The organism is Microbacterium sp. NPDC056044 (genome assembly GCF_042267145.1).
Lineage (GTDB): Bacteria > Actinomycetota > Actinomycetes > Actinomycetales > Microbacteriaceae > Microbacterium.
The window spans coordinates 292,330-350,000 of sequence record NZ_JBHJWZ010000004.1; the positions used below are offsets into that span (position 1 = coordinate 292,330).

Annotated in this window: 46 protein-coding genes (2 of these 46 only partly in view); 23 read left to right on the plus strand and 23 right to left on the minus strand. The window is 71.7% G+C overall.

All coding sequences use genetic code 11. The features are described 5' to 3' along the window. The 3 genes in view from ACFC1I_RS13215 to ACFC1I_RS13225 are tightly spaced (at most 21 nt apart) and all read left to right on the plus strand, a layout consistent with a single transcriptional unit that may run on beyond the window. Window positions 1-674: the 3' portion of a glycosyltransferase family 2 protein gene (locus tag ACFC1I_RS13215; protein ID WP_376010021.1), read on the plus strand. Its footprint begins 190 nt before the window's first position; 674 of the gene's 864 nt are visible here — the last part of the coding sequence; its start codon lies off the left edge, out of view; the stop codon is at window positions 672-674. Next, window positions 664-1,698 carry a hypothetical protein gene (locus ACFC1I_RS13220; RefSeq protein WP_376010024.1) on the plus strand — a complete coding sequence of 345 codons (1,035 nt, stop codon included), beginning with the start codon at window positions 664-666 and terminating at the stop codon, window positions 1,696-1,698. The genes ACFC1I_RS13215 and ACFC1I_RS13220 overlap by 11 nt, the downstream gene beginning before the upstream one ends. Before the next feature lie 21 nt (window positions 1,699-1,719). Continuing rightward, window positions 1,720-3,588 carry a DUF4012 domain-containing protein gene (locus tag ACFC1I_RS13225; protein WP_376010026.1) on the plus strand — a complete coding sequence of 623 codons (1,869 nt, stop codon included), beginning with the start codon at window positions 1,720-1,722 and terminating at the stop codon, window positions 3,586-3,588. 42 nt (window positions 3,589-3,630) lie between these two features. Here ACFC1I_RS13225 and ACFC1I_RS13230 read toward each other — a convergent pair whose 3' ends face one another. From ACFC1I_RS13230 to ACFC1I_RS13245, 4 genes are all read right to left on the minus strand, one after another. Further along, window positions 3,631-6,111 (minus strand): discoidin domain-containing protein, encoded by a 2,481-nt coding sequence (locus ACFC1I_RS13230; protein WP_376010029.1) that lies wholly within the window; start codon window positions 6,109-6,111, stop codon window positions 3,631-3,633. Window positions 6,112-6,244: 133 nt separating this feature from the next. Beyond that, window positions 6,245-7,225 carry a glycosyltransferase gene (locus tag ACFC1I_RS13235; protein ID WP_376010031.1) on the minus strand — a complete coding sequence of 327 codons (981 nt, stop codon included), beginning with the start codon at window positions 7,223-7,225 and terminating at the stop codon, window positions 6,245-6,247. 56 nt (window positions 7,226-7,281) lie between these two features. After that, on the minus strand, window positions 7,282-8,637 hold the full coding sequence (locus ACFC1I_RS13240) for an O-antigen ligase family protein (protein WP_376010034.1): 1,356 nt from the start codon (window positions 8,635-8,637) through the stop codon (window positions 7,282-7,284). Then, window positions 8,634-10,100, minus strand: coding sequence for an O-antigen ligase family protein (locus tag ACFC1I_RS13245; RefSeq protein WP_376010037.1), 1,467 nt, complete (start codon window positions 10,098-10,100; stop codon window positions 8,634-8,636). The genes ACFC1I_RS13240 and ACFC1I_RS13245 overlap by 4 nt, the downstream gene beginning before the upstream one ends. 71 nt (window positions 10,101-10,171) lie before the next feature. On the opposite strand from ACFC1I_RS13245, the gene manA reads away from it, so the two are divergent. The 4 genes from manA to ACFC1I_RS13265 all read left to right on the plus strand — a co-directional run bounded on the left by manA (window position 10,172) and on the right by ACFC1I_RS13265 (window position 16,211). Then, window positions 10,172-11,320, plus strand: a complete 1,149-nt coding sequence (manA, locus tag ACFC1I_RS13250) for a mannose-6-phosphate isomerase, class I (protein WP_376010040.1) — start codon at window positions 10,172-10,174, stop codon at window positions 11,318-11,320. 197 nt (window positions 11,321-11,517) lie between these two features. Continuing rightward, window positions 11,518-11,844 (plus strand): WhiB family transcriptional regulator, encoded by a 327-nt coding sequence (locus ACFC1I_RS13255; protein WP_376010043.1) that lies wholly within the window; start codon window positions 11,518-11,520, stop codon window positions 11,842-11,844. A gap of 87 nt (window positions 11,845-11,931) precedes the next feature. Further along, entirely contained in the window at window positions 11,932-14,808 is a 2,877-nt protein-coding gene (locus ACFC1I_RS13260) for a glycosyltransferase (RefSeq protein WP_376010045.1), read from the plus strand. Continuing rightward, the gene (locus ACFC1I_RS13265; RefSeq protein ID WP_376010047.1) at window positions 14,805-16,211 is read left to right on the plus strand and encodes a DUF5719 family protein; all 1,407 of its coding nucleotides are present in this window, start codon (window positions 14,805-14,807) and stop codon (window positions 16,209-16,211) included. Before ACFC1I_RS13260 ends, ACFC1I_RS13265 begins: the two co-directional genes overlap by 4 nt. Before the next feature lie 19 nt (window positions 16,212-16,230). On the opposite strand, the gene ACFC1I_RS13270 is transcribed toward ACFC1I_RS13265, so the two are convergent. Continuing rightward, window positions 16,231-16,671 (minus strand): metallopeptidase family protein, encoded by a 441-nt coding sequence (locus ACFC1I_RS13270; protein WP_376010049.1) that lies wholly within the window; start codon window positions 16,669-16,671, stop codon window positions 16,231-16,233. Window positions 16,672-16,776: 105 nt separating this feature from the next. On the opposite strand from ACFC1I_RS13270, the gene ACFC1I_RS13275 reads away from it, so the two are divergent. Both ACFC1I_RS13275 and ahcY read left to right on the plus strand, forming a co-directional pair. Next, entirely contained in the window at window positions 16,777-16,983 is a 207-nt protein-coding gene (locus tag ACFC1I_RS13275; protein ID WP_376010052.1) for a DUF3499 family protein, read from the plus strand. 22 nt (window positions 16,984-17,005) lie between these two features. Beyond that, on the plus strand, window positions 17,006-18,505 hold the full coding sequence (gene ahcY / locus ACFC1I_RS13280) for an adenosylhomocysteinase (RefSeq protein ID WP_376010054.1): 1,500 nt from the start codon (window positions 17,006-17,008) through the stop codon (window positions 18,503-18,505). Window positions 18,506-18,520: 15 nt separating this feature from the next. On the opposite strand, the gene ACFC1I_RS13285 is transcribed toward ahcY, so the two are convergent. Next, window positions 18,521-19,366, minus strand: a complete 846-nt coding sequence (locus tag ACFC1I_RS13285) for an RDD family protein (protein ID WP_376010056.1) — start codon at window positions 19,364-19,366, stop codon at window positions 18,521-18,523. A 16-nt stretch (window positions 19,367-19,382) separates the two neighbouring features. On the opposite strand from ACFC1I_RS13285, the gene ACFC1I_RS13290 reads away from it, so the two are divergent. The 3 genes from ACFC1I_RS13290 (at window position 19,383) to katG (ending at window position 23,284) form a co-directional block, all read left to right on the plus strand. Further along, window positions 19,383-20,378: a stage II sporulation protein M gene (locus tag ACFC1I_RS13290; RefSeq protein WP_376010058.1), complete on the plus strand. Its 996-nt coding sequence runs from the start codon at window positions 19,383-19,385 to the stop codon at window positions 20,376-20,378. A gap of 65 nt (window positions 20,379-20,443) precedes the next feature. Then, complete coding sequence (locus ACFC1I_RS13295; protein WP_376010061.1) at window positions 20,444-20,929, plus strand: Fur family transcriptional regulator; 486 nt, start codon at window positions 20,444-20,446, stop codon at window positions 20,927-20,929. Between the two features lie 42 nt (window positions 20,930-20,971). Further along, window positions 20,972-23,284: a catalase/peroxidase HPI gene (gene katG / locus ACFC1I_RS13300; RefSeq protein ID WP_376010064.1), complete on the plus strand. Its 2,313-nt coding sequence runs from the start codon at window positions 20,972-20,974 to the stop codon at window positions 23,282-23,284. Window positions 23,285-23,359: 75 nt separating this feature from the next. Here katG and aqpZ read toward each other — a convergent pair whose 3' ends face one another. The 6 genes from aqpZ to ACFC1I_RS13330 form a co-directional block, all read right to left on the minus strand. Beyond that, a complete protein-coding gene (gene aqpZ / locus ACFC1I_RS13305; RefSeq protein ID WP_376010067.1) occupies window positions 23,360-24,157 on the minus strand; it encodes an aquaporin Z in 798 nt (265 codons plus the stop codon). Between the two features lie 288 nt (window positions 24,158-24,445). After that, window positions 24,446-25,747: a DUF58 domain-containing protein gene (locus tag ACFC1I_RS13310; protein ID WP_376010069.1), complete on the minus strand. Its 1,302-nt coding sequence runs from the start codon at window positions 25,745-25,747 to the stop codon at window positions 24,446-24,448. A 12-nt stretch (window positions 25,748-25,759) separates the two neighbouring features. Continuing rightward, the gene (locus tag ACFC1I_RS13315) at window positions 25,760-26,773 is read right to left on the minus strand and encodes an AAA family ATPase (protein ID WP_376010072.1); all 1,014 of its coding nucleotides are present in this window, start codon (window positions 26,771-26,773) and stop codon (window positions 25,760-25,762) included. Further along, window positions 26,770-27,963 (minus strand): DUF4350 domain-containing protein, encoded by a 1,194-nt coding sequence (locus ACFC1I_RS13320; protein ID WP_376010076.1) that lies wholly within the window; start codon window positions 27,961-27,963, stop codon window positions 26,770-26,772. The genes ACFC1I_RS13315 and ACFC1I_RS13320 overlap by 4 nt, the downstream gene beginning before the upstream one ends. After that, complete coding sequence (locus tag ACFC1I_RS13325; RefSeq protein ID WP_376010078.1) at window positions 27,960-28,646, minus strand: DUF4129 domain-containing protein; 687 nt, start codon at window positions 28,644-28,646, stop codon at window positions 27,960-27,962. Before ACFC1I_RS13325 ends, ACFC1I_RS13320 begins: the two co-directional genes overlap by 4 nt. Continuing rightward, entirely contained in the window at window positions 28,637-30,145 is a 1,509-nt protein-coding gene (locus tag ACFC1I_RS13330; RefSeq protein ID WP_376010081.1) for a glycerophosphoryl diester phosphodiesterase membrane domain-containing protein, read from the minus strand. Before ACFC1I_RS13330 ends, ACFC1I_RS13325 begins: the two co-directional genes overlap by 10 nt. A 245-nt stretch (window positions 30,146-30,390) precedes the next feature. Between ACFC1I_RS13330 and mtrA the strand changes: the two genes are divergently transcribed. The 6 genes from mtrA (at window position 30,391) to ACFC1I_RS13360 (ending at window position 37,401) form a co-directional block, all read left to right on the plus strand. After that, window positions 30,391-31,071 (plus strand): MtrAB system response regulator MtrA, encoded by a 681-nt coding sequence (gene mtrA, locus ACFC1I_RS13335; protein ID WP_045297395.1) that lies wholly within the window; start codon window positions 30,391-30,393, stop codon window positions 31,069-31,071. Between the two features lie 6 nt (window positions 31,072-31,077). Then, on the plus strand, window positions 31,078-32,787 hold the full coding sequence (mtrB, locus tag ACFC1I_RS13340) for an MtrAB system histidine kinase MtrB (protein ID WP_376010083.1): 1,710 nt from the start codon (window positions 31,078-31,080) through the stop codon (window positions 32,785-32,787). Then, window positions 32,784-34,493 carry an LpqB family beta-propeller domain-containing protein gene (locus ACFC1I_RS13345; protein WP_376010085.1) on the plus strand — a complete coding sequence of 570 codons (1,710 nt, stop codon included), beginning with the start codon at window positions 32,784-32,786 and terminating at the stop codon, window positions 34,491-34,493. The genes mtrB and ACFC1I_RS13345 overlap by 4 nt, the downstream gene beginning before the upstream one ends. A 95-nt stretch (window positions 34,494-34,588) precedes the next feature. Continuing rightward, on the plus strand, window positions 34,589-35,248 hold the full coding sequence (locus tag ACFC1I_RS13350; protein WP_376010088.1) for a phosphoribosyltransferase family protein: 660 nt from the start codon (window positions 34,589-34,591) through the stop codon (window positions 35,246-35,248). 122 nt (window positions 35,249-35,370) lie between these two features. Beyond that, window positions 35,371-36,030, plus strand: coding sequence for a ribosome hibernation-promoting factor, HPF/YfiA family (gene hpf, locus ACFC1I_RS13355; protein WP_376010091.1), 660 nt, complete (start codon window positions 35,371-35,373; stop codon window positions 36,028-36,030). Between the two features lie 159 nt (window positions 36,031-36,189). Beyond that, window positions 36,190-37,401: an amidohydrolase family protein gene (locus tag ACFC1I_RS13360; RefSeq protein WP_376010094.1), complete on the plus strand. Its 1,212-nt coding sequence runs from the start codon at window positions 36,190-36,192 to the stop codon at window positions 37,399-37,401. Window positions 37,402-37,620: 219 nt separating this feature from the next. Here the strand turns inward: ACFC1I_RS13360 and ACFC1I_RS13365 are convergent, their stop codons facing one another. From ACFC1I_RS13365 to ACFC1I_RS13405, 9 genes are all read right to left on the minus strand, one after another. Continuing rightward, window positions 37,621-38,979 (minus strand): hypothetical protein, encoded by a 1,359-nt coding sequence (locus ACFC1I_RS13365; protein ID WP_376010097.1) that lies wholly within the window; start codon window positions 38,977-38,979, stop codon window positions 37,621-37,623. Window positions 38,980-39,176: 197 nt separating this feature from the next. After that, complete coding sequence (locus ACFC1I_RS13370) at window positions 39,177-40,988, minus strand: DEAD/DEAH box helicase (RefSeq protein WP_376010869.1); 1,812 nt, start codon at window positions 40,986-40,988, stop codon at window positions 39,177-39,179. Window positions 40,989-41,108: 120 nt separating this feature from the next. Next, entirely contained in the window at window positions 41,109-43,934 is a 2,826-nt protein-coding gene (locus ACFC1I_RS13375) for an FtsX-like permease family protein (RefSeq protein WP_376010100.1), read from the minus strand. Then, on the minus strand, window positions 43,931-44,650 hold the full coding sequence (locus tag ACFC1I_RS13380) for an ABC transporter ATP-binding protein (RefSeq protein ID WP_376010103.1): 720 nt from the start codon (window positions 44,648-44,650) through the stop codon (window positions 43,931-43,933). Before ACFC1I_RS13380 ends, ACFC1I_RS13375 begins: the two co-directional genes overlap by 4 nt. Next, complete coding sequence (locus ACFC1I_RS13385; protein WP_376010106.1) at window positions 44,647-45,264, minus strand: PadR family transcriptional regulator; 618 nt, start codon at window positions 45,262-45,264, stop codon at window positions 44,647-44,649. The genes ACFC1I_RS13380 and ACFC1I_RS13385 overlap by 4 nt, the downstream gene beginning before the upstream one ends. Window positions 45,265-45,309: 45 nt before the next feature. Further along, on the minus strand, window positions 45,310-46,518 hold the full coding sequence (locus ACFC1I_RS13390) for an ABC transporter permease (protein WP_376010109.1): 1,209 nt from the start codon (window positions 46,516-46,518) through the stop codon (window positions 45,310-45,312). After that, the gene (locus ACFC1I_RS13395; protein ID WP_376010112.1) at window positions 46,515-47,366 is read right to left on the minus strand and encodes an ABC transporter ATP-binding protein; all 852 of its coding nucleotides are present in this window, start codon (window positions 47,364-47,366) and stop codon (window positions 46,515-46,517) included. Before ACFC1I_RS13395 ends, ACFC1I_RS13390 begins: the two co-directional genes overlap by 4 nt. Further along, window positions 47,363-48,292 (minus strand): efflux RND transporter periplasmic adaptor subunit, encoded by a 930-nt coding sequence (locus ACFC1I_RS13400; protein ID WP_376010115.1) that lies wholly within the window; start codon window positions 48,290-48,292, stop codon window positions 47,363-47,365. The genes ACFC1I_RS13395 and ACFC1I_RS13400 overlap by 4 nt, the downstream gene beginning before the upstream one ends. A 125-nt stretch (window positions 48,293-48,417) precedes the next feature. After that, the gene (locus ACFC1I_RS13405; RefSeq protein WP_376010118.1) at window positions 48,418-50,796 is read right to left on the minus strand and encodes a glycoside hydrolase family 5 protein; all 2,379 of its coding nucleotides are present in this window, start codon (window positions 50,794-50,796) and stop codon (window positions 48,418-48,420) included. Between the two features lie 212 nt (window positions 50,797-51,008). On the opposite strand from ACFC1I_RS13405, the gene secA reads away from it, so the two are divergent. The 3 genes from secA (at window position 51,009) to ACFC1I_RS13420 (ending at window position 55,718) form a co-directional block, all read left to right on the plus strand. Beyond that, complete coding sequence (gene secA, locus ACFC1I_RS13410; RefSeq protein ID WP_376010120.1) at window positions 51,009-53,843, plus strand: preprotein translocase subunit SecA; 2,835 nt, start codon at window positions 51,009-51,011, stop codon at window positions 53,841-53,843. A 218-nt stretch (window positions 53,844-54,061) separates the two neighbouring features. Continuing rightward, window positions 54,062-55,288 carry a pyridoxal phosphate-dependent aminotransferase gene (locus tag ACFC1I_RS13415; RefSeq protein ID WP_376010123.1) on the plus strand — a complete coding sequence of 409 codons (1,227 nt, stop codon included), beginning with the start codon at window positions 54,062-54,064 and terminating at the stop codon, window positions 55,286-55,288. Between the two features lie 73 nt (window positions 55,289-55,361). Next, window positions 55,362-55,718: a hypothetical protein gene (locus ACFC1I_RS13420; RefSeq protein WP_376010126.1), complete on the plus strand. Its 357-nt coding sequence runs from the start codon at window positions 55,362-55,364 to the stop codon at window positions 55,716-55,718. A 52-nt stretch (window positions 55,719-55,770) separates the two neighbouring features. On the opposite strand, the gene ACFC1I_RS13425 is transcribed toward ACFC1I_RS13420, so the two are convergent. Next, window positions 55,771-56,211, minus strand: a complete 441-nt coding sequence (locus tag ACFC1I_RS13425; protein ID WP_376010129.1) for an Rv3235 family protein — start codon at window positions 56,209-56,211, stop codon at window positions 55,771-55,773. A 128-nt stretch (window positions 56,212-56,339) separates the two neighbouring features. Between ACFC1I_RS13425 and ACFC1I_RS13430 the strand changes: the two genes are divergently transcribed. Further along, complete coding sequence (locus ACFC1I_RS13430; RefSeq protein ID WP_376010132.1) at window positions 56,340-56,948, plus strand: hypothetical protein; 609 nt, start codon at window positions 56,340-56,342, stop codon at window positions 56,946-56,948. Window positions 56,949-56,993: 45 nt separating this feature from the next. Here the strand turns inward: ACFC1I_RS13430 and ACFC1I_RS13435 are convergent, their stop codons facing one another. Further along, a complete protein-coding gene (locus tag ACFC1I_RS13435) occupies window positions 56,994-57,275 on the minus strand; it encodes a helix-turn-helix domain-containing protein (protein ID WP_376010134.1) in 282 nt (93 codons plus the stop codon). A 98-nt stretch (window positions 57,276-57,373) separates the two neighbouring features. Between ACFC1I_RS13435 and ACFC1I_RS13440 the strand changes: the two genes are divergently transcribed. Then, a protein-coding gene (locus ACFC1I_RS13440; RefSeq protein ID WP_376010137.1) for a hypothetical protein crosses the window boundary here: on the plus strand, window positions 57,374-57,671 show its 5' portion. 335 nt of this gene lie beyond the right edge of the window; only the first 298 of its 633 coding nucleotides appear in the window; its start codon is at window positions 57,374-57,376; the stop codon falls past the right edge of the window.

Genomic DNA, 57,671 nt, shown 5'->3' on the forward strand with positions numbered 1-57,671 from the left:
TGCCGGCAGAGCCCGGGCCGACCGCCGGCGCATCCGCGTCGCGCAATGCAGGGGTTGCTGTGGCCGCCTACGGGCTGATCGCATTCCTGGACGACGACGACTGGTGGGATGACCGCTACCTCGAGCAGGCGGTCGCGACCCGCGCACTCTCCCACGCCGACGTCGTCGTCACGCCCAGCTGGATGGTCGTGGAAGGGGCACGCGAGGAGTGGGCGCAGCCGTCTCCGCGAGCGTTCGCGAGTTTCCGGCCCGGGGTGACCGGATCCAACGTCCTCATCACGCGCGACGCCTTCGACAGCGTCTCGGGATTCGACACGGGCATGTGGGTCATGAACGATGTCGACTTCTTCGTGCGACTCCGTGAATCGGGTGTGTCGGCCGTCGCCGCGCCCGACCGGCTCGTGTACAACGAAGGGCGCGGCGACGGTCATCTGACCTCGGCGAGCGAGCGTCGTGCGCAGGGCCTGGAGCACTTCCTGGCTGTGCACGGGGGCCGTATGGACAGGAGCGCGGTCCGGCTACTGAAGCGACGCATCCACGCCGCCCGCATCTCGCACGAGTCACCACGGCTCCAGAGGATCCGTCATCAGCTCGGCGTGGTGTGGTTCTCGACGCCTGCGGATGTGAGCGGGACTCTGCGGAGACGACTGCGAGGGCGCGGACGTGCGCACTGATCCGGAGATGGCCGTCGACGTCGTCGTCCTGTGGGTGGACGTGGCCGACAAGGAGTGGCAGCGGCGTCGCGCCGCGGCGTCAGGCCAGGAATCGTCGGGCTATGTGGGGGCGACGAACGAGTGGGACACGCTGCGCTATCTCCTTCGTGGCATCGACCGCCATTGCCCGTGGGTTCGCCGCGTGCATCTGGTGACTCCCGGTCACACGCCGGCATGGCTGGACCCGGAAGCCGGCGTCGCGGTGGTCGACCAGGACTCGATCCTTCCCGCCGGCCATCCGCCGAGCTTCAACTCCATGGCGATCGAGGCGAACCTCGATCGCATTCCCGGCCTTGCCGACCACTTCCTGTACTTCAACGACGACATGCTCGTCGTGAAGCCGACACGGCGCGCGGACGTCTTCCCGCGCGGGCGCCCCGCCGGATTCGCGATCCAGAACGCCGGCACCGGGTCGGGCGCCTGGTCCCACTGGGTCCTGAACGCGGTGGGGATCATCGACCGGGCGTTCGACAAGCGCACCGTCATGCGTCGCCGCCCCTGGCAGTGGTTCTCACCGAGATACGGGCGCTATCTTCTGCGCAACATCGCGCTGCTGCCCTGGAAGTCGTTCACCGGCTTCTTCGAGCCGCACCTGCCGATGGCGCTGGAGCGCCGGACGTTCGCGGAGGTCCGCACGGCTGCGCCGCGAGAGATGGAGCGCACCACCGATGCCACCTTCCGGTCGCTCGACTGCGTCATCCCCTTCGTCTACCGCTACTGGCAGCTGTGCACGGGACGGTTCACCCCTGTCTCACCCGACCGGTACGGACGCTTCTTCGAGATCCGTGCGGACGCCATCGACGCGATCGAGCGTGAGCTTGCGCGTCCCCGGGGACACTTCCTGTGTCTCAATGACAACGGCGACGCCGACGACGCTGAGCTCCGCGCCCGAGTAGGGCACGCGCTCGAGGCCGCCCTTCCCGGTGCGTCGAGGTTCGAGCGCAAGGACGCGGGAGACAGGCCGCGGATCAGCGCTTTCCCATGAGCAACGTGATTGAATCGTGCGGTGTCCGTCCCCTCGTCCCCCTCGCCGACCCGTCGTGAGCGATCGGGCGATGCACGCACCCGTCGCCGCACGTCCCGTCGTCGCTGGATGTGGGTGGGTGGCACCGCGCTCGTCCTGCTCGTCGCCGCCGTCGCCTGGATCGGCATCCGGGGTCTCATGGCGAAGAGCGACCTGGAAGGCGCCCAGAACCAGATCGGCGCGCTGAAGAAGCAGGCGCTCGCCTTCGATGTCGAGGGCGCCGGGGCGACGCTCGATGCGATCGCCGCACACACCAGTCGTGCCGCCGTTCTCACGGGCGACCCGGTGTGGCGGGTCGCCGAGTACATCCCACTCGTCGGACCGAATCTGACGGCAGTGCGCGAGCTCGCCGCGGTGACCGACGAGACGATCGCCGGAGTCGTGCGCCCCCTCCTGTCCGCAGTGTCGGTGATGGACCCCGGCTCGCTCCAGCCCAAGGACGGAGCCATCGATCTGGCTCCGTTCGTCGCGGCCGCCGAACCGGTGTCGAAGGCCAATGCGAGCCTGCAGCGGGTTCTGACGCGTGCTGAGGCGATCCCGGACGGCAACACGCTCGGACCGGTTCGTGACGCCCGGACGAAGGTCGTCGGCATGCTGACCGAGATCTCGCCGATGCTGTCCGCGCTGCACACCGTGATTCCTCTCCTGCCCACGGCGATGGGTGCCGAAGGACCGCGCTACTACGCGCTGATGTTCCAGAACCCCGCTGAGCCGCGCGCGCTGGGCGGTGCCGCACTCAGCTTCACGCTGCTCGAAGTCGACAACGGCAAACTCAGCCTGGTCGAGACCGTGGCTGCGTCGACCGGTGCGTTCTCGAAGTACCCGGAGTCGGTGATCCCCATCCCGGACGGCGCCGAGAAGGTGTATCCCTCGGGGGAGTTCGGCACGTTCATCGCCGAGGCATCCGCCCGACCGAGCTTCACGACGGCCGGCGAGATGGTGACCGAGACGTGGAAGCGGCAGTTCGGGCAGGACCTGGACGGCGTCGTGTCCATCGACCCGATCGCCCTGGGCTACGTCCTCCGGGCCACCGGTCCCATCAAGATCGCCAAGGGCGATGTGCTGGACGAGAACAGCCTCGTGCCGCTTCTCTTGAACGGGGTCTACCTGCGTTATGGCGACTTCTCGCCGAAGGCTGCCAACAGGAGGCACGACGCGCTCTACGCCAAGGTCGTATCCGCGGTCTTCGGCGCGCTGACCGGCGGTGATCTCGACGCGAAGAAGCTGATGTCGGGACTCGCCCAGGGCTGGGACGAGCGGCGCATCCTCTTCTGGAGCGCGCACCCGGAGGAGGAGTCGCAGATCGCCAAGCTCGGCCTCAACGGCGAGCTGCCGATCACGGACGACTCCACCGTTCGCGCCGGGCTCTACCTGCAGGACAGCATCGGGTCGAAGCTGAGCTTCTACCTCCGGCAGTCCGTCTCTCTGAGCCACGGGGGATGCTTCGACGACGGGCGCACTTACTACCGCGTCGCCGTCGACCTGACCAACACCCTCGATGCCGCTGTCGCCCCCGGGCTCCCGTTTCACATCACGGGCGAGTGGGCACGCGTGGGCGCAGGAGTCGGAGTCAATCGCATGACCATACGGCTCTACGCTCCTCCCGGCTCAGAGATCGTCGGGGCCACCGTCGACGGCGCCCCGATCGCGCTCGAAGACATGCATGACACCGACTACCCGGTCGGCAAGACCGTCGTAGAGGTCCAGCCCGGCGGTCGTCTGTCACTCGTCTACTACTTCGCGCTCGAGGGCGACGCGAGCCGGAACTTCGAAGCACAGATCACGCCGCTGGTCACTCCGACGAAAGTGAAGACGCCGGCTCTGGACTGCGCGTCCGTCCCGCGCGGCTGAGGCGCCGCACCCCGGCACTCCGGACTCGGAGACGCCGGAACCTCACTCGGCGGGCACCTGCGAGACGCTCACGTCGTCCACGGATGCCTCGGCCGCGCCCTTCGCGTTCGTGAGGGTGATCGTGACGCTCGTCTCCGTGGCATCCGTCGTGAAGGTCAGCCAGCAGTGCTGCCAGTTCGAGGTCGACGTGGTCTTCTCGGTGCTTCCCGACGCCGGGCGCGTAGCCGTGAGCGTCACCGGTTCGTCCGCCGAGGCCGCCTTGACGTAGGCGCCGACCGTGTAGGTCGTCGACGGTCGCAGGCCCCGGATCTCCGTGGCGACGGACGCGCCGCCGTCCAGCCGGGCGGCGTTCTGACCACGATGAGCAGCCTCCTCGCCGACGACGACGTCACCCTTGGAGGTCCATCCGGTCAGATCTCCGGTCTCGAATCCGCCGTTGGGCACGCCGGTGCGGTAGACCTCCATCTCCGCGAGCTGGAACGCGTAGGAGCTCTCCTGGCCCGTCACCGCGCCGAGCGTGGTCGCGGTGACCTTCACGAAGCGCACCTCGATCGGTTCGAACGAGAAGGTCTGTTCGCCGGAGACCTGGGGGGCGGCTGGATCGCCCTTCACCGTGGCCAGCGGCTTCCATTCCGTGCCGTCTACGGAGCCGCTGATCTCCGCGTCGATCGGGTAGCCGGAGCTCGCCTGCGACCGCGTCGTATAAGGCCAGAGAGACACGCTGTCGATCGGGCTCAGCTCTCCGAGATCGACCGTGAGGGATTCCGCTGCCTCGGCCGTCGGGTGCCGATCGGAGCTCCAGCCGCGGACGACGCTCTCCTTGACGTCCACGGAGTAGCGGCGACCGTCGTTCGCCGCTGCGACCGACCACCCCTTCGCCGGATCCTCGATCGAGCTCGACGCGGAGGCGACGGCTCCCGATACCGCGGATGCCAGCGTGATCGCCGCGGGCTCGACGCTCCCCGTCGGAGTGCCGGCGTCGAGAGCGGTCTCTTCGAGTTTCAGCTCGACCACGCCGGCAGCCGGGACGGTGACGTCCCCGGAGTATTCGCTCGTCGGCGCGATCACCTCGTCAGCACTCACGGGTGCGTTCTCGTTCGGGCTCGGGTAGCTGGGCATGACGGTGGTCGAGGAATCCGAGTATCCATTGCCCTGCGTGCCGCTGATCACGCGCTGCGTCACGCGCACGTTCTTCTTCTCGTACGGCAGGTCCTCGAGAGACAGCGTCGCGGTCGCATCGGAGTCTGTGGTGTTCCAGAGCAGAACCGTCGTGGCAAGCGACGCGCTGTCTTTCGTGGCGAAGCCGCCGATGGCGCGCGTATCGGTCCCCGCGCCCGAGGCTGACAGAGGGATGCGCGTGTCGCCGAGGTGCGAGTACATCTCGAAGACGTTCCCGGCGGACTTGCGGTGGCCGTCCACCGTGATGAGCCCCAGATCACCGTTGTACGGGAGTGCGTACGTCAGGCCCTCGACCGGCGAGAAGTAGAACATACGCTCGGCAGAGGACTCGGTCGCCAGGGCGAGCCGCCGCGCCACGTAAGCCGCACCCGTCGGACTCGAGTTGCTGTCGGATCCGAACCCCGGCCCGGAGTTCATGGTGGGGTTCAGCGCCCACTCGGTGATGAGGACGGGAATGTCGAGACCGGCATCGACGAGAGCCGACTCGGCGGCGTCGACGACATCCCAGTTGTCGCTCGAGTAGCTGTGGACGGAGAAGAAGTCGACGGGGATGTCGGGACGGGTCGACGCGAACGTGATGAACTTCCCGGAGATGTCGCCCTCGGAGGTGAAGTAGGCCGCGGTCGCGCCGCCGACGCGCGCGGTCGGATCGGCGGCCTTGACGGCGGGCGCGCTCGCCTCGTACAGCGCGTTGTACTGGCTTGCGGTCCATCCGTCGTGATCGGGCTCGTTCCACACCTCCCAGTCCCAGCCGGTGTAGCCGAGGCTCACGTAGTGCGAGACCACTGCGGTCACCGCATCGGTCCATCCGGCGAGCTCCGGCACATCGTGCGTCTTGCCGAATGCCGAGGGCGTGTAAGAGAGGGCGAGAAGCGGCTGCATGCCCTGGTCGATGATGTCGAGCACGACGGCGTCGAGACGGGTGAAGTCGTAGGTGATGGAGCCGTCGGGCGCGGTGCTGACGACCTGATAGTAGGTGTCGTTGAGGACGTGATCGATGCGCACCTCTCGGATGCCCATCTCGGAGAGCTGGGGGAGGCGGTCTACGAACCAGTGCGGGTTCGTCATCGGGGCGTAGCCGCCCTGCGAGGCGTTCAAGATCTGGTCGGAGTCGTAGTCGACGCCGGAGTCCGCATAGTCCGCCGAGAACGTCACCGGCGTGGCGGTGCCCGTGGGGACGAAGGCGGCCGGCGAGAGGACGGTCGCGAAGTCCGGCTGCGCGGCGTACTGCGGGGGCGGCGAGGCGGTGCACGCGGCCAGAACCAGGGCAAGCGCCCCGAGCGTGACGACGGCGGCGCGTCGGCGGTGACCAGGCTTTCCGGTGCGAGGTGCGGAGGTCGTCACTGGCGGCCCTTCCTGATGGTCGTCGAAACGAAGATGATCGAAGACCGGTGCGGCGCCTTCGTCGGTCGATTCTAGGCGGCTGTGCGGACCGGTGATGTGCGCTGCGGTGCCGCGCTGGATCGGGCCGCGTGGATCAGCTCGCCGCAGGCACCAGCGACGGCATCGGCTGCCACGAGGTGTCCTTGGCGATCTTGCGCCCGTCTCGCAGGCCGCGGAACAGGTTCGACGTGCCACGGAAAGTGCGCTCGACGAACACCAGCCGGATGAGCTCCTTGCCGAACGTCAGGCTCGTGCCCAGGCCGAACAGCAGCGGGTTGTAGACGTCGAGCGAGCGGTAGTACTTCTTGATGTACGCGCGGTTGCGCATGATGTAGTACCGGTACGCGTTGCTCGACGCGTTCATGTGGCGGATGCCCATGTCCCACTGCTTGATCTCGCGGGTGCGACGCAGCACGAACTCGTCGACGATCACCGACTCGGTCTTGCGCGAGGCGAGCCAGCCGTACATCTGGTCGTCCCAGTAGATGAAGAAGCGCGGATCGGGCAGGCCGATCTGCTGCACGATGTCGCGGTGGATGAACATGCCCTCGAAGCAGCCGGAGTTCATCGGCTTGTAGCCGGACTCGTCGAACTCGGCGGGAGCGAAGGGGATCGGGATGCCGAGAGGCTCGGCGACGCGGTACTGCCAGTAGAACGCGCTGCCGTCGTAGTCGTAGCGGCGGCCCTGGATGCTCTTGAAGCGCGGCGCCCACTTGCCCATCTTCGCGAGGCCGTCGGGGAGCACCTCGACGTCGTCGTCCATGAGCCAGATCCACTCGGAGCCGAGCTCATAGGCGACGCGCATGCCCTCGCTGAACCCGCCGGAGCCGCCGGTGTTCGTGTCCAGTCGGCGGTACACCAGCTCCGAGGGCTCGAGGCTCTCGCGGAACGACTCGACGACGTCCGTGGTGTCGTCCGTCGACGCGTTGTCGATGATCACGATGTGGCCGGGTTTGGGATCCATCGTGGTGAGGCTCGTCAGCAGGCGCGTGAGCAGGCCCGACCGGTTGAAGGTCACGACCGCGATGGTCGCGCTGGCGGGGTCGAACTGCACGGCAGACGAATCGTGGGTCACGGGGATGATCTCCGGAAAACGGTGGCTGGCGCCGAGACGTCGGGCCGGAGAGAAGCCTACCCTGCCGGCCCTGGCTCTCCCTGGGCGTGCGGCAGCCCCGAGCCGCCCGCAGCCGCCGGGCCCGCGGCATCCGTTCCGCTGTCGAGCTTCTCGCGCCAGGAGCGGGACTGGCCCGCCCGGACCGCGCACAGGACGAGCATCATCCACCCGAGCCCCGTCAGCGTGAAGCTCTCGAACATCGAGTCCACGAGGAGTGCCACGAGCATGAGCGGCGTCCACGCGTAGACGACCGACCGGCGCTCGCCCGCGACCAGCCACGACCGCCCGAGGGCCAGCGCGCCGAGCGCGAGGAACAGCACCAGCCCGACCCAGCCGAGCTGCAGCGCCACGTCGAAGTACGCGTTGAGCCCGGTCGCGTGGTCCTTGTCGAGCCAGAAGTTGATGGCGTTGAAGGGGTACTCGCCCTGGTCCCAGACTCCGAACCAGCCGAAGCCCTGCACGGGCCTCTGGCGGAGGATGTCGACCATGAAGTTCCACAGCTCGACGCGCATCGAGAAGTCGGTGCCGGCTCCGAGCAGGGCGATGATCTGGTGCCGTGCCACGTAGCCCACGAACACCCCGATGACGACGAGGGCTCCGAGAGCCAGCTGCAGGCCGGCGCGGCGCTCGGGGCGGGCGTGGCGCACCAGTGCGAGAGCGCCGACCGCGAGCCCGACACCCGCGGCGAGCACGACGACGGTGGGGGAGTCGCTCAGCACTGCAAGGCCGCCCGCGAGCACGACCGACGCCACCGACAGACCCGGCCGCACCGACTGCGTGCGGTACTCGATGAGGAACGTGATGAGCGCCATCACCGCGACGAAGCCGAGCAGGTTGCGCGTGCCGAAGATGCCCTGCACCGGGCCGAGCTCGGCGATCCTGCCCTGGATGCCGAGGAACGTGAACGGCACGTCGAGCAGGATGCCCGAGAGCACCTCGAGCGCGAGCGAGGCGGCGAGCAGCGCACGCAGCACATCGCCGAGCGCGCGCACGGTCTGCAGCGTGTCGCGCACGTGCCCGATGACGACCGCGAGGAACGCGAGCGCCGCCATCGACACCCAGCTCCAGAACGACGCGGTCGAGTCGCTCGACCAGAAGATGCTCACGAACGCCCACACGACGAACATCACGACGGTCGTGGGAACGAGTCGCAGCACGGAGAGCTCACGGCGGCGCGCCACCATCATGGCCACGCCGAAGACGCACAGGCCGGCGACGATGGTCACGTAGGTGACGCGGCCGGCGATCCGCTCGATCGCGTACGCCGAGAAGACGGTGGCGAAGACGACGAGAGTGAAGGCGCGGGCGAAGGATGCTGAGGCCAGCAGTGTGCCCAACCACCCGGGCGCTGCGGCAGGCGGCGAGTCGGTCACGCGCCGCGCCCTGACGGCAGGTCGTCTGCCGCGGCCGCCGGCGTGCCCGGCTGGCGCCCGCCGGGGGCGTCGCGCTCGACGGCGTCGCCCCGCTCGATCGCCACGGTCCGCTCGGCGGGGCCCAGGCCGACGTGCGGCGACTGCTTGATCTTCGAGCCGAGCATCACCAGGAAGAGCCAGCCCCACAACAGCAGCGGACTCGACTCGGCGAGACCCTGCACCAGCAGGATCGCGCCCACGAGCGTCGGCAGGAGCGTGATCGGCGAGTACGGGCGGTCGGCGCGGAGGTCCCATCGCGGCCGGTCGATCGCGAAGAACCACGCGCGCCAGATGAACGCGAGGTACAGGAGCGCCAGCAGCACGACGCCGATGATGCCGAGCTGCATCGCGACGTCCACCCACATGTTGTGGGCCTGCATGACGAGCTGGCCGTGGTCGATGATCCGCACGTCGAACGCCTCGTCGCCGGTCACCCACGGGGTCGCGAAGCCCCATCCGGTCCAGGGGCGCTCGGCGGCGCGCGCGAGCACCTCCTCCCAGATGCCCTCGCGGCCGGTGAGGTCGGCGCTGCGGCCGAGGGTCGAGAAGATCCAGTCGCGCAGCAGCCACAGCGCCAGCAGGCCGCCGAGGCCCACCACGACATAGCCGACGTAGTACTTCGTGCGCTCGCCGGGCTTCGTCGCCCGCCGCATCAGCAGCACCGTGACCAGCACGACCACGACGGCGGCGGCCGTCAGGTACGCGGTCGCCGAACCGGCGCGCACGAAGAGGAACGCAGAGAGCCCGATCCAGATCCAGAGGAAGGTGCGTCGCGGCGCGCCGGACCCGAGACGGATGGCGAAGACGATGATCGCGAGCAGGGCCACGGGCGCCAGGAGGTTGGCGTTGCCCATGATCCCCTGAATGCGCTTGTCCCACTCGAAGAGGTTGTTGCGCGACCAGTACTCGATGGGGTCGCCGGCCTTCTCGACGACGAACCCCGGCATGATCGGCGCGCGCACGAACACCCACACCCACAGCTCGAACAGGAACGAGAGTGCCATCACCCACTTGAGCGCCGACGCGGCCGCGCGCACGAGCTCGCGCCACGTGAGGACGCTCCCGATGAACAGCGCCTGCAGCGTGGTGATCCACAGCAGCAGCAGCGTGAGGGCCGTCGTCGCGGGCCAGGCCGACCACGTCAGCGACAGCGTCGCCCACGCGACGTAGGCCACGACGAACCAGGGGAGCCGCCGCCACTGCACGGGCGGTCGCAGCACGATCCACAGGATCGCCGACAGCACTCCGCCGGCGATCGTGATCACGGCCGTCGTCAGCTCGCCGAACGCGTTCACCCATGCGGTGCCCGACAGCGCCATGACGAGCACGAAGATGCACCAGCCGCGCAGCATGAGGTGGCCGGTCTTCTCGCGGACCGGCGGTTCCGGCGGCGCCGACGCCGGATGCTTGGAGTGGACGGCCATCGCTCTCAGGGTACCCCGGGCGGCATATGCGCCACGGCGGGCTGCTCACCCCGCCTGGCTAGGCTGTTCGGGTGCTGATCCCGCTCGCGAACGACCCACGCGATTACGCCTGGGGCTCGACTTCCCTGCTCGCCGATCTCGAGGGGCGCGACGCGTCCGGACGCCCCGAAGCCGAGGTGTGGTTCGGCGACCACCCGGGCGACCCGTCCGAGACGGGCGACGGCCGCACGCTCGACCGATGGATCGCCGACGACGGCGCCGCATCGGGCATCGACGCGCCGCTGCCGTACCTGCTCAAGCTGCTGGCCGCAGCATCCGCCCTCTCCATCCAGGCGCATCCGTCGAAGGCGCAGGCCGAGGCGGGCTTCGCGCGCGAGGAGGCCGCGGGCATTGCCCGCGACGCCGCCGACCGCACCTACCGCGACGCGAACCACAAGCCCGAGCTCATCGTCGCGCTGAGCGACGAGTTCCGCGCGCTCGCGGGTCTTCGCGATCTCGACGCGACGCGGCGCCTCATCGCCACGCTCGGCGAGGGTGCCGCTCCGCTCGCCGAGCGGCTGGAGGGGGCGGATGCCTCACTCTCGGCCGTCATCGGCTGGCTGCTGTCCGACGGGGCCGACGCCGCGCGCGACGTGGTCGCGGCCGCCGTCGCGGCCTCTTCCGACGAGTTCGCCGCCGAGCTCGCGCTCGCGCGGACGTTGGATGCTGCGTTCCCCGGCGACCCCGGAATCGTCGTGGCCCTCCTCCTGAACCTCGTCGTGCTGCGTCGCGGCGAGGGCCTCTTCGTTCCCGCGGGCGTGCTGCACGCGTACCTCGACGGGCTCGGCGTGGAGCTCATGGCAGCCAGCGACAACGTGCTGCGCGGAGGCCTCACTCCCAAGCACGTCGACGCGGCGGAGCTCGTGAGCGTGCTCGACGGCACCCCGGGGCTGCCGCCGGTGATCCGGCCGCGCGAGGTCGCGCCGGGCGTGCGCCGATATGACGTGCCGGTCGCCGACTTCGCGCTGCTCGCCGTCTCGGCGGACGCCGACACGGTCGACGTGGCGCTCGAGGGTCCGGCGATCGCGGTCGCGACGGCGGGAGCCGTGTCGGTGTCGGGGTTCGCGACCGGCGCCTCCGCCGCGCTCGCCGCGGGCGCCGCCGTCCTCGTCACGCCGGACGAGGGCGGGGTTCGCGTGTCGGGTTCCGGAGACCTCTTCATCGCCCTTCCCGGACGCTGAACCGCCCGCCCTCATCGCCTCGTCATCGGTTTCTCATCGGACCGTTATCGAGAGCGACACCCGGTCGGCGCGTCGTGAAGGTTCAAGAGGCGGTTGAGCGTTTACTATCTGCGACTTGACCTCGTCGAACTACACCGGTGTAATTAGCCGTACAACACGCACCAGCGTGGAGCAGGATCACGGGGGGTGAGAACGACATGACGGTTTCGCAATTCCGTTCCGGCGTTCCCGACGACTGGTTCGTCGATCCGGTTCAACTGGGGGTTCCGGGGGTACGTCGCAACATCGATGCGGAAGAAGGCAATCCGCTTGCTTGGCAGACCGACGCGCTTTGCGCGCAGACCGATCCGGAGGCGTTCTTCCCCGAGAAGGGCGGCTCCACGCGTGATGCGAAGCGCATCTGCACGTCGTGCGACGTGCGAGGCGAATGCCTCGAGTATGCGCTGCAGAACGACGAGCGATTCGGGATCTGGGGCGGTCTCAGCGAGCGCGAGCGTCGCAAGCTGAAGCGTCGAGCGGGCTGACGCGCTCGCCGGTCGGCCGGTTCGATCCGGCCGACCCGGCGCGTGCACCCGGCGTGTCCTGCGAGCGCGACCTAGGCTGACCAGGACATGCCCACCGCCACGTCCAACACCGTGACCTCGAACCGCATCCACGCCATTCTGGTGGTTCGCCCCGACGGTCGTACCCCGGCGGCGTTCCACCTCAAGCGCACCCTCGCGGCGCTCCGCGAGCAGACGCGTCCCGTCGACCTGCTCACGATCGTGGTGTGCGGCGGAGACGAGCATCTCTTCGAGATCGCGGATGCCGCGGGCGCCGAGTTCGTCTTCCGCGCCGGCGCGTCGACCGCCTACGCCGCAGCGACCGCGCTGGTCACGCCGCGTCTCGACGGCGACGCGGTGTGGCTCCTCGCGCAGGACACGGCGCCCGAGCCCGACGCGCTCGCGCGCCTCGCCGGCGCGCTCGAGCTGTCGCCCTCGGTGGCCTTCGTCGCCCCCAAGCTCGTGCGCTGGGACGACCGCACCGAGATCGTGTCGCTCGGGGTGGGCATGACGCGGTACGGCAGGACGATCGGACTGGCCGACGACGAGCTCGATCAGGGGCAGCACGACGCCAGGGAGGACGTGCTCGGCGCCGATGTCCGCGGCATCCTGGTGCGTACCGACGCCTGGAACCGGCTCGGCGGTCTCGATCGCGGGTTGTCGGGCGCCGACGAGGGGCTCGACCTCGGCGTGCGAGCGCGCCTGGCGGGCGGGCGCGTGTCGCTCGTGCCGAGCGCCCTGGTCGCGACCATGGGTGACGGGGTCGCGGGACTGCCCACGCCGCTCACGCCGCAGCGGCAGCGCCGCGCCGCGTATGCCGAGCGCGTCGCGCAGCTGCACCGCCGGCTCGGCTACGCGCCCGCCGTCGCCGCGCCGCTCCACTGGCTCACCATCCTTCCGCTCGCGCTGTGGCGCACTGTCGTGGACCTCGCCCGCAAGCAGCCCGGGCGCATCACCGCAGAGTGGGCGGCGGCCGCCGTCGCCCTGGTGCGGCTGGTGCCGGTCTGGCGCGCCCGTCGCGGCATCGCCCGTTCCCGCACGGGGTCGTGGGCGCAGATCGCACCGCTGCGCACCACACGAGCGGAGCTGCGCGAGCGGCTCGACGAGGACCCCGAGGTCGCCCTGGGCGGTCACCGTCGCACCGACCTGAGGTTCTTCGTCGGCGGCGGGGCGTGGCTCGTTCTCGCGGCGCTCGCGCTCTCGGTCGCCGCGTTCCCGGCGCTGCTGGCGTGGCCGGTGCTCGGCGGGGGAGCGCTGCAGCCCCTCGCGACCACCGTCGGGCAGCTGTGGCACGACGCCGCGTACGGCCAGCGCCCCCTCGGCCTCGACACGATCGGACCCGCCGACCCGTTCTCCGCGGTGGTGGCAGTGCTCGGCTCGCTGTGGGCCTGGGCGCCGTCGCGGGGCCTGGTGCTGCTGTGGCTGCTGGCGCTGCCCCTTGCGGCCCTCGGCGGATGGTTCGCCGCGACGCGGGTCACCGAGCGGGCGCCCCTGCGGCTGCTCGGCGGTGCGCTGTGGGCGCTGTCGCCGACCCTGCTCGTCGCCCTGACACAGGGACGCCCGACCGGCGTGATCCTGCATCTGCTGCTGCCGTGGCTGTTCTACGCCGGCGCCGTCGCGCATCGCTCGTGGGCGGGTGCCGGGGCGGCGTCGATCCTCCTCGCCGGCGTGCTCGCCACCGCACCCTCGCTCGCGCCCGCGATGCTGGTGGTGTGGGTCGGTGCGGTGCTCGTCGCCGTCATCGTCCGGGCTGGCCGGGGCGTGGCCCGCCTGATCTGGACGCTCATCCCCACGGCCGCGCTGGCGCTTCCGCTGGTGTGGAACGCCCTCGCGAACGGGCAGGCGTGGAGCCTCGTCGCCGACCCCGGCGTGCCGTGGGGCGGCCCCCAGGTCGCCGCCGATGGTGCCGGCCGCGCTCTGCTGGCCGCGGGCATCCCCACTCCCGATCTCGCCGGCTGGACGACCCTGCTGCCCGACGGGCCGACGTGGTGGGTGCCGCTCTTGAGCGTGCCGCTCGCGCTGCTCGCCCTGGCTGCGCCGCTCACGCAGCGCTGGGCAGCCGGCATCGCGCTGCTCGCGATCACCGCCCTCGGCGTCGGCACGGCGTTCGCCGCGGTGGGGATCTCGGTCGCGTTCGTGCAGTCGACCACCGTGCCGCTGTGGCCGGGCACCGGGCTGAGCCTCGCGTGGATCGGCGGCGTGGGCGGCGCCCTCGTGGCGCTCGACGCCGGCCTCGCGCCGCGCCTCGCCCTGGCGCGCGGGATCGCCGCGGCCCTCGTGTTCGTGGCCGCGGTGGTGCTCGCCGTCCCGTCGCTCACCGCGTTCACACGTGGCGCGGCCACCATCGCGGACGGTCCTGCGAGCACGCTCCCCGCCTTCGTCGCGGCGGAAGGACGCGAGGACCCCGACGTCGGGACCATCGTGCTCACGCCCCAGGCGGAAGCGGGCGTCGCCGCGCAGGTGGTGTGGGGCGCCAGCGAGACGATCGGCGGACAGACCACGCTGCAGTCGACGCGCACCGAGGCGACCCCGCAGGACGACGAGCTCGCCGAGCTCGCGGCCGACCTCGTCACTCCGTCGTCGCAGGATGCCGTCGGCCAGCTCGCCGACCGGGGCATCGGGTTCATCCTGCTCGCGCCGAGCACGCAACCCGAAACGGATGCCGCGCGCACGATGCGCCTCTCGGCCATGACCGCGCTCGGCCAGCGCGACACGCTCGTCGTGGTGGGCGACACGGCCAAGGGCGAGCTGTGGCGCGTCGTCGACGACATCTCGCCGCGACCGGGGCAGGCAGCATCCGTCTCCTTCCTCAGCAGCTGGATCGCGTTCGGGCAGTTCGCGATCTTCGGCATCGCGCTGCTGCTGGCCGTGCCGACCGCCGCCTCGATCCGCGAGGCCCGGCGCACGCCGCGCGTCGTGGGACCGCACTGGCAGGAGGGCCGATGAGCGACCGACGCGTGTTCCGCTGGGCGACGACGAGCGCCCGCCTGCTGATCGGCACCGCAGTGTCGGTGCTGGCGGTGGTCGCGGTCGTGACCGCGGTGTCGGTGCCGTGGCCGACCGTCGTGCGCGAGCCGCTGAGCGTGCCCGCGACGCCGGCGCCCGCCGCGTCCGTGCTCGCCTGCGACGGCGGGCTCCTGACGATCGGGCGCAACCCCACCGCGGCGTCGACGGTGACCCTCGCCGCGCCGCAGTCCGTCGTCGGCGGTACCGCCGACGGCGGGGGAGCGGCCGAGCAGCAGCTGATGACGACAGGCGTCGGGCCCGGACCGCTCGCGTACACCGCCCAGCCGAACGGCGACCAGAGGGTCGACATCGCCGCGACCGGCGCCGCGACCGCGAACGCCGACGACCTCTCGGGCTTCGCGGCCTCGGCGTGCCGCCCGCCGCTCCTCGACTCGTGGCTGGTCGGCGGGTCGGCAGCGACCGGCGCTGCCGACCTGGTGCTGCTCGCCAACCCCGGTGCGGTCCCGGCGACCGTTCAGCTGACGGTCTACGGCGTCGACGGGCCCGAGACCCCGCTCGGCGGCACCGACCTGGTGATCGCCCCCGGCACGCAGCGCGTCGTGCCCCTCGCGGGGCTCGCGCTCGGTGAGGAGACCCCGGTGGTGCGCGTCTCCGCCGTCGGCGCCCCGATCCACGCGTCGCTCCAGGCGAGCATCACGCGCACGCTGACCCCCGGCGGGGTCGACCAGGTGGGTCCCATCGCGCACACCGAGAACCGGCAGGTCATCACGGGCATCACGGTCACCCGCCCGACCGACGCCGACGGCGCGGCGAACGAGACGACCGTGCTGCGGATGCTGTCGCCGTCGCTTCCCGCCACGGCCCGCGTATCGGTCACCTCGGCCGGCCGCACCGATCCGATCGGCGAGGCCCAGGAGGTGTCGCTCGAGGCGGGCAAGCCGCTCGAACTCGCCCTCAGTGGACTCACACCGGGCGCCTACACCGTCACGGTCGACTCGGACGCCCCCGCGGTCGCCGCTGTGTGGCAGGCGACCGGCGTCTCGGAGGGCGACGACTTCGCCTGGTACACCCCGGCGCCCGAGGTGGCGGTGCCGTCGCTGTTCGCGACTCCCGGCGGGCCGACCCCGTCGCTCACCGTCGTGAACCCGACCGACGAGCCCGTGACGGTCGACGTGACCCCGACGGACGGCGATTCGGCGCTCAACCTCACCGTGCCTGCGAACGGGTCGGTCGCGGTGCGCCTGGCGACCCGCAGCCTGTACGTGCTGGATCCGCACGCCCCGGTGCGCGCGGGACTGTCGTTCACGGGCGACGGGGCGCTCGCCGGAGTGCCGGTGTGGCCCGCCGACGTCGTGACGCCGGAGATCGTCGTCTACCCCTGACGATGGCTCGGGCGGCGGTTCAGAAGTAGCGGAAGCGCTCGGGGCCGAGGTCCCACGGGTCGCGGTCGAGGTACTCGGCGGCGGCGCGGAAGACGGCACCCTCGACGAGCATGCGCCGGTGCAGCTCGTCGTCGCGGTGCATGTGGCTGAGGCGCTCGATCGGCAGGCGGTACAGGATGATGCGGCCCGCGTCGGGAAGGACCGTCCACCGGGGGATGCCGTCGTCGTCGGTCGCGGCGGGCATGTCGGCCACCTCGAAGCGCACGTCGCGCAGCTCGGGCCAGGCGGAGCGCAGGAACTCGGCAGCGGTGCCGACGGACAGGTCGAACCGGTCGACGCGGGTGTCGAGCGGGGGCAGCGGCGGGCGGACGACGGAGCTGCGCCCCTCGCGCCCGTGGCGTCCGTGACGGGACGCGCGCTGCGGCGCGCGCTCGCTGGTCCTGCTCCGACGCCACGCCATGCCCCCATCCTAGGTCTCGGTCGGGGCGCCGGACCGGCGCTTCGCCTCCCGCACTGCGGCGCGGCATCCGTTCCGATGTCGCGGGGGCGCGATAGCGTCTACCCGATGCGCGAGAGAGTCTGCTCCAAGGTCGGATGCGCCCGTGAGGCGGTGTCCACGCTCACCTACGACTACGGCGACCAGATGGCGGCCCTCGGCCCGCTCGGCGCCGCCGGTGATCCGCACGCGCACGACCTCTGCGCCATCCACACGGAGCGCCTGTCGGTGCCCAAGGGCTGGGTCGTCGTCAGACACGAGACCCTCCGCGCCTGACCGGGCGTGGGAGAATGGCCGGATGCCGACCTCCACGCCTGTCGCCACGCCTGCCGACTCCACGGTCACCGCTCCTGCTGAGCGCTTCGAGTACGAGGTCGCCGACCTCTCGCTCGCCGCAGCCGGTCGCCATCAGCTGCGCCTCGCCGAGAACGAGATGCCGGGGCTCATGGCGCTGCGCGACGAGTTCAGGGCGTCGCAGCCGCTGAAGGGCGCGCGCATCGCCGGGTCTTTGCACATGACGGTGCAGACCGCGGTGCTCATCGAGACCCTCATCGCGCTCGGCGCGCAGGTGCGCTGGGCGAGCTGCAACATCTTCTCGACGCAGGACGAAGCGGCAGCGGCCGTGGTCGTCGGCCCCACCGGCACGGTCGACGCCCCCGCGGGCGTCCCGGTCTTCGCGTGGAAGGGCGAGACCCTCGAGGAGTACTGGCGCCTCGCCGACCGCATCTTCGACTGGACCGCCGAAGGCTTCGACGGCCCGAACATGATCCTCGACGACGGCGGCGACGCCACCCTCCTCGTGCACAAGGGCGTCGAGTTCGAGAAGGCGGGTTCGGTTCCGGATGCCGCCGCCGACGACTCCGCCGAGTACCGGATCGTCCTCGAGACGCTCCGCGCCAGCCTCGCACGCGACCCGCAGCGCTTCACGCGCATGGCGGACGGCCTCCTCGGCGTCACGGAGGAGACCACCACGGGCGTCCACCGTCTGTACGAGCTCGCAGCATCCGGCGATCTGCTGTTCCCCGCGATCAACGTGAACGACTCGGTGACGAAGTCGAAGTTCGACAACAAGTACGGCATCCGCCACTCGCTGCCCGACGGCATCAACCGCGCGACCGACGTGCTCATGGGCGGCAAGGTCGCGTTCGTGTGCGGTTACGGCGACGTGGGCAAGGGCGCCGCCGAGGCGCTGCGCGGCCAGGGCGCGCGCGTGATCGTGAGCGAGGTCGACCCGATCTGCGCGCTGCAGGCCGCGATGGACGGGTACCAGGTCGCACGCCTCGCGGACGTCGCCGACCAGGTCGACATCCTCATCACCGGCACCGGCAACAAGGACGTCGTCACGACCGACGACCTCCTCAAGCTCAAGCACCTCGCGCTCGTCGGCAATGTCGGCCACTTCGACAACGAGATCGACATGGCGGGCCTAGAGTCGCTCGAGGGCGTCGAGAAGATCGAGATCAAGCCGCAGGTGCACGAGTGGCGCCTGCCGACCGGCCGCAGCGTGCTGGTGCTGAGCGAGGGCCGCCTGCTCAACCTCGGCAACGCGACCGGTCACCCGTCGTTCGTCATGAGCGCGTCGTTCACCAACCAGGTGCTCGCGCAGCTCGAGCTCTTCACCAAGCGCGACGAGTACCCGACCGCCGTCTACGTGCTGCCGAAGCACCTCGACGAGAAGGTCGCGCGCCTGCACCTCGACGCCCTCGGCGTGCAGCTGACCGAGCTGACCCCCGACCAGGCGTCGTACATCGGCGTTCCGGTCGAGGGCCCCTACAAGCTCGAGCACTACCGCTACTGAGCGCGGCCCCCGGGCTCAGCGCTCGGGGAAACCGCGCGGCGGCGACGACACCGGGCCCGCGAGGGCGTCGGCGCGCGCGGTCTCGAGCCGCAGCGCCCGCAGCTCGCGCTCGCGGCGCACGGCGACGACCCCGATGAGGAAGGTCTCGGGGTCGACGGACGGCACCGGTGAGACGTGGTCGGCGGCTTCGCGGGCGAGGGATGCTGCGACCCGCGCGCGTGCGGTGGGCTCCATGCTCGCCGCGGACCGGGCGAACTGCGCCAGGCGTCGCGAGAGGCGCTCGGGCAGACGCGCGACGTCCGCGACGGCGGCCCAGTCCGCGAGCTGCGGCGGAACGCCGAGCTGCGGGTCGGGCAGGCGCGGGGTGCGGGTGCGCTCGGAGTAGGTGCCGGCGAGGAGGTCGCCCAGGCGCTGCGAGCGCGGCGTGAAGGCGCCGACGAGCGCGGCGACGGCGCCGACGGTGAACCACAGCTCGAACACGCCGACGAGGGCGCGGATGAACGCGTGACGGAATCCCGAGGCGCCGCCGTCGCTGCGCACGATGCGCCCGCCCACGGCGAGCTTGCCGAGGCTGCGGCCGTGCGTGGTGGTCTCGACGACCGTCGGGATCACGACCATGACGAGCACGAGCAGCACGATCGTGAAGATCGGCAGCGCCGCCTCGTCGAGGGCGCCGATCCCCGCGAGCCAGGTGATGCCCCACGCCAGCAGCAGGAACACGACGACGCCGAGGATCATGTCGATCAGCACGCCGAGTGCGCGCATGAAGAAGCCGAGCGGCTGCACGTCGAGGGCGACCGCCTCGCCGGTGAGCACCTCGTCCTGGTGGATGTCGATGATCGTGGGCTGGTCGGCGGGCATGGCTACAGTAAAGCGCATGGACCTCGACGCCCTGACCGCCGCTCGGCGCGAGGAATGGGCGCGGCTCGACGAGCTGAGCCGTTCCCGCCAGCTCTCCGGCCGCGAGGTCGACGAGCTCGTCACGCGGTACCGCGCGGCCTCCGCCGACCTCGCCGACGCGAAGACCTCCGCGGGGCGCAGCGTCCAGGGCGACCACATCTCCACCATGCTCGGGCGCGCCCGGCTGAAGCTCACCGGTGCCCCCGAGAACGCCATGCGCCAGATCCCGCGCTTCTTCGCGCTGCAGCTGCCCGCCGCGCTCTATCGCGTGCGGTGGACGACGCTCACCATCGCGATCGGCTTCGTGATCGTGATGGTCGCCGTCGCGCTGTGGGTTTCGGGGGACCCGGCCCTGGTCGCGAGCCTCGGCAGCCAGGCGCAGCTCGAGCAGTACGCCGAGAACCAGTTCACCGACTACTACAGCGAGAACCCCGCGGCCGTCTTCGCCGGCACGGTGTGGACCAACAACGCCTGGATCGCCGCGCAGTGCGTGCTGTTCGGCATCACCGGCATCTGGCCGATCATGGTGCTCGTGCAGAACGCCGTCGGCGTGGGCACCGCGGCGGCGGTCATGACCGCGTTCGACCGCGGCGACGTCTTCGTGCTGTACATCCTGCCCCACGGCCTGCTCGAGCTGACGTGCATCTTCGTCGCGGGGGCGGCGGGCCTGCAGATCTTCTGGGCGTGGGTCGCTCCCGGGCCGCGCTCGCGCGGCGAAGCGCTCGCGGCCGCAGGGCGGTCCCTCGCGACGATAGCGATCGGCCTCGTGATCGCCCTCGGCGTCTCGGGCGTGATCGAGGGCTTCGTCACGGCGCGGCCGTGGCCGTGGCCGGTCAAGATCGGCATCGGCGCGACGGCGCTCGCGCTGTTCCTCGCCTACATGCTCGTGGTCGGGCGCCGCGCGCACCGGCTGGGCGAGACCGGAGACCTCACCGAGTACGAGGCCGGCACGCCCACGCTCGTCGCAGGGTGAATTCGCGGGGTGGATGCTGCGTACCACTGTTTTGAGTGACTCAAAACAACGGTAGGCTCGAAGCCATGACCCCGCACACCGCCGTCGATGCGCGCGCCCTCGACAGCGCGACGCGTCTGCGTGCCGCGGGGCTGCGGGTCACCGACTCCCGGCGTGCCGTGGTCGAGGCGCTCATCGAGCGCCCGCACTCGAGTGCCGACGCACTGTTCGCCATCGTCGCGCGCACGATCCCGGGCACGAGCCTCCAGTCGGTGTACAACGCCCTCGGCGACTTCGTCGACGCCGGCGTCGCACGCCGCATCGAGCCCGCCGGTCGTCCCGGCCTGTTCGAGCTGCGGGTCGACGACAACCACCACCACCTCATCTGCTCGCAGTGCGGCGCCGTCGAGGACGTCGACTGCGCGGTCGGTGCGGCGCCGTGTCTCACGCCCTCCGACGCCCACGGCTACGCCGTGCAGGTGGCAGAGGTGACCTTCTGGGGCGTCTGCCCCGCGTGCGCGGCCGTCGCCGACGCCGGGCCCGGCGCACCGGTCGAGGCCGCAGCATCCTGATCCTGTCCGACTCTCAGAGCCCATCCCGATTGGAAGGAAGCCATGACTGACAACAACGACACGATCCCTGAGATCGGCGACAACCCCACCGACACCGACCAGGCGGTCACCCCGATCGACACGCCGGTCGACGAGCGTGCCGACGGCGAGACCCGCCCGCGTCCCAACGAGGACGAGGGCGCCTGCCCCGTCATCCACGGCGGTCAGCCCCACCCGACCACGGGCAACGCCAACAGCGTGTGGTGGCCCAACCAGCTGAACCTCAAGATCCTGGCGAAGAACCCGGCCGTCGCGAACCCGCTCGGTGAGGACTTCGACTACAAGGCCGCCTTCGAGGCGCTCGACCTCGCCGCGGTCAAGGCCGACATCGCCGAGCTGCTCACCACCTCGCAGGACTGGTGGCCGGCCGACTTCGGCAACTACGGCCCCCTCATGATCCGCATGGCGTGGCACAGCGCCGGCACCTACCGCGTCACCGACGGCCGCGGCGGCGGCGGAGCCGGTCAGCAGCGCTTCGCACCGCTGAACAGCTGGCCCGACAACGTGTCGCTCGACAAGGCGCGCCGCCTCCTCTGGCCCGTCAAGAAGAAGTACGGCCAGTCGCTGTCGTGGGCCGACCTCATGATCCTCGCCGGCAACGTCGCGCTCGAGTCGATGGGCTTCGAGACCTTCGGCTACGCCGGCGGCCGCGCCGACGTGTGGGAGCCGGACGCCGACGTGTACTGGGGCCCCGAGACCACGTGGCTCGCCGACGAGCGCTACTCGGGCGACCGCGACCTCGAGCGTCCGCTCGCCGCCGTGCAGATGGGCCTCATCTACGTCAACCCCGAGGGCCCGAACGGCGAGCCCGACCCGCTGAAGTCCGCGCGCGACATCCGCGAGACCTTCGGCCGCATGGCCATGGACGACGAGGAGACCGTCGCCCTCATCGCCGGTGGCCACACCTTCGGCAAGACGCACGGCGCCGGGCCCGACACCCACGTCGAGGACAACCCCGAGGCTGCCGGCCTCGAGATGCAGGGCCTCGGCTGGAAGAACAACCTCGGCACCGGCCACGGCGACGACACCATCACGTCGGGCCTCGAGGTCACGTGGACGTACCACCCCACCCGCTGGGACAACGAGTTCTTCCACATCCTCTACGCGTACGAGTGGGAGCTCATGCGCAGCCCGGGCGGCGGCCACCAGTGGCGCCCGATCAACGGCGGCGGCGCCGACATGGTGCCCCTCGCGCACTCGAACGGCCGTCGCGAGCCCCGCATGCTCACGAGCGACCTCGCCCTGCGCACCGACCCGGCGTACGACGCGATCTCGCGCAAGTTCAAGGACGACCCCGAGGCGTTCGCCGACGCGTTCGCGCGTGCCTGGTTCAAGCTGACGCACCGCGACATGGGCCCGATCGAGCGCTACCTGGGCGCCGAGGTGCCGGCCGAGGAGCTCATCTGGCAGGACCGCGTGCCCGCGGTCGACCACGAGCTGATCGACGCGGCCGACGCGGCGGCGCTCAAGGCGCAGGTCCTCGACAGCGGCCTGAGCGTCGCGGAGCTCGTCGAGACCACGTGGGCCGCAGCATCCTCGTTCCGCGGCAGCGACAAGCGCGGCGGCGTCAACGGCGCCCGCATCCGCCTGGCCCCGCAGAAGGACTGGGAGGTCAACAAGCCCGCCCAGCTCGCCACGGTGATCGCGAAGCTCGAAGAGATCCAGGCGTCGTTCAACGACGGCCGCACGGACGGCAAGAAGGTGTCGCTGGCCGACCTCATCGTGCTCGCCGGCAACGCCGCGGTCGAGAAGGCCGCGAAGGACGCCGGCGTCGACGCCGAGGTGGTCTTCCACCCGGGGCGCACCGATGCCACGCAGGAGCAGACCGACGTGGAGTCGTTCGCGTTCCTCGAGCCGATCACCGACGGGTTCCGCAACTACTACGGTCCCCGTGCGTTCATGCCCGAGGAGCACCACCTCATCGACCGTGCGAACCTGCTGACGCTCTCGGCCCCCGAGCTCACCGTGCTCGTCGGCGGCCTTCGCGTGCTGGGTGCGAACTGGGACGACTCCGACTACGGCGTCTTCACCGACCGCGCCGGTGTGCTCACGAACGACTTCTTCGTGAACCTGCTCGACCTCGGCACCACGTGGAAGCCGCTCGACCCGGGCAAGCACGCCTTCTCGGGTTCGAAGGACGGCTCGGGTGAGCCTGTCGGCATCGGCACGCGCGTCGACCTGCTGTTCGGCTCGAACTCGGAGCTCCGCGCCGTCGCCGAGGTGTACGCCTCGGACGACGCGAACGAGAAGTTCGTGCGCGACTTCGTCAAGGCGTGGGGCAAGGTCACCGAGCTCGACCGGTTCGACCTCGTCTGACCCGCACGGCGACGCAGAAGAGCGGCCCGTCCCCGGATGGGGGCGGGCCGCTCTCTTTGCGTCGTTCGCGAGGGCCTACTCGACGCGCGCCTCGGCCTGCACCGGGGGCAGCGTGCCCTTGGGCTCGAAGAGCGCACGGTGCAGGAGGCCGGCGATGAGTCCGCCGACGATCGGGAACACGATGAACACCCACAGCTGCGACAGCGGGCCGGCGCCGCCGTAGATCGCCGCCGCGATCGAGCGCGCCGGATTGACCGACGTGTTGTCGATCGGGATCGAGATCAGGTGGATGAGCGTCAGTGTCAGACCGATCGCGAGCGGCGCGAGCGCGGCCGTCCCGCGCGTCGAGTGCGTGACGCCCAGGATGACGAGCACGAAGATCGCCGTCAGCACGATCTCGGCGATGATCGCGGCGCCCAGCTCGAAGCCGCCCGGCGAGCCGAACTCACCGGTGCCGTAGCCGTTCGAGGCGAAGCCCGAGTCCTGCGCGTTGGCGAGCCAGTTGTTCGTGCCGAAGATGCCGATCAGCACGATGACGGTGGTGCCGAGCGCGCCGCCGATCACCTGCGCGATGATGTAGCCGATCGTGTTCTTCCACTCGAAGCGGCCCGCCGCGGCGAGGCCGAGGGTGATCGCCGGGTTGAAGTGGCCGCCGGAGATCGGCCCCCACGCGTACGCGCCCGCCACGACGGTCAGACCGAAGGCGAGCGAGACGCCGACGAAGGCGATGCCCAGCGGATTGCCCTCGGCGTCGGCCGGGAACTGCGCCGCGAACAGAGCCGCGCCGACGCCGCCGAAGACGAGCAGAAACGTTCCCAATGCCTCCGCGACGAGCCTGTTCACCGTGGTGGGCGGGATGGTGGTATCCGACATGGCGGACTCCTTTCCTCGCCGCGAGGCTAGCGCCATGTTCAGCGGATTCCCAGGAAGCGCGCGCGGAGTGTCCGCGGATAACGCCTGATCTCCCAGAGTTTCGCCGGCGGTTCCGGTGTTCGTTCCCACCCGCTCCGGATCGTGGATGCTGCGCCCCGAGGCATCGGCCCCCTCCAGGTGCGTCACCCTTCGGCCGTTTGTCCGGGTTTGGGGCGCGTGAGTGACGTTTGGGGCGCGCGGCACGCGCCCCAAACGTTCGCGGCGCGCCCCAAACCCGAAGCCGCGGGATCAGAGACGCCCGGCGGCCTTGAGTGCGAGGTAGCGGTCGGCGATCCGGGGCGGAAGGGCCTCGGGGGTCGCGGCGATCGCCTCGCCACCCGCCCGGCCGATGGCCGCCGCGACGACGGCCGCGTCGTGGGCGCTCTGCTCGACGGCGGCCGCGTGGTAGACGTCGGCGGCGTCGGGGCGGTCGGGCAGGGGATCCTGCTCGTCGGTGACGGCGCCGACCAGCACGTGTGCGCCGCGGGCGAGTGCGGGCAACGACCCGAGGAAGCCCCGCGCGGCCTCGGCGGCGTCCTGCGCAGTGAGCAGCACCACCAGCGACGGGCGCGAGGTGAAGGCGCGCACCTGCGCGAACGCGGCGTCCCAGTCGGTGTCGATCAGCTGCGGCTCGACGGGCGCCATCGCGTCCACCATCGCCGGCAGCAGGCCCGGTCCGTCCACGCGGGTGACGCGGGCGCGGATCGTCCGGTCGAACATCAGGAGGTGCACGTGGTCGCCCGCCCGGGTCGCGAGCGCCGCGAGCAGCAGCGCCGCCTCCATCGCGGCATCCATCCGCACGCCGTCGCCGACCCGCGCGGCGGCCGTGCGTCCGGTGTCGATCACGATCACGACGTGCCGGTCGCGCTCGGGGCGCCAGGTGCGCAGCATGGTCGTGCTCGAGCGGGCCGTCGCGCGCCAGTCGATCGAGCGCACGTCGTCGCCGCGCACGTACTCGCGGAGCGAGTCGAACTCGGTGCCCTGGCCGCGCACCTGCACGCTCGTGTTGCCGTCGAGCTCGCGCAGCCGGGCGAGTCGCGAAGGCAGGTGGCGGCGCGCGGTGAAGGGCGGCAGCACGCGCAAGGCCCCGGGCTCGTCGAGCCGACCCTGGCGTCCGGCGAGACGCAGCGGCCCGTCCGAGCGCACCACGACGAACCGCGACCGCAGCTCGCCGCGGCGGCGGGGGAGCAGCGGGATGCCGATCGTCCGGGCTTCGCCGGGCGGGATCGTGACGGCGGCGCGCTCCACCGGCGCGCCCGCGGTGGGCTGCCAGGCGTCGCGCACCCGTCCGCGCAGGGTGCGCTCGCCGGCGTTGTGCAGTACGAGCTCGGCGACCACGGGCTGACCGAGGAGCACGCGCCGAGGCATCCGTCGCGTCACCGTCATCCGGCGCGGATCAGGTGCAGCCGCCGCATCGCCGAGGGCGGCGATCACGCACAGCAGCACCCAGCCCGCGGCTGCGAGCCACGCGTCGACGCCCGCCGTCGAGAGCAGCACGACGGGCAGCGCTCCGAGCGCGAGGAGCAGCGGCAGACGACCGGTGACGTACATGTCGGCGCCGGGTCAGATCGGGACGCGGGTCTGCTGCAGCACCGAGCCGAGCACGGCGTCCACCGAGACGCCCTCGAGCTCGGCGTCGGGGCGCAGCCGGATGCGGTGACGCCACGTCGGCAGCAGCATCGTCTGCACGTGGTCGGGCGTGATCGCGGGGTAGCCGCCGAGCCACGCCCACGCCTTCGAGGCCGCGAGCAGGGCGGTCGCGGCACGCGGGCTGACCCCGAGCTGCACCGACGGGCTGCGGCGCGTGGCCTGCGCGAGGTCCACGACGTAGCCGAGCACGTCGTCCGAGACGGTGACGGATGCCGCGGCCCGCTGCGCCGCGCGGATCTCGTCGGCGGTGGCGGCACGGCGCAGCCCGGCGCCGGCGAGGTCGCGCGGATCGAAGCCGCTCGCGTGGCGGCGGAGTACCGCGAGCTCGGCATCGCGCGCCGGCACCTCGACGATGAGCTTCAGCAGGAAGCGGTCGAGCTGCGCCTCGGGCAGCGTGTAGGTGCCCTCGTGCTCGATGGGGTTCTGCGTCGCGGCGACGAGGAACGGGTCGGGCAGCGGACGGGTCACACCGTCGGTCGAGACCTGGCGCTCCTCCATCGCCTCGAGCAGCGCCGCCTGCGTCTTGGGGGGAGTGCGGTTGATCTCGTCGGCGAGCACGACGTTCGTGAAGACCGGACCCTCGCGGAACTCGAACTCGCCCGTCTTCGCGTCGTACACGAGCGAGCCCGACACATCGCCGGGCATGAGGTCGGGCGTGAACTGGATGCGCTTGGTGTCGAGCCCCAGCGCCGTCGAGAACGCCCGCACGAGGAGGGTCTTCGCGACGCCCGGAACACCCTCGAGCAGCACGTGGCCGCGCGACAGCAGCGCGATCAACAGTCCCGTCACCGTGCCGTCCTGGCCGATCACTGCCTTGCCCACCTCGAGACGCACGCGGTTCATCGCCTCGCGGAGCGCCGCGTCGTCGTGGGTGGCGGGCTCCGCCGCGGCGGGGGCGGCGTTCGCGGTGGCGGGCGTGTCCGTCATCGGGGGTTCCTTTCGGGGCGGACGGCCGCACGGACGGCGTCCTCGAGATCTCTCAGGCGGGTGCTCAGGGCGACGAGGTCGGCGTCGCCGCGGGGGATGTCGTCGATCAGGGTGCCGCGCACGGCGCGCCGGTCGAGCCCGGTGCGGCCGGCGGCGGCGTCGGCGATCTCGGGGGCGGCGGCGTTCGCCGCGAGGCCGAGGAGCGCGGCGATGCGGCGCAGCGCGCCGATGCGGAGCCGGTCGGCGGCGTGCAGGGGATCGCCGGCGCGCGCGTACAGGCGCGCGCGACCCTCGGTCGTCTCGGACGCGCGCACCGTCACCGGCAGGCGCTCGGCGACCAGGGGCCCGAACCGGCGGCCGCGCCAGATGCCCGCGGCGATGCCCGCGACGAGCAGCAGCACGATGACCGCGCTCACCCACGGCGGCGTGAGATCGCCGATCGAGGGGGTCGTGTCGGCGAGGTCGGTGTCGCCGAGGCCCGGCACGTACCAGACGACGAGCGGATGCCGCCCCATGAGGTTGACCGCGAGCGCGGCGTTGCCGTTCTCGGTGAGGTGCTCGTTGGCGAAGAGCGGCCGGGCGTCGATCGCGGCGACGCGTCCGCCGTCGGAGGAGTCCACGAGGAGTCCGAACGCATCGCCGTCCGGGTAGCAGCCGGTCGCGTCGCCCGCACTGTAGACAGCGCCGGGGGAGACGGCGCCGGCGCGGGCCGCGTCCTCGACGTCGCAGCCCGGTGCGATCGGCGCGACGGGCGCGACGCCGGCGGGCGCCGAGCCCGGCAGGAGCAGCTCGAGCGTGCGTGCCCGCGGTTCGATCAGCACGATGTCGGCGGCCCCGGCGACGAGCTCGGCGAGGGCCTCGTCCGACAGCGCCGGCGCGTCGGGGAGCACGAGCGTGGCGGGCCCGGTGGCGAGCGCCTCGGCCGCGGCGGTGCGGTCGCGCGCGACCTGCACGTCGACACCGTGGTCGCGGAGGATCTCGGCGAGCGCCCGGGTGCCGCCCGGTCCGGTGGAGTCCGGGTCGAGCGCATCGCGCTGGGCCCACTGGTTCGCCGCCGACACCGCGCCGCCGATCCCGCCGATCACGAGCAGGGCGAGCCCGATCGAGACCCACGCAGCGATCCGGCGGCCGCGCCGGGGTGCAGCATCCGGCGTCGCCCTCTCGGGCGGGGTGGCGGTCGTCGTGGTCACGCGGGGACCTCCTCGCGCGCGACCGCGCGAGCCGCAGCGACGGCGTCGTCGGTGGATGCGACGAGACGGTAGAGGTCTTCGGTGCCGGGGCGGCGCAGGTAGCGGACGTCGTCGAAGGCGGCGGCCGCCGCTTCGAGGCGGGGCGCGAGCGCGGGGAAGGCGGCGCCGGCGGCGCGCGCGAAGGCGTGCACGGTCGCGCCGGGCGGCGGGTCTACGACGCCGCGTTCCAGGCAGCCGCGCGCGAGGGCGCGGAAACGCAGCACGATCGCCGCGTCCCAGTCCGACGCGCGGGCGCGCTCGGACGCGGCCTCGCGCAGATCGGCGGCGGAGCGGTGCTCGTCCTCGCCGAACAGCAGCGGCGTCCGCGGCGCGGCGCGCCGGGTCACCCGCGGCACACCCCACAGCAGGAACGCCGCGACGATCACGACGGCGACGACGAAGGCGGCGACGAGGGCGAACGTCGAGCCCCAGCCGCCCGAGAGGTCGGGGTTGAGCAGCGACGCGATGAAGTCGCCGACAGCGCGCGCGATGCGGTCGAACGGCGTCGGCTCGGCGATGTCGTAGGCCGGGTCCGACAGCTCCTGCTCCGCCCACCGCCGCGCCTCATCGCCGTCCGGCGTGAGCGGCGGGACGGCGTCGGCGGCGCGCGCGAGCGCGCGGAGCACGGCGGGGGTCAGGCCCACGGCGACTCGCGGTCGGCGCCGTCGGGCGCGGCGCCGGGTGCGGCCCAGCGGGTGGGGGACTGCTCCTCCGCGGGCGGCGGGGTCGCGGGGTCTGCGGCCGGGGCAGCGGCCGGGGCGGCGGGCGGCTGCGCGGGCGCCGGGGCGGCGGGCGCGGGCTGCGCCGGCGCACCGTACGCGGGCTGCTGCGCCGGCGCACCGTACGCGGGCTGCTGCGCGGGTGCGCCGTACGCGGGCTGCGCGGGGTGGCCGGGCTGGCCGGGAGCGCCGTAGCCGGGCTGGGCGGGAGCGTCGTAGCCGGGAGGCACCCCGTACCCCGGGGGCGGGCCGTAGCCCGGCTGCGCCTGCGAGGTGGAGAACACCGCGCCGGCCGGTGCCGGCGGGTACCCCGGCGCCGCGTATCCCGGCGGGTAGGGTGCGTAGCCCGGCGCCGGGTAGGCGCCCAGAACACCGCGCGGCGCGATCTCACGCCCGATGTGCTCGCGATAGGGGTCCGCGAGGGCGGTGGCTCCGGCATCCCGTCGCTCCACGTAGGCGAGGAGGTCCAGGTCGAGTCCCTCGCGGCGCATGCGGCAGTCGATGTAGATGAGGGCGGTCGCGGTGGACTGCACGACGACGGCGACCGACTGCAGCAGCAGCGTGAGCACCTGCGTGAGGAGCGTCGCGGCGAGGAAGCCGATGATGGCGGTCGGCTCGGGGTCGCCCGTCGGCGCGATGATCGTGGTCAGCCCCATCGAGAGGAAGCTCATCGGCAGGCTCACCACCTGCGCGACGGCGGCGAAGATGACGCTGATCACGAGGATGATGCCGAGCGTGGGCCAGAAGCGGCGGCGCGTGAGCGTCCACGAGCGCGACAGCGCCTGGAGGATCGTGGCGTGCTCGACGATGATCGTCGCCGGCACCAGCAGCAGCTTGATCATCAGCCACCAGTACAGCGGGATCGACGCGACGATCACCAGGATCGTCAGCGCGATGCCCGCCACGGGCGCGGCGAGCGCGATGCCGACGAGGGCGAGCGCGACCACGGCGATCAGCGCGATCACCGCGAGGATGACGAGCAGCGAGTACCCGATGAGGCGCCACGCGATCGGCTTGACCTGGCGCCAGAGCGCGCCGAGCGTGAGCTTCTCGGCCACGGCGGCGTGCGTCACCTCGATGACCACGATGCCCTGCACGATGACGCTGAGGGCGCCCGCGGCGAGCGAGAGCACGATGCCGGCGACGGCGGTGAGGGCGATCGATCCCGCCATCACGGTGTCGTACTCCTCGGTGCCCGGCCGCAGCGTGTCGAGGCGCGAGAACGACGCCCACCCGATCGCGAGCACGCCGGCCAGCACCACGATGTAGGCCAGCGTCTGCACGACGAGGGCGAAGCCCAGCAGCACGCGCGGGTTCTGGCGCAGCGCCGAGAACGAGCGGCCCAGGATCGTGCCGAACGACAGCGGGTGCAGCGGGATGATCCCGGGGCGTGACGCCGGCGTCCAGTCCGGGTATGCGGACACGATTCCCCTCTCGGTCGGCGGCGCGTCGCGGGCGGTGCGGCGCGCGGGCGCCGCGCCTTCAGGACGGCGCTTGCCCCTATCGTTCCACATCGAGCGGATGCCGCAGCCGCCGCCTGGATGAGGCTCTCGGCATACGTTCGGGCGAGCTTCGGCCGGTCCGCTGTCCTGGTCGACTACTCTGTGGGGAGCGCATGGGGACGCGCACGTCGTCCTCTGCGCCTGGACAGAAGGAACGAACGCGCGCGATGACTTCACGCATCCTGGTGGTCGACGATGACACCGCCCTTGCCGAGATGATCGGCATCGTGCTGCGCACGGAAGGATTCGAGACGGTCTTCTGCGCGGACGGCGCCGAGGCCGTCGACGCGTGGCGCACCGAGCGCCCCGACCTCATCCTCCTCGACCTGATGCTGCCGGGCATGGACGGCATCGAGATCTGCACCCGCATCCGCGCCGAGTCCGGCATCCCGATCATCATGCTCACGGCGCGCACCGACACGGCCGATGTCGTGAAGGGCCTCGAGTCGGGCGCCGACGACTACATCGTCAAGCCCTTCAACCCGAAGGAGCTGGTCGCCCGCATCCGCACCCGGCTGCGCCCCGCGAGCCAGCCGGCCAACGACTCGCTCCGCATCGGCGACCTCACCGTCGACGTGGCGGCGCACGAGGTGCGCCGCGGCGACGGGCCCATCGCGCTGACGCCACTCGAATTCGAACTGCTCGTGGCCCTCGCCTCCAAGCCCCAGCAGGTGTTCTCGCGGGAGATGCTGCTCGAGCAGGTGTGGGGCTACCACTACAAGGCCGACACGCGCCTGGTGAACGTGCACGTCCAGCGGCTGCGGGCGAAGGTCGAGAAGGATCCCGACAACCCCAAGATCGTGACGACGGTGCGCGGCGTCGGATACCGCGCCGGCGCCGTCGTCTAGGCAGTCATGACCGCGCCGATCACGGCCGTGACGCCGGCGCGTGCCCGCGTTCCCTGGTGGCGCCTCTGGCGTGCCTGGCCCGGTGACATCGCCGGGCTCTGGCGCCGCTCGCTGCGGTTCCGCACGATCCTCGTGACGATCGGCCTCACGGCGCTCGCCGTCGTGGTGGCGTGCGTGTGGATGGCCCTCGCCATCCAGAACGACCTGTTCGCCTCGCGCAAGGACCAGGTGCTCATGGACGCCGAGCAGGCGCGCGTCGCCGCGCAGCGGACGCTCGACGCCTCCGTGCAGAGCGACTCCATCCAGCTGCAGAACGTCATGACCCTCGCCTTCACGGCGCTGCGCGACCAGTCGTCGGCCACGATCGTCGGCGCCTACCGCATCGGCCCCCTCGTGCCCAACGCGCCGCAGGACTTCAGCACCAACGAAGAGGTGATGAACGAGCTGCTGACCCCGCCCATGCGGGCGCTCGTGCGCACCAACCCCGATCAGCAGATATGGCAGCCCGTCGGGCTTCCCGACGGCGACGACACCACCGTCCCCGGGATCCTGGTGGGTCAGCAGCTCACGATCCAGGGCGTCGCGTCGTACGAGCTGTATCTCGCGTACGACCTCGCCAACGCGCCCGAGACGCTCACGTTCGTGCAGCGCACGCTGTGGGTGGTCGGCATCGGCCTGGTCCTGCTGATCAGCGGCATCGCCTGGTTCGTGCTGAGGTCCGTCACGACACCGATCAGCGAGGCCGCCGACACCAGCGCGAAGCTCGCGTCGGGGCGCCTCGACGTGCGCCTGGAGGTGCGCGGCGAGGACGAGCTGGCGACGCTCGGCCGTTCGTTCAACGCGATGGCCGACAGCATGGAGTCGCAGATCAAGGAGCTCGCCGACCTCTCGCTCGTGCAGCAGCGCTTCGTGTCGGACGTCTCGCACGAGCTGCGCACCCCGATGACGACGATCCGCCTCGCCGCCGACATGATCAACGACCAGCGCGAGGACTTCGACCCGGCCACGGCCCGCGCCGCGGAGCTCTTGAACGCCCAGGTGCAGCGCTTCGAGACGCTGCTCACCGACCTGCTCGAGATCAGCCGCTACGACGCCGGCTCCGTACAGCTCGAGCTCGAGCCGACGAGCCTCGCGCACCTCGCGGAAGACGTGATCGGGTCGATGCAGCAGCTCGCCGAGCAGCACGGCACCGACGTGCGCCTCGTCGCGCCGGGAGGATATTCCCCCGTCGACATGGACCCGCGGCGGGTGCGCCGCGTGGTGCGCAACCTGCTCGGCAACGCGATCGAGCACGGCGAGGGCCGCCCCATCGTGGTCAGCGTCGACAGCAATCAGCAGGCCGTCGCGATCGGCGTGCGCGACTACGGCATGGGCATGAAGCCCGACGACGTCGAGCACGTCTTCGACCGCTTCTGGCGGGCCGACCCGTCGCGCAAGCGCACGATCGGCGGCACCGGCCTCGGTCTGTCTATCGCACTCGGCGACGCGAAGCTGCACGGCGGCGAGCTGGCGGTGTGGTCGGAGCTCGGCCGCGGCACGAACTTCGTCCTGACCCTGCCGCGCCAGGCGGTGCCGCTCGCGGGGGAGTCGCCGATCCCGGTCGATCCGGGTGATGACGCGGTCGCCGCCCTCGACGACCTCGGACTCACCGCGCCGATCGAGCTCCCGCGGACGAACGGGAGCACGGATGCCTCGTCCCGAGGAGGTTCCGCATGACCCGGCGGCGCAGCATCCTGGCCCTCCTCCTCGCGCTGTGCGCGGTCGTCGTGACCGGCTGCGCGGGCTTTCCCACCAGCGGGCCGCCGGAGTACGGGCTCGAGAACGGCAACACCGGAAGCGGCTCGCAGAACGTGGTCTTCATCCCGAACCGGCCGCAGCCGGGCGCCACGCCGCAGCAGATCGTGGAGGGCTTCATCGACGCCGGATCGGGACCGGGCGTGCTGGGCAACTGGGCCGTCGCCCGGGAGTTCCTGGCACCGGATCTCGCCGACACGTGGAAGCCGGAATCCGGGGTGATCGTCGACGAGCGCGCGGAACGGGACTACGTCGAGACCGGCGACGGCGTCGTCGATTTCGCGTCGGAGGTCGTCGGGACGGTCGACGACAAGGGCGCCTATGAGCGCGCGGACCTCTCGCCGGGCAACTGGACGTTCGAGCTCGCGCAGCAGGACGACGGCGAGTGGCGCATCACGCAGGCGCCGGACGGCATCTGGCTGGACGAGGCGCAGTTCCCGCAGGTGTTCCACAAGTATCCGCTGATGTACTTCGACCCGTCGTACCAGTTCCTGGTGCCCGACGTCCGGTGGTTCCCCGTGACCAAGGCCGCAGGCCGCATCGCGGATGCCCTCGTCAACCACCCGAAGAGCGAGTGGCTGGCGGAGTCGGTGGAGACCGCGTTCCCCGACGGGGTGACGGCGGTCGCCGTGGTGCCCACCGGCGAGGAGGGCGTCTCGGACGTCGCCCTGAAGGGCGACGCCATGCTCGTCGCCACTGCCGATGCCCGCAACCGCATGCTCACGCAGCTCGAGGAGAGCCTGCGCTCGGCCGGTGTGACCGATGTCGTCATGACCGTGGAGTCCGCACCCATCGAGGCGGAGCCGGTCACGGTGAGGTCGACCCGCGTGCCCCCTGCGCCTCTCGTGCTGACCGAGGCGGGCTTCGGCTTCCTCACCGGTGACGAGATCGGCAAGATCCCCGGCCTCTCGGCGGCGGTGGAGGCCGCGTCGCCGCTCAGCGTGCAGGTCGGGGCGGAGCGCGACCTCGCGGCAGCGCGACTGGCCTCGGGGGCTGTCGTCCGGCTGAACGCGGCGGGGACGGAGCCCGAGGTGCTCGACACACGCCCGGGGCTCATCGATCCGGTGATCGACCCGTACGGCGTGGTGTGGAGCGTGCCCCAGGAGGACCCCTCGGCCCTGCGTGCCTACCTCCCGAACGGCGACGTGGTCGATGTCGTCGACGCGTGGGGCGACGCCACCGCCATCGCAGGCATGGCCCTCTCGCGCGACGGCACGCGCATCGCGGCTGTGCTGAGCGCGGGCGGTCGCACCGTGGTCTCGGTGGCGGGCGTGGTCCGCGACGATGTCGTGCCGGATCGTCTCGGTGAGCCGATTCCGCTCGCGGTGGCGGGCGGCGCCGTCGTGGGCGTCACGCGGATCGGCGTCACCTGGATCGACGACGTCTCGGTCGGCGTGCTGACCAGCGGCGCGGACGCCGACTCGACGGTGATCGAGCAGGTGGTCGGGGCGCCGACCTCCACCTCGACGGCCCCCGCGGGCATGGCCTCGATCGCCGGGGGCAACGGTGTCTCGAGCCTGCGCCTACGTGCCGAGGACGGCACGCTCTCGGTCAAGCGCGGCACGAGCTGGCAGCCGACGGCGACCGGCATCCGCGTGCTCGCGACCCAGCAGGGCGAACCGCAGTAGCGGCTCCTCCACAGGGGGCCGCGCGCCCGAGTCATCCACGGATCGGGATGAACAGCCGCCGGGGTCGCCCGCGTGCCCGCGAGGCTGGGGCGGTGATGTCGGAGATCGTGCGCGCCGTGCGCGAGGCCTGTGCGGACGCGCTGGCGCTGCTGCTTCCGCTCTCGTGCGCGGGCTGCGACGAACCCGACGTCGCCCTGTGCGAGCGATGCATGTTCGCCCTCGCTCCCGACCCGCGGGTGCAGGTCGTCCAGGCGCCGGGCGGCGCCGTCGCGGTGTGGAGCGGGCTCGCGTTCGACGGGGTCGCCGCCCGTGTGCTGCGGGCCGTCAAAGAGGGCGGGCGCACGGGCTTGGCCGCGGCGCTCGCGCCCGCGCTGATCCAGGCCCTCGCCTGCGCCGGAGCCGCCGATGCGGTCGCCGTGCCCATGCCGACGTCACGGCAGGCGTACCGCCGGCGGGGTTACCGCGTGCCCGATCTCCTTGTCCGCCGCACCGGGCGCCGTCCCCGCCGACTGCTCCGGTACGCCCGCCGCACCTCCGACCAGCGCGGCCTCGATCGTGACGCGCGCGCCCGCAACGTCGCCCAGAGCCTCGTGGCCCTGAACGCCGAAGGACTCCGCGTCGTGGTCGTCGACGACGTCGTGACCACCGGGGCGAGCCTGGCCGAAGCGGTCCGCGCGCTGCGCGCCGCGGGCGCCGATGTGGTGGCCGCGGTCACCGTGGCGGCCACGCCGCGCAGGCGTCCCACAGGTCGGTGAACGTTGCGCCGACGCAATCGGAATTCGGAGGTGACAGAGTCGGAACGCCCGGCTAGCGTGGGAGTGACAAGGCGACTGATGGTCCGCCCTTGGCCGGGCGGACCGGAACAAGGAGGTCAAGGATGGAAACCAGCATCGTCGGCGTGGGAGTGGGCATCACAGATCGCTTCCGCGGTGTCGTCGAGGAGAAGGCCCTCCGCATCGAGAACCTCGCCCCGCGCGCGCAACGCGTGGATGTCAAGGTCACACACCGCGCGTACCACAACGGTCGTGTGGAGGATGAGACCGTCGAACTGACCGTCAACGGCAAGGGACCCGTCATCCGGGCCGAGGCCACCGACGGCGACAAGTTCACCGCATTGGACCTCGCGGTCGACAAGCTGTGCGAACAGCTGCGCCGTGCGAAGGACAAGCGTGTCGACGCACGCAACCACCCCCGGGGTGCGAAGTTCGAGAAGGGCAGCGGCGCGATCCAGGGGATCGACCTGCAGCCGGCGTCCGTCGACGTGCTCCGCGCCGTCGCGACCGGTGAGATCCCGATCATCACGGGCAACGAAGAGGAAGAGGGCTACACGCCCGTCGTCATCCGCACGAAGGAGTTCCACCCCGAGTGGATGTCCGTCGAGGAGGCCGTCGACCGCATGGAGCTCGTCGGCCACGACTTCTTCCTGTTCATCGACGCGCGCACCGATCACCCGAGTGTCGTGTACCGCCGCAAGGGCTGGGACTACGGCGTGATCTCGCTGACCACGCAGGCACAGCCGGACGAGCTGGCGTCCTGAGACGTACCGAGGGGTGCGGCTGCCGAGGCGGCCGCACCCCTCGTGCATTCCGGAGACGGATGCTGCCACCCGCCCGATGCGCGCTGGTATTCGGTATACCATCGACCAGGCGTGCCGGCGTGGCCGCAGCATCCATCCATCCGTCGAGAGGTACCAGACGTGATCATCCGCAACGCGCGCCCCTGGGGCGCCGACGCCGCAGACATCGTCCTCGAGGGCGCCCGCATCACCGAGATCCGGGCGCGCGACGCCTCGGCGCCGGCCGCCCCGGGCGATGTCGACGGGCGGGGCCGGCTGCTGCTGCCGTCGTTCAGCGACGTGCACGTGCACCTCGACTCGTCCCGGATCGGCCTGCCGTTCCGCCCGCACACGGGGGCGCCCGGGGTGTGGGGCATGATGCTCAACGATCGGGACAACTGGCGCCACGCAGACGTGCCGCACGCCGAGATCGTCGCGGGAACCCTCGAGCAGATGATCGCGAAGGGCACGACGCGCGTGCGCAGCTACGCGCAGGTCGACGTCGACTGCAAGCTCGAGAAGTTCGACTCGGTGCTCGCTGCGAAGGAGAAGTTCCGCGATCACGCCGACGTGCAGATCATGACGTTCCCGCAGGCCGGCATCCTGCGCGAGGCGGGCACGGTCGACTACCTCGAGGAATCGCTGAAGCAGGGCGCCGACGTCATGGGCGGCATCGACCCGAGCCAGCTCGACCGCGACCCCGTCAAGCACCTCGACATCGTGTTCGGCCTCGCCGACAAGTACCAGGTCGAGATCGACATACACCTGCACGAGCCGGGCGCGCTGGGCGTGTTCAGCACCGAGCTCGTCCTCGAGCGCACGCGCGCGCTCGGCATGCAGGGCAAGGTGACGTTGTCGCACGCCTACGATCTCGGCTCGGTGTCGGAGGCCGTGAGCCGCCGGCTGATCGACGAGTTCGCCGAACTCGACATCGCCATGGCGACGGTCGCGCCGTCGACCACCGGACACCTCAGGCTCGTCGACCTCGCCGAGGCGGGCGTGCGCGTGGGCCTCGGCGAAGACGGCCAGCGCGACTACTGGAGCCCGTACGGCAACTGCGACATGCTCGACCGCACGTGGCAGCTCGCCTTCGTCAACGGCTTCCGCCGCGACGACCACATCGAGCTCGCGCTCGCCGTCGCGACGATGGGCGGCGCCTCGATCATGAGCCACACCTCGCCGCGGGTCTCCGGGGTCGGAGACCGCCCGGGCGTCGCCGTGGGCGACCGCGCCGACCTCGTGCTCGTCGACGGCGAGACGCCCACGAGCGCGGTCATGGACCGCGGCGCCGACCGCACCGTGCTCCACAACGGCCGTGTGGTCGCCGACGGCCTCGAGGTCGTCCCTCTCTGACCCGGGCCCGGTGCCACCCGGCCTTGTCCCACCCGGTCTCGTCCCACCCGGCCTCGTCCCACCCGGCCTCGTCCCCACCCCTGCTCTCCGTGCCGAAACACGGGTCGGTGACACGACACGCCGGGGAGATGCTGCCACCCGGCGTGTCGCCGTTACCGACCCGTGTTTCGGCGTGAGGACGAGGGCGGGACGACGACTGACGGGAGACGGGGCGGGAGGTCAGTCGAACATGCCGTCGAGGAGGCTGCCGATCACGAGGCCGCCGAGGATGCCGCCCATGATGTCGGAGCCGCCGCCGCGGCGGCCGCCGCCGTACTGCTGCTGGCCGTAGCCGGGGCCGCCCCACTGGTCGGGCTGCGGGCGGGCGGCGTCGATGTCGCGCTGGGCGAGCTGCAGCGCCTCGCTCGCGAGGAACGCGGCGCGCCGGGCCATCGCGAACGCCTGCTCGCGGTGGTCCTCGTCGATCGCCGTGACGGCGGCCGCCGACGAGCCGAGGTAGCGGTCGAGGTCGAGGCGCACGCGCTCGGCCTCGGCGAATCGCGTGCGGGCGTCGGCGCCGATCCAGCCGCGGTGCCCGGCGATCACGTCGCGCGAGACGGCGAGCTGCCGGTCGGCGTCGTCGATGGCGTGGCGCACGTGCTCGAGCGGCGGGATGGGCCGGGCGGCGCGCTCGCGCGCGGCGGCGATCGCGGCATCGAGTCCCGCGTTCGCCTCGCGCAGGCGCGAGAGCTGCTCGAAGGGGTCGGTGTTCACGCCGGCCGCGGGAAGGGCGGCGAGCGCGGCCTGCAGCTCCTCGATCGCGGTCTGCACCGCGGGGGAGTGCGGCTCCTTCAGCGCGAGCACGAGGTCGCCGCGGGAGTCCTCGACGATCGCGGCGAGCGTCGACTCGGCGCGCAGCGCCTCGACCTCGAAGGTCTCGACCGCGTCGATCAGCGTCTCGGCGCGGCGGACGGATTCGGTGGATGCCTCGAGCGCCATGTTCGCCTGCTCGCGCTGGCCCGCCTCGCGACGGCGCTCGGCGACGCCGGCGCTGTGCTCGGCGAAGCCGAGCAGCTGCTCCGCCTCAGCCGGGTTCGCCTCGATCTGCGACAGGGCGTGCGCCGAGTAGCGGACGGACAGCCGGTCGACGGTGGAGCGGGCATCGGGCAGGCGCAGGCGCAGGCGCGCAGCATCCGCCCGCACCTTCGCGATGATCTCGGGAGCGCGACGCGCGCGCTCGATCGGCGCCGCGAGCGCCTCGGTGCGGTCGTCGAGGAGGTCCTCGGCCCACTCGCACAGCTGCACGATGCGGGCGTTGCGGGTGCGCAGCTCTTCGGGGGTGTCGGGGATGTCGTCGTGGTTGAGCTGGTGGAGGTGGAAGGCCTCCTGCAGGTGGGTGCGCACCGACGCGAGGGCGTCGCGCAGCTCCTTGGTGGGGCCGGGGCCGAGCTCCGCGTCGGCGAAGGCCAGCTCGTCGGTCGTGAGGCGGATGCGCTCGTCGGCCGCCACCAGCGCCTGCTGCGCCCGCCGCGCCAGGTCGGCGTCCTGCGTGTTCAGTTCTTCCTGCTCGCGCTTGCGTCTGCCCCAGAATCCGGCCATGAATCGATCCTACGGGGGCCGCTGGGAGCGGGCTGAAGCGACGGCCCCTGCGGTCGAGTGTTCGCGCAGAGCGTGGCCCTGCGCTCGCCTACCCTCGCCCGCTCGACGTGACGACACGCGGGGTCGCGTGAGAGACCCCGCGTGTCGTCACACCTGAACGCGGCGGACGGATGCTGCGCCCCGGCGCAGCGACCGGGTCAGCCGTCGCTGCGCTTGTGGCGGGGCTTGCGTGCCGGGCGGTCGTCGCCGTACGAGCCGCGCGAACCGGAGTCGCGCGAGCCCGAGTCGCGGTACGAGCCGCGGTCGCTACCGCGGTTGTCGCGGTACGAGCCGCCGGTGGCGTCCTTGCGGCGCTGCGGGCGGCCGGTGTCGGGGCGCAGCTCGATGAGCTGGCCAGAGATACGGGTGTCGGCCAGGCGGTCGAGGGCACCGGCGGGGAGGTTCGCCGGCAGCTCGACGAGCGAGAAGTCGGGCATGATCTTGATCGCGCCGAAGTCGTCGCGTCGGAGGCCCCCCTCGTTCGCGAGCGCGCCGACGATCTGACGGGGCTCGACGCGCTGACGCTTGCCGACGTTGATGCGGTAGGTCGCGAAGCCCTCGCGGGGCGTCCGGCGCTCGGGCCGGTCGCCGCGCTCGCCGAACGCGGGACGATCGCCGCGGTCGGGGCGGTCGGTGCGCTCGCGGCGCGGGGCCGGCTCGGGGTCGGGCTCGAGGAGGAGGGGCGTCTCGCCCTGCGCGACCACCGCGAGGGCGGCGGCCACGTCGACCTCGGGCACGTCGTGGTTGCGCACGTAGTGGGCGATGATGTCGCGGAACGCCTCGATGCGCGCGCTCTCGTCGAGCGCCGCGGTGATGCGGTCGTCGAAGCGCGACAGGCGGGTCACGTTGACCTCGTCGACGCTCGGCAGCGCCATCTCGGTGAGCTCCTGACGCGTCGCGCGCTCGATCATCTTCACGAGCCCGCGCTCGCGGGGCGTGACGAAGCTGATCGCGTCGCCCGAACGCCCGGCACGGCCGGTGCGGCCGATGCGGTGGACGTAGGACTCGGCATCCGTCGGGATGTCGTAGTTGACCACGTGCGACACGCGCTCGACGTCGAGGCCGCGCGCGGCGACATCGGTCGCCACCAGGATGTCGAGCTTGCCCGACTTCAGCTGGTTGACAGTCTTCTCGCGCTGCGGCTGGGCGATGTCGCCGTTGATCGCGGCGGCCGAGTAGCCGCGGGCGCGCAGCTTCTCGGCGATCTCCTCGGTGACGCTGCGGGTGCGGCCGAACACGATCATGCCGTCGAAGTTCTCGACCTCGAGGATGCGGGTGAGGGCGTCCATCTTCTGCTGCCACGCGCTGATGAGGTAGCGCTGCGAGATGTTGGCGGAGGTCTGCGTCTTCGCCTTGACCGTGATCTCTTCCGGGTCGTGCAGGTACTGCTTCGACATGCGGCGGATCGTGGCGGGCATGGTCGCCGAGAACAGCGCGACCTGCTTGGTCTCGGGGGTCTCGGCGAGGATCGTCTCGACGTCTTCGGCGAAGCCCATCTTGAGCATCTCGTCGGCCTCGTCGAGCACGAGGTACTGGAGCTCCGAGAGGTCGAGCGTGCCCTTCTCGAGGTGGTCGATGATGCGGCCGGGGGTGCCGACGACGATGTGCACGCCGCGCCGGAGGGCCGAGAGCTGCACGCCGTAGCCCTGACCGCCGTAGACGGGAAGGATGTGCACGTCCTTCAGGTGGGCCGCGTACTTCTCGAACGCCTCGCAGACCTGGAGCGCCAGTTCGCGCGTGGGAGCGAGCACGAGCGCCTGCGGGGTCTTCTGGCCGAGGTCGAGGCGGTCGATGATCGGCAGCGCGAACGCGGCGGTCTTGCCCGTTCCGGTCTGCGCCATGCCCACGACGTCGCGGCCGCCGAGCAGCGTCGGAATGGTCGCCGCCTGGATCGCCGAGGGGGTCTCGTAGCCGATGTCCTTGAGGGCCTTGAGGACGGGCTGGCTCAGCCCGAGGTCGGAGAAGGTCATCGCTGCGGGCTCGGTCTGAGCCTCGGCTTCGATCTGGTCGGCGTTCGTGTGCACAGTCAACCGTAGCGCGGCGCGCCTGTGAGGCGACAGGATGCCGCGATCCTGCGCGCGGGAGATCGGCTATGTGATCGCGGTGCGTCGCGTGAGATCGGGATGCCGCGGCGGAACCAGCCACGCCACGGCCGTCACCGCGACGGGCAGGGCGATCGCGAGCACGGCGAGCCAGGGCCACGGCGTGTCGGACAGGCGGTACATGTCGGCGTTCGCCCTCGCATACCCCCACACCGACAGCGCACCCGTCGTCGTGCCGACGATAGCGCCGACGCCGACGATGATCGCCGCCTGCCACGCGTTGACGCTGCGCCGCAGGAGCCGGCTGCCGCCGACCGCGGTGAGCGTCGCGTCGTCGGGCCGCCGCTCGAACCGTGCGAGACCGAGACACACGCCGGACGCGGCGACGACGAGTGCCATCGTCACGCCGGTGATGAGCCACAGCCAGGGGTCGACCGGACCCGGCCCGGTCTCGACGTTCGCATTCAGCCCCGCATCGGCGGCGACGCGGAAGTCGAAGGTCTGGGCGGTGATGCGGTCGACGGTGGCGGCGGGGAGCGGCTCGTCGTAGGTCGCGATGATCGCCGTGGGCACGAGCTCGGCGCCCAGGCGCTCGGCGGTGCGGGGCGTGACGACGACCTGGTAGGGCTGCTGGTGGCCGGGATCGACGAAGACGGCGGAGAGTGGATGCTTCGCCTCGGGCTCCACCTTCGACGACGCGTCCATCTGCATCAGCGCCAGGTACTCGCCGGCCGTCCACTCGGTGACGACCACGTCGTCGCCTGCCGTCAGGAAGCCGGGATCGGTGACGATCGCTCCGCCGGCCTCGAGCGTCGCGAGGGCGGCGGAGTCGACCGGCACGCCGAGGACCGTCTCGACGTCGGTCGCCTCGACGACCGAGAGCGAGGTGCTCGCGAGCTCCTGCGCGCCGAGTGTGCACCCGGGCAGGCACCAGTCGTAGCTCTGGCGCGCGACGCCGAGGGCGATCGCGTCGGGGGTGAGCGGCAACCCGGCGGCGTCGACCGCGGGCCAGCGCGTCGTGTGGATGACCGCCGTCGTGGCGGGGGAGGTCGACGCGACGAGATCTTCGGCGACGGCCATCAGCTCGGCCGACGAGTCGGACCCCGACTGCCACAGCTGCACCGACAGGGATCCCTGCGGCGACTGGTACCAGTGCATGCGGGCGTTCCCCGCCGCTGTCATCGCCGTCATCGAGAGCACGAACGACGCCGCATAGATGCAGGCGCCGATCACCGCGAACGCCGGCACGACGCGCGACGGGTTGGCCGCAGCATCCCGGCTCGCCAGCCGCGGAGCCAGCCCCAGGCGCGACGCGACCTTCGACAGCTGCACGAGCACCCAGTGCGAGGGGATGAGCATGCCGATCTGGAACAGCAGCGGCCCCAGCACCACGGCGTAGATCGCGACGTAGAACACCGGCGTCGTGGTGTCGCCGCCGGTGGCGGTCGTCGCGGCGACGTACACGCCGCCGGTGACGAGTGCGACGAGTCCGACGATCATCACGAGGATGCCCCAGAGCGGCCGGTGCGGCTTGAGGAGGGCGGGCCGGCGCGCGCCGCGGAGTGCCGCGAGGGTGTCGCCGCGCGTCGCCGCACGCGCCGGGGCGATCGCGGCGATCGTGCCGACGATCACCGCGAACACGATGATCGGGGCGACGAGCTGCCACGGGATGGAGAACCCGAAGTGCCCCCAGAAGGTGCCGACGGCGCCCCGGTCGGTCAGGGCGAGCATCACCGCGGCGCCGCCGAGTCCGACGGTGGAGCCGACGAGACCGCCGACCACGCCGAGGACCGTGCCCTGCAGCACCACGACGCGGAAGACGTCCCCGCGGGCGGCGCCGACGCTGGCGGCCACCGACAGGGCGCGCTGCTGACGGCGCGCGGCGACCGAGAACGCGGCTCCGGCCAGCAGCACGACGATGTACCCGCAGATCGCCGCGATGATCGCGCCGATGAGCATGACGCTCCAGAGCGGTGTGCCGTTCACCCAGCTGCCGCGCTTGCTGTCGGCGGGAGGGTCGAGCACCAGATCGCGCGCGTACGCGATGTAGCCGGCGTGGTTGAGCTCGGCGAGCTCGTCGACGCCCGGCTGCCAGTCCGCCACGTACCACCGGCTGATCGCGGGCCCGTCGGCCGTGTACCGGGCGTCGGGCAGGAACAGGGTGGGTGTCGTCCCGTCCGCGTTCGCGGGTCGCATCGTGCCGGTGAGGGTCAGGGTGGCGCCCGCGGCCGGGAAGACGACGGCGTCGCCGATCTCGGCGCCCATGCGCTCGAGGGCGCCTGGCGTCGCCATGAACTCGTCGGCGCGGGTCGGCGCGGCGCCGTCGATCGGCACGTACAGGCCCGCGAACGACGGCGCCCACACCTCGCCGGCGACGGTGGTCAACCACGCCACTCCGGCCTCGGTCTCGACGGCGGCCGATCCGAACTGCTGCACCGGGTAGACCGTGGCGTCGCCGGGGACCACGTCGGGCCGCGTCGTCGGCGCGGGGAGCGCCGGGTTGAGGGGAAGCCCCGAGTCATCGGCGTCGACGCGGTTGTCCCACGGCTGGTCGATCGCCTGCCGGCGTGACGGGTCGGGTCCGCCGATGGCCTCGATCCAGGTCTGGTTGGCGCCGAGCTCCAGCGCGACGATGCGCTGCTCCAGCGACCCCTCCTGCGCCTGCCACACCGCCGCCGCACCCGCCAGGCCCGCCACCGGGAGGGCGACGAGCGTCACCACGAGCGCGCTCGAGCCCTTCGTGCGCCACGTCTGCCGCCACGCGAGCCGCACCGCGACCCGCCACCGCGCCCATGCCGAGCCGCGACGCCGGGGCGCAGCATCCATCCGCTCCTGCGCCGTGTCGACGCTCGCGGCCTCCAGGAGCCGGGTCATCGCGACCCGGTGAGGAGCGAATCCGCGCCGGCGCGGCGCGACTCGTCGACGATGCGGCCGTCGCGCAGGAACACGATGCGGTCGGCGAAGGCGGCGTGGCGGGCCTCGTGGGTGACGAGGATGCCGGCGGCCCCGGCATCCACCCGTGCGCGGAGCATCTTCAGCACCATCTCGCCGGTCACCGAGTCCAGGGCGCCGGTCGGCTCGTCGGCCAGGATCAGCCGGCGCCCGCCGACGACGGCGCGCGCGATCGCGACGCGCTGCTGCTGCCCGCCCGACAGGTCGTCGGGGTAGGAGGCGGCCTTGTCCTCGAGTCCGACCGACGCGAGTGCGTCGCGCCCGGCGCGCCGCGCCACGCGACCACGGAAACCGTCGAGCTCGAGCGGCAGCGTCACGTTCTCGAGTGCGGTCAGGGTGGGGATGAGGTTGAAGTCCTGGAACACGAAGCCGAGTGATCGCCGCCGCAGCCGTGCGAGCTGCGACGGGGTCTGCTCGCTGAGGTACGCGCCCTCGACGATCACCTCGCCGGTCGTCGGGATCGCGAGCCCGCCCGCGATGGACAGCAGCGTCGACTTGCCCGATCCCGACGGGCCCATCACCGCTACGAGCTCGCCCTTGCTCACCTCGAAGTCGACGCCCGACAGCGCCGAGACGGCCGTCGCGCCGATGCCGTACTGCTGCGTCACCCCGATGAGGCGCAGCACGGTGTCGGTCATCGCGACTTCTCTGGAGCGATGGATGCCTCGGCCCGGGCGGGGCGGCCGCGCTTGGGCTTGTCGGTCGAGAGCTCCAGCGCCATCGCGCGCTGCGGGTGCAGCGCCAGCCGCTGCTCGGAGTGGTCGAGCCAGCGCACCTCCGCCTCGGCGGCGAAGATCATGGAGTCGACCACGAGCGACCACGCGAGCTCCTCCGGGCCGTCGGGGTTCGACCCGGCGTACTTGGCGCGGTTGAGCTCCTGCAGCTGCGCGAGCGACGAGCGGCGCTGCGTCTGGATGATGTCGGCGACGTCCACGCCCGGCAGCGTCGCGGCCACCGCGAGCTTGATCGCCAGCTCGTCACGGGTGCCCTGCGCACGCTGCACCGGGGAGGCCAGCCAGTCGCGCACCTCGGCGGCTCCGGCATCCGTGATCTCCCAGTAGACGTGACCGTGCTCGTCGACGTCGCCCTTCTCGACCAGGCCGTCGCGCTCGAGCCTGTCGAGCGTGTTGTAGATCTGGCCCACGTTCAGCGGCCACGTCGACCCGGTGCGCCGGTCGAACTCGGCGCGCAGCTGGTAGCCGTAGCACGGGCCCTGATCGAGGATCGCGAGCAGACTCTGTCGGACGGACATGGGCTTCTCCTTCGGGGCGGAGGGCGGACGGGTGGGGTGGGCGCGTCAGAAGCGCAGCGCGTCGATCACGTTGGAGCGCACGGCCATGAGCGCCGGGATGAACCCGGCCAGCGCGCCGATCGCGACGGCCGCGACGAGTCCGGTGACGGCGGCGCGCACCGGGAACGGCGGGATGTCCTGCAGGCCCGAGAACATGTCCATGACGAACGGCGCCTTCAGCACCGCCACCGCGATCGCGATGCCGATCACGCCGGCGACGGCCGTGGCGACGACGCTCTCGAGCAGCACCGAGGTGAAGATGCGGCCCTGCGTCGCGCCGAAGCTGCGGCGCACGCCGATCTCGCGGATGCGCTGGCGCATCGCGACGAGCTGGATGTTGACGAGCCCCAGTCCGCCGAGCAGCAGCACGAGCCCGGCGATGCCGCCGGTGACGACCTCGAACATCGCCATCGAGTTCTGCGCGTCGGGCCGCGACGCCCAATCGGTGCGGTTGACGCTCACCTGGATGTCGTCCTGGCCGGCACGCAGATCGGCCGCGAGCGCGGGCCCGAGGTCGGCGACGCCGTCCTCCGGCACCCACGTCTCCCACGCGATCATGGCGTCCGCCGGCAGCGCGTCCTGGCGCTCGGCATAGGAGACGTACATGAGCGTCAGGCGCTTCTCCTGGTCGCCGGAGTACTGCTTCGGCGTCACGCCGACGACGGTGTACTGCCCGCCGAGGTCGCCGACGAGGCTCACCGCGAACCCGGGGCCGAGTGCCGGGCGGCCGTACACCTCCCACAGTGCCTCTGTGATCACGACCGGGGGTGCGAGCAGTTCGGCGTCGGCGTCCTGGAACCAGCGGCCCTCGAGGACGGGGGAGCGGTGGATCACCGCGTACGCGGGGTCGACGAGGCGCGCCATCACGGGCCGCACCTGCTCGGGCGTCTGCAGCTGCAGCTGCACCGGATCGACGATGCGCGTGAGGTGCGAGAACGAGTACCGCTCCGCGACGCGATCGAGGTGCGCGTCGAACGACTCCCAGTCCATCGGGGCGCCGTCGGTGCGCGACGCCGAGATCGACAGCGTCGCCGGCCGGCCGCCGCTCTGGTCGGACTGCTCGGCCATCTGCTGCCGCTGGTACTCGCCGAGGGCGACCACCGCGGTGAGCGCCCCGACCGAGACGGCGATGCCGATGAGGCTCAAGAGCACCCGCAGCTTGTGGTGTCGCAGCTCCGACCACGCCTCGCCCAATGCGCCGACGAGGCCGCTCACGACGCCACCTCCGCACGCTCGGGCGCGTCTTCCCGAGCGGAGACGTCGAGGGATGCCTCGATGCCCGCGTGGGTCTGGGGCGCGGGTTCGAGCTCGGGTTCCGCCACGCTCTCCGCGAGCTCGGGTGCAGAAGCCTCGGCCTCCGCAGGAGTGGGTGCGCTGCTCAGGTCGAAGGACGACAGCACGCCGGCGTCGAGGCGGTAGTGCCGGCGCGCGCGGGCGGCGACGTGGAGGTCGTGGGTGATCGTCACGAGGGCGGCGTCCGCCTCCGAGGCGATGTCGTCGAGCAGCTCCATCACCGTCGCTCCGGTCTCGACGTCGAGGGCGCCGGTGGGCTCGTCGGCGAGGATGAGCGCGGGCCGCCGCACCAGCGCGCGGGCGATCGCCACGCGCTGCTGCTCGCCGCCCGACATCTGCTCGGGCGTCGACTCGAGGCGGTGGCCGAGTCCGACCCGCTCGAGCATCTCGCTCGCGGTGCGCCGGCGGCGCCAGAACTCGCGGCCCGACGCGTAGCCGAGCGGCATCTCGACGTTCTCGAGCGCGGTGCGCCCGGCGAGCAGGTTGAACTGCTGGAAGACGAAGCCGACGTTGCCCCCGCGCAGCCGGTCGAGCTTGCCGCGCCGCATCTTGCGCACCGGCTCGCCCCGGAACCACACCGCGCCCTCGGAGGGGCGGTCGAGCATGCCCATGAGGTTCAGGAGCGTGGACTTGCCCGAGCCGCTGCGTCCGACGATCGCGACGTGGTCTCCTGCGGCGACGGCGAGGTCGATGCCGCGGAGGATGTCGAGGCGGCTGTCGTCGGGCAGCAGCACGTGCTTCGACACGCCCTCGAGCCGGACGAGGCTCACCAGCTCCACCCGGCGGGCTCGCAGTACTCGCCGCCCATGCCGTCGTCGTAGCAGACGGGGTCGTCGCCCGCGAGGACGCCGGGCACGTACTGGCGCACCTGCTCGCCCTCTTCGAGCCCGGTGGTCACCTCGACGATGGCGCCGTCGCTCACCCCGAGCGCGACGTCGCGCTCCTCGAGCTCGCCGGTGCCGGCATCCACCCACACGACGCCGGTGCCCGACCCGCCCTTGACGGCGGTGGTGGGCACGACGAGCACGTCCGAGACGGTGCCGAGGTCGATGTCGAGCTGCGCCTGCAGCCCCGCGAACACGACCTGGTCGGCCGGCACCGCGCACGTGACGGTGGTGGTGCCGTCCTCGGCGACCGAGACCTTCAGCCCGGTGCACGTGAACGGCGCGGGGCCGCCCTGGATCGTCACCGATCCCTCCGACGGCGCACCCTGCAGGCGGTACAGCTGCACCGGGTCGACCGTGGCCTGCACGCGGTAGCGGGCGGGCGTGAGCGACGCGAGCTCGCCCCCGATCGAGGCCGGCTGGCCCTTCACGACCGCGATCTCGGTGACGTCGCCCGCCTCGGGGGCGAGGACGTCGATGTTCTTGACCGGATCGGCCTGCTTGATGGTGAAGAGCTTCTGCCCGGCGGCGACGGCCTGGCCTTCGCCGACGTGGACGGCGGTGACGGTGCCGTCGATCTCGGAGCGGACCGGGTACGCGGTCTCGCGCGCGATCGTGCCCGGCAGGCTCAGCGCGTTGGTGACGGCGCCGCGCTCGACGACCACGACCGGGTCGGCGATCTGCGCGGACGGCTGCGCGGCGGCGGCGGGCGCCGTGTCGGGGAAGAACGCGATCTTCACCAGCGCCGCGGCGGCGAGTCCCAGCACGAGCACCAGCAGGATCGGGAAGACCCATCGACGCCAGACAACCATGTCGTACCTCTCCGTAGGGGGCATACCGAGTATGTAGTCACCGAGTATATGCATACCCGGCATGCATGGGAACGGATGCTGCCCCCCCGCGTGTCCCGCACGCCCGCGCTCTCCGCGGACGGGGCTCAGCCGGCGGTCACCGTGTAGTCGCCGTCGGCGCAGGCGGTCATCCGCCACCCGCCCGCCGTCGCGACGAGCTCGACGTACGTGAGGCCCTCGGTGCTCACGTCCGGCTCTGCCGCGCCCGGGATCCAGACGTCGAGGCCGCACGTCGGCTCGCCGGTCGTCGCCGCGAGCGCGAACCGCGCGCCGTCGGCCTCGAGGCTCACGAGCCGGCCGGGAGCCTCGCGCGGGTACGCCCGGCTGAGCTCGCCGAGCAGCACCTCGTTGCCCGGCGCGTCATCGCCCGTCGCGCAGTCCTGCGGCACGAGCGCGAGTCCGATCGGGCCGATGCCGTTCTGCGGGTCGCCGCACGCCTGCTTCCACACCCAATAGGCGCTGCCCAGCAGGTGCGCGTCCTCCGCGTCGGCGTAGCGCGCCATGCGCGCGTTCACGTCCTCGGGCTCACCCCAGTAGCCGTACTCGCCCGACCACAGCGGCATGCCGTACTCGTCCGCCACGCGGCGGGCGAGGTCGAACTGCCGCTCCATGCTGACGATCGATGGGATGCCGAGCGAGCGGTCCATCGTGATCGACTCGGCGTACAGGTGGGGCGAGAACACGATGTTCGCGTCGTCGGTGAACCCGAGCGACGGGCCGCTGTCGAAGCCGAGGCCCGACCACAGGATGCTCGGCTCGACGAACACGATCTGCGGTGCGCCCGCCGCGCGGATCGCGTCGATCGCGCGGTCGTAGTAGCGCCCGAGCAGCAGCGACGTCGTCACCGGCGCCGTCTGCCCGAACCCCGGCTCGTTCATGAGGTCGAACCCGGCGACGGCCGGCTCGTCCGCATACCGCGCCGCGAGTTCGCCCCACGTGCGCACGAGCGCCGTCTGGACACCGTCGGTGTCGAACCAGAAGTGCTCGAACGCGCGGTCGCCGGCGGGGGAGATGTCGCGCCCGGTGAACGCGCAGCGAGGGGTCCCGTCGAAGATCGTCGCCCACTCCGGCGCGCCGTCATAGCCCCACATCGGGTCGGTGCCCGGGCGGCACTCGGTGCCCGTCGCGGTCGCGGCGTTCGACCAGCCGTCCTGGTGCAGGTCGATGACGGTGCGGATGCCGTTCGCCTTCGCCCACGCGACCGCGTCGTCGATCTGCGCGAGGTACGCCGCGTCGAGCTCGCCCCGGTCAGGCTCGAGCGCCGACCACGAGATCCCCAGCCGCACCGCGTTGAAGCCGTACGACGCCATGCCCTCGAAGTCCGCCTCGGTCAGTTCCCGGGTCGCCGGCACGTCCTCCTGCGGCTGGTAGAAGTCGACCAGCTGGTTCACGTTGGCCCCGCGCAGGAGCACCTCGTGCCCCTCGCCGTCCGTGATGCGATCGCCGTCCGCGCGCAGGAATCCTGCGGGGACGGATGCTGCATCCCCCGCGGCGTCGTCGGCGCCGGCCGCCACCGCGACGGGCGTGATGACGAGCGCCGCCGCGACCACGGCGACCGCCGTCACCGCGACCGGCCGCCGCGCCGGTGCCGGCTCGACCGCGTCGGCCGAGGCATCCGTCCCCTGCGGGATAGTGCGGCGTGCGCGCACGCGGTCGGTGACGAGCGAGGCCAGCGCCGCGACCCACCCGAGGCACGCGCCGAACGACAGGCCGTCCGCGACGTGCACGTAGGCGGCCATGAGCGGCCACAGGTCCCCGCGGAAGCCGTCGTCGACCACGAGGCCGATCGCCGCCTGCACCAGTCCGAACAGGGCGCCTGCGGCGAGGACGCCGAGCCACGTCCCGAGGAAGCCGGGCACGCGCCGGCGCATGAAGCGTACGCACACCCACGCCGAGGCGATCATCAGCACGACGGCCACGGCCACCGACACGAAACCGCGGTCGGGGCGCGGCGACGGGATCAGGGCGGCGTAGGCCGCACCGGTCCACCACGACCCCGCGGCCAGCGGCGCGATCGCGCCGAAGGCCATCGCGGCGGGCCACACGGATCCGCGCTCGAACACGGGACGCGACGACCGCCCGCCCGCCCAGCGGGTCACGGCAGCGATGATCGCCGCCGCCGGCAGGGCCTTCGCGGTCACGTAGCCGGCGGCCCACGCCGAGAGCGCAGCATCCATCGTCATCGCGACACAGGCGGCCGCCTGCGCGAGCAGCACCGCCAGCACGACCCCCGCGAACATCGTCCAGAAGCGCTCGCCCGCCCGCACCGCGGCCCACCACACGACGCCCAGCAGCACCGGGAGGAACACGAGGTACGGCGCGAGGGGCCAGCCGAGCTGACCCTGCAGCGTGCCGCCGGGCCAGCCGACGAGCGCGAGGAGCCCGGTCGGATCGGCGATCGCCTGGACGAGGACGAGAACGGATGCCGTGGCCACGGCGATGATCGGACGGCGGAACCGGCGCATGAACACTCCATCGTGTCTGCAAGGGGCGAGGGCCCACGCGTTCGGGATCGCGAGGGAGCAGCATCCTCTCATCCGTCCCTATGGATGAGGGCGCACCCAGCGCACACCAAGGTCACGGGTGGATAACATAGGCAGGTATGCCTGGGGTCATGCACCCTGGCGGCACTGGCGCCGTTGCGCCGCTCCCGAAAGCCTGAAGATGGAGACACTCCGTGGCCAACCCCCTCGAGAAACTGCTTCGCGCCGGTGAGGGTCGCATCCTCCGGCGGCTCCAGCAGGTGGTGAAGGCCGTCGGCGCCCTCGAAGAGGACTACCAGCACCTCACCGACGAAGAGCTGCGGGGCGAGACCGCGGAGCTCCGCGCGCGCTACCAGGCCGGCGAGACCCTCGACCACCTCATGCCCGAGGCGTTCGCGGCCGTCCGTGAGGCCGCCAAGCGCACGCTCGGACAGCGCGCCTACGACGTCCAGATCATGGGCGGGGCGGCGCTGCACCTCGGCAACATCGCCGAGATGAAGACCGGTGAGGGCAAGACGCTCACCGGTGCCTTCCCTGTCTACCTCAACGCGATCGCCGGCAAGGGCGTGCACGTCGTCACCGTCAACGACTTCCTCGCGTCGTACCAGTCGGAGCTCATGGGTCGCATCTACCGCGCGCTCGGCATGACGACAGGCACGATCGTCGCGGGCCAGACGCCCGAGATCCGCCGCGAGCAGTACAACGCCGACATCACGTACGGCACGAACAACGAGTTCGGCTTCGACTACCTGCGCGACAACATGGCGTGGCGCAAGGAAGACCTCGTGCAGCGCGGTCACTTCTACGCGATCGTCGACGAGGTCGACTCGATCCTCATCGACGAGGCGCGCACGCCGCTCATCATCTCGGGCCCGTCGTCGGGCGAGGCGAACCGCTGGTTCGTCGAGTTCGCGAAGATCGCGAAGACGCTCGAGTCGGGCGTCGACTACGAGGTCGACGAGAAGAAGCGCACCATCGGCGTGCTCGAGCCCGGCATCGAGAAGGTCGAGGACTACCTCGGCATCGACAACCTGTACGAGTCGGCGAACACCCCGCTCATCTCGTTCCTCAACAACTCGATCAAGGCGCTCGCGCTCTTCAAGCGCGACACCGACTACGTCGTCATGAACGACGAGGTCATGATCGTCGACGAGCACACCGGCCGCATCCTGGTCGGGCGCCGCTACAACGAGGGCATCCACCAGGCCATCGAGGCCAAGGAGGCCGTGCCGGTCAAGGCCGAGAACCAGACGCTCGCCACCGTCACGCTGCAGAACTACTTCCGCCTGTACGACAAGCTCGCGGGCATGACCGGTACCGCCGAGACCGAGGCGGCCGAGTTCATGTCGACGTACCAGCTCGGCGTCGTGCCGATCCCGACGAACAAGCCGATGATCCGCAAGGACCAGCCCGACCTCGTCTACAAGAACGAGACGGCGAAGTTCGCCCAGGTCGTCGAAGACATCGCCAAGCGCCACGAGATCGGCCAGCCCGTGCTCGTCGGCACGGTGAGCGTCGAGAAGAGCGAGTACCTCTCGCGCCTGCTCGCGAAGAAGGGCATCAAGCACGAGGTCCTCAACGCGAAGAACCACGCGCGCGAGGCCGAGATCGTCGCCCGCGCCGGGCGCCTGGGCGCCGTCACGGTCGCCACGAACATGGCCGGCCGCGGCACCGACATCATGCTCGGCGGCAACGCCGAGTTCCTCGCCGTGCAGGAGCTCAAGACCAAGGGTCTCGACCCGGTCGAGACGCCCGAGGAGTACGAGGCCGAGTGGGACTCGGTGTACGAGGCGACTCGCGATCACGTCGCCCAGGAGAGCACCAAGGTCGTCGAGGCCGGCGGCCTGTACGTGCTCGGCACCGAGCGTCACGAGTCGCGCCGCATCGACAACCAGCTGCGTGGTCGTTCGGGCCGACAGGGCGACCCCGGCGAGAGCCGCTTCTACCTGTCGCTCACCGACGACCTGATGCGCCTGTTCCAGTCGGGCGCGGCCGAGGCGATCATCGCCCGGACGAACTTCCCCGACGACGTCGCGATCGAGTCGGGCATGGTCACGCGCGCGATCAAGTCGGCGCAGAGCCAGGTCGAGGCGCGCAACGCCGAGATCCGCAAGAACGTCCTCAAGTACGACGATGTCCTGAACCGCCAGCGCGAGGCGATCTACTCCGACCGCCGCCACATGCTGCAGGGCGACGACATCGCCGACCGCGTGCAGCACTTCATCGAAGACGCCATCAACGCCGTGATCGACGACCACACGGGCGCCGGTCACAGCGAGAACTGGGACTTCGACGCGCTGTGGACCGAGCTCAAGACGCTCTACCCGGTGGGCGTCACGATCGACGAGGTCGTGGCGGAGGCCGCGGGCCGCAAGGGCGGCATCACCTCGGACGGCCTCAAGCGCGAGATCCTCTCCGACGCGCGCATCGCGTACGACACGCGTCAGAACGCCCTCGGCGAGGCCGCGACGCGCGAGCTCGAGCGTCGCGTGGTGCTGCAGGTGCTCGACCGCCGCTGGCGCGACCACCTCTACGAGATGGATTACCTCAAGGACGGCATCGGCCTGCGCGCCATGGCCCAGCGCGACCCGCTCATCGAGTACCAGCGTGAGGGGTACCAGATGTTCCAGGCGATGATGGGGCAGATCAAGGAGGAGTCGGTCGGCTACCTCTACAACCTCGAGGTCGAGGTGCGCCGTCAGGGCGAGACCGGCGCCGAGCAGGTCACGCAGGTCGAGGCCAAGGGCCTCGGCGCGCAGCCCGTCGAGACCCAGCGTCTGCAGTACTCGGCGTCGAACGACGCCGGCGAGGTCGAGGTGCGCAACGACCGCGGTCAGGTGCAGCAGGCGGCGACCACGCGCCTGCGCCAGGCGGCCGCCGCGGCAGCCGCCGGCCAGCAGCCGCAGGCACCCGCCGCCGAGCCGCAGCGCGGCGCCTTCGGCCAGCGGACGGACGGCGAGGCCCCGGCCGCGCAGCCCGCTCCGCAGAACCGCGCGCAGCGTCGCGCGGCCGAGCAGCGCAAGAAGTAGCGGACCGCGGCTTCCGGGCGCACGCCGGGCCGCAGCATCCGTCTCCGAATCAGGCGATGAGGCGAAAACAGGACGAATCCCGACGGGACCGGCCTGCATTCGCCTCATCGCCTGATTTCGGTACAGGGCGGGCGGCGTAGGGGCGGGCGGGCCACGGGCGCGCGGGGCGGGCCACGGCGCGGCGATTGGACCCTGCCGGCCGCGGATATCCTGGGGCGATGAGTCCCCTCCGCCCCCTCGACCAGTCGAGCAAGCTCCAGAACGTTCTCTACGAGATCCGCGGGCAGGCACTGGCAGAGGCAGACCGGCTGGAGGACGACGGGCACACCATCCTCAAGCTCAACACCGGCAATCCGGCGGTGTTCGGGTTCGAGGCGCCGTTCCAGATCGTGCGCGACATGATCGAGGCCGTGCCCCACGCGCACGGCTACAGCGACAGCAAGGGCATCATGTCGGCGCGGCGCGCGGTGGTCTCGCGCTACGAGCAGGTGCCCGGCTTCCCGCAGTTCGACCCCGACGACGTCTACCTCGGCAACGGGGTGTCCGAGCTCATCACCATGACGATGCAGGCGCTCCTCGACGAGGGCGACGAGGTGCTGATCCCCGCGCCCGACTACCCGCTGTGGACGGCGATGACGAGCCTCGCCGGAGGCACGCCCGTGCACTACCGCTGCGACCCCGAGGCCGGGTGGCAGCCCTCGCTGGACGACATCCGCGAGAGGATCACGCCGCGCACCAAGGCGATCGTCGTCATCAACCCGAACAACCCGACCGGCGCCGTCTACAGCCGCGAGGTGCTCGAGGGCATCGTCGAGATCGCCCGCGAGAACTCGCTCCTGCTGCTGTCGGACGAGATCTACGACCGCATCCTCTACGACGAGGCGCAGCACATCCCGCTCGCGACGCTCGCGCCCGACCTGCTGTGCCTCACCTTCAACGGCCTGTCGAAGACGTACCGCGTCGCGGGCTACCGCTCCGGCTGGCTCGTGATCACGGGGCCGAAGAAGCACGCCGCCGGCTTCCTCGAGGGCATCCAGCTGCTCGCGTCGACGCGCCTGTGCCCCAACGTGCCTGCGCAGTACGCCGTGCAGGCGGCGCTGTCGGGCGTGCAGTCCATCGACGCGCTCATCGCCCCCGACGGGCGCCTCCATGAGCAGCGGGATGCTGCGTGGGAGGGCCTCGAGCGCATCCCCGGGGTGACCTGCCTGAAGCCGCAGGGTGCGCTCTACGCGTTCCCGCGACTCGACCCGAACGTCTACGAGATCCGCGACGACGCCAAGCTCGTCTACGACTTCCTCGTCGCCGAGCACGTGCTGCTGGTGCAGGGGACCGGCTTCAACTGGCCGACCCCCGATCACCTGCGTATCGTCACGCTCCCCGAGGCGCGCGTGCTCGCGGAGGCCGTCGAGCGGCTCGGCAACTTCCTGTCGTCGTACAAGCAGTAGGCCGACCGATCCGCGCCGCGCGCGGTTCGTCAACCCCCTCGCATGAGAGGGGCGGGCGTCGTACTTTCGCCGCATGTCCATCGAACTGAACCAGCCGGCGCTGCGCCATGCGCGCGCGCTCATCCGGGACGGCAAGGTCGTGCGCGATGAACGCGACGATTGGTCGGAGGCTGCCCCGACCGCCGACGAGGAGAACTCGTACATCAAGCGAGAAGGATGGACCGAGTACTCCCACTGGCACCTCGGCATCGACCATCGCGAGAACGAGGAGACGAAGAAGGCGTACTCGTTCCCCGTGGGCGACTTCACGAAGGTGCACCGGTCGGGCGTGATCTCTGCGGAGAGCCGTGCCGGCCAGTACGACCACTACGAGATCCGCGATGCTCTCCGCTCGCTGCTCGAGCTCATCGACAAGGACGACAAGAGCTGACGACGGGACGGCCGCACGTCGTGGCCGGCTCCGCCGGGGGTCGCGCGGATCGTCAGAGCAGCGCGAGCGAGGTCGCGCGCCAGCGGCTGTCCATGCCCTCGATCCGCACGGCGAGCGCGCGGGTGCGCGCCGGCCCGCGGACGATGACGACGGCCTCGATGATGCCGTCGACGGGGGAGGACACGTGCACCGACATGATGGCGTGCACGGGACGCTTCGCCCCGACGCCGCGCGCGCTGCGTGCCCGGGTCGCGAGGTTCGCGCGGGTCACGAGCTTGCGGTAGGCGTCCTCGGTGAGCCAGCGCGCGAGCTGGTCGACCTCGCGGACGCCCGCGAAGACCTCGAGCACGCCGACGGTGAGGTTGCGCAGGAACGTCTCCGGATCGGGGAGAGCGATGGACGGCGTCCGCTGCGGCGCGAAGAACTCTGCGACTTGCGCGCTGCTGCGGGACGCGATGGGTACGCGGGCGGTGCCCGCGGGCGTCATTGCCATGGGAGCCAATCTCGACAGGGGGATGTCTTCCGGACAGTAGACCACACAGCGAACTCTCAGGAAAATCCTGCCTGGTCGGCTGTGGATAACTCGCGGCCGGATCCGCCGTGGTGCCCTACTCTCGCTGAGTGCGCTGGGACCGCTTCTTCGACGATCTCGAGGATCAGCTCGCCTCCGAATGGGAGGCCGAGCGTGCCGCGCTCGACACCGAGGCGGAGCGCCTGCGGCTCTCGCGGGTGCAGCTCTCGGAGCGGCTGACACTGCTCGCCGCCCGCGATGGAGCGACGCCGGCCGTCGCGTCGTTCGACCTCGCCGACGGAGCCACGGTGCGCGCGGCGGTGACCGGGGTCGGCGCGGACTGGGTCGCGCTCGCCCTCGCCGAGGGACCGGGCGGCGCGGTCATCGTGCCGTTCGCGGCGATCGGCGCGATCGGCCTGCCGCATGCCGACCTGCTGCGCACGGCGCGCCCCGCGCCGGCGCGCTCGCCGCTGGCCGACCGGCTGACCTTCGGCTTCGTGCTGCGCGACCTCGTGCGGCGGCGTGCGGGGGTCGCGGTGCACCTGGCATCGGGCCGGGTTCTCACGGGCACGATCGATCGCGCGGGCGCCGACCATCTCGACCTCGCGGTGCACGACCCCGGCGCCCCGCGACGTGCCGACGCGGTGTCGGGCTACCGCCTGGTGCCGTTCACGGCGATCGCGTGGATCCGCGCCGACGCGGCGCCGACGATCCCCTGATCGGGGCCGGCGAGGCCCCGCTGCGCATCGGCGCGAGCGCCGGGTTCAGTCCGGGTGGCGGACGATGCTCCCGCCCCACAGCTCGGGGAAGCTCGCGGTCTGCGACTGACGCCAGAGCGCCATGCGGCGCGCCTCCTCGGCCTGGTCGTCGAGGTATTCACGGACGCTCGCGGCGTCGACCCGCCACCGTGCGGGGGCGCCGACGCGGAGCCCGCGGAGCCGCCCCTCGTGCACCAGAGCCATGACCTCGTCGACCGACACCCCGAGCACCTCGCCCACCTGGGCGGGTGCGTAGAGACGCACGTCGGACGTCGGGTCATCTGACATGCCCCCATTATGGACCTGCCTCCCCGGAGCGGGCCTGGCACCGGTACCCCTGTGGATAACGCCCGACGTCGTGCTGCCGAGTCGGCGACGATGGACGCATGACCGCCGCCCACGACCCCGTCCGCACCCCGCGCAGAGCCTTCTGGGGCGATGCGCGGTTCTTCCTCGGAGTGCTCCTCGTGGCGGCGTCCGTCGTCGGCGTCTGGCTCGTCGTCTCGGCCGCGCGGCAGACGGTCCCGGTGTACGCCGCCGCGCACACGATCGTCCCCGGCGAAGCGGTCGCCGCCGGTGACCTGAAGGTCGTCGATGTCGCGCTCGGCACCCTCGCCGGCACATACCTCACGGCCGAGGACCTCGATCGGCCCGTGGTCGCGACCCGCACGATCGAGGCGGGCG

Bases quoted from the DNA above. Each gene is read 5' to 3' on its own strand.
- ACFC1I_RS13245 (WP_376010037.1), bottom strand. From the start codon at position 10,100: ATGGCCGTCCACTCCAAGCATCCGGCGTCGGCGCCGCCGGAACCGCCG.
- ACFC1I_RS13255 (WP_376010043.1), top strand. From the start codon at position 11,518: ATGACGGTTTCGCAATTCCGTTCCGGCGTTCCCGACGACTGGTTCGTC.
- ACFC1I_RS13260 (WP_376010045.1), top strand. From the start codon at position 11,932: ATGCCCACCGCCACGTCCAACACCGTGACCTCGAACCGCATCCACGCC.
- ACFC1I_RS13265 (WP_376010047.1), top strand. From the start codon at position 14,805: ATGAGCGACCGACGCGTGTTCCGCTGGGCGACGACGAGCGCCCGCCTG.
- ACFC1I_RS13270 (WP_376010049.1), bottom strand. From the start codon at position 16,671: ATGGCGTGGCGTCGGAGCAGGACCAGCGAGCGCGCGCCGCAGCGCGCG.
- ACFC1I_RS13275 (WP_376010052.1), top strand. From the start codon at position 16,777: ATGCGCGAGAGAGTCTGCTCCAAGGTCGGATGCGCCCGTGAGGCGGTG.
- ahcY (WP_376010054.1), top strand. From the start codon at position 17,006: ATGCCGACCTCCACGCCTGTCGCCACGCCTGCCGACTCCACGGTCACC.
- ACFC1I_RS13285 (WP_376010056.1), bottom strand. From the start codon at position 19,366: ATGCCCGCCGACCAGCCCACGATCATCGACATCCACCAGGACGAGGTG.
- ACFC1I_RS13290 (WP_376010058.1), top strand. From the start codon at position 19,383: ATGGACCTCGACGCCCTGACCGCCGCTCGGCGCGAGGAATGGGCGCGG.
- ACFC1I_RS13295 (WP_376010061.1), top strand. From the start codon at position 20,444: ATGACCCCGCACACCGCCGTCGATGCGCGCGCCCTCGACAGCGCGACG.
- katG (WP_376010064.1), top strand. From the start codon at position 20,972: ATGACTGACAACAACGACACGATCCCTGAGATCGGCGACAACCCCACC.
- aqpZ (WP_376010067.1), bottom strand. From the start codon at position 24,157: ATGTCGGATACCACCATCCCGCCCACCACGGTGAACAGGCTCGTCGCG.
- ACFC1I_RS13310 (WP_376010069.1), bottom strand. From the start codon at position 25,747: ATGTACGTCACCGGTCGTCTGCCGCTGCTCCTCGCGCTCGGAGCGCTG.
- ACFC1I_RS13315 (WP_376010072.1), bottom strand. From the start codon at position 26,773: ATGACGGACACGCCCGCCACCGCGAACGCCGCCCCCGCCGCGGCGGAG.
- mtrA (WP_045297395.1), top strand. From the start codon at position 30,391: ATGACTTCACGCATCCTGGTGGTCGACGATGACACCGCCCTTGCCGAG.
- mtrB (WP_376010083.1), top strand. From the start codon at position 31,078: ATGACCGCGCCGATCACGGCCGTGACGCCGGCGCGTGCCCGCGTTCCC.
- ACFC1I_RS13345 (WP_376010085.1), top strand. From the start codon at position 32,784: ATGACCCGGCGGCGCAGCATCCTGGCCCTCCTCCTCGCGCTGTGCGCG.
- ACFC1I_RS13350 (WP_376010088.1), top strand. From the start codon at position 34,589: ATGTCGGAGATCGTGCGCGCCGTGCGCGAGGCCTGTGCGGACGCGCTG.
- hpf (WP_376010091.1), top strand. From the start codon at position 35,371: ATGGAAACCAGCATCGTCGGCGTGGGAGTGGGCATCACAGATCGCTTC.
- ACFC1I_RS13365 (WP_376010097.1), bottom strand. From the start codon at position 38,979: ATGGCCGGATTCTGGGGCAGACGCAAGCGCGAGCAGGAAGAACTGAAC.
- ACFC1I_RS13370 (WP_376010869.1), bottom strand. From the start codon at position 40,988: ATGACCTTCTCCGACCTCGGGCTGAGCCAGCCCGTCCTCAAGGCCCTC.
- ACFC1I_RS13375 (WP_376010100.1), bottom strand. From the start codon at position 43,934: ATGACCCGGCTCCTGGAGGCCGCGAGCGTCGACACGGCGCAGGAGCGG.
- ACFC1I_RS13380 (WP_376010103.1), bottom strand. From the start codon at position 44,650: ATGACCGACACCGTGCTGCGCCTCATCGGGGTGACGCAGCAGTACGGC.
- ACFC1I_RS13385 (WP_376010106.1), bottom strand. From the start codon at position 45,264: ATGTCCGTCCGACAGAGTCTGCTCGCGATCCTCGATCAGGGCCCGTGC.
- ACFC1I_RS13400 (WP_376010115.1), bottom strand. From the start codon at position 48,292: ATGGTTGTCTGGCGTCGATGGGTCTTCCCGATCCTGCTGGTGCTCGTG.
- ACFC1I_RS13405 (WP_376010118.1), bottom strand. From the start codon at position 50,796: ATGCGCCGGTTCCGCCGTCCGATCATCGCCGTGGCCACGGCATCCGTT.
- ACFC1I_RS13415 (WP_376010123.1), top strand. From the start codon at position 54,062: ATGAGTCCCCTCCGCCCCCTCGACCAGTCGAGCAAGCTCCAGAACGTT.
- ACFC1I_RS13420 (WP_376010126.1), top strand. From the start codon at position 55,362: ATGTCCATCGAACTGAACCAGCCGGCGCTGCGCCATGCGCGCGCGCTC.
- ACFC1I_RS13425 (WP_376010129.1), bottom strand. From the start codon at position 56,211: ATGGCAATGACGCCCGCGGGCACCGCCCGCGTACCCATCGCGTCCCGC.
- ACFC1I_RS13435 (WP_376010134.1), bottom strand. From the start codon at position 57,275: ATGTCAGATGACCCGACGTCCGACGTGCGTCTCTACGCACCCGCCCAG.